Below are 55,384 nucleotides of genomic sequence, written 5' to 3' on the forward strand. Positions count from 1 at the left end.
CTCGGTGAGGTCGCGGACGAAGTCGTCGATCATCGGGTCCGGTATGTCGATGAACAGGCCGGGGCCGCGGTGCTCGTACTGGTGGGGCAGCTCCTCGAAGGAGTAGATGCCGGTGGCGACCACGATGTTCAGGCCGGGCACCTGCTCGGCGACGCGCTGGATGCGCGGGATGTAGCGGCCGAGACCCCACACCGTCGGGTCGACGATCGTCCGCACGCCCTTCGCGGCCACCGCGTTCAGCTTGGCGACCGCGTCCGCCACCCGGGCCTCCTCGTCCCACCAGGCGCCTCTGCCGTAGTTGTCGAGGTGCTCGGTGGCCAGGACGAACACGTGCTCGTGCATGAGCGTCTGCCCGAGCTCGTCGACGTCTACGGGGCCGCGAATGGTGGGGACGGTGGCCATGGGCGCCTCCATACCGGCTGGTCGGTGTGCGCCACCGTAAGCTTCCTCCAGATCTCCGTCAACCAGCCACTCCGGCCGTGGCGAGGCGGCGGAACAGCGGCTCGGGCCGGGGCAGCCGCTCCCCCGCGACCGCCGCGGCCACCCGCGCCGCCGCCGTCGGCAGGAAGGGCTCCAGCTGTACGGCCAGCGTCCGGCACGCGTGCACCAGCGTCCCCAGCGCGGCCTCCTGCCCGGCCCGGGACCGCTGCCACGGCCGGGTCCGCTCGACGTACCTGTTGGCCTCCTCGACGAGCGCCCAGACGGCCGTCGCCGCCCGCCGGAAATCGAACGCCTCCAGCGCCTCGTCCACCGGCACCGCGGCCAGCTCCTCCCCGGCCGGGGGTACGTGGCCGTCCAGGAAGCGGTGGACCATGGTGGCGACCCGGTTGACCAGGTTCCCCAGCCCGTTGGCCAGGTCCTCGTCCGCCCTGGCGACCAGCCGTTCCTCGGTGAAGTCGGCGTCGCCCACGCGCGGCACCTCGCGCAGCAGCCACCACCGCACGGCATCGACCCCGTACGCGTCCACCAGCGCCACCGGATCGGCCGCGCCGCCCGACGACTTGCTGATCTTGCGGCCGTCCACCGTGAGGTAGTCGTGCACGAAGATCTCCGTGGGCAGCGGCAGGCCCGCGGACAGCAGCATCGCCGGCCAGTACACCGCGTGGAACCGGATCACGCCCTTGCCCATCAGGTGCACCCTGCGCGGTTCGGAGACCCACCAGCGGTCGTAGTCGTCGCCTTCGAGCGCGGTGACGTAGTTGGCCAGCGCGTCCCACCACACGTACACCACCTGGTCCGGGTCGCCGGGCACGCGGATCCCCCACCCGCGGGCGCGGGCGGCGGAGCGCGAGACGCTGAGGTCTTCCAGTCCGGCCTCGATGAACGCCAGCACCTCGTTCCGCCGCGCGACCGGCTCGATCCTGAGCCGCCCGCTGCGGATGAGCTCGCTCAGGGCGTCCTGGTAGCGGGAGAGCCGGAAGAACCAGTTCTGCTCGCAGACGCGCTGCAGCGGCGCCTCGTGCCCGTCGGGACAGGGGCCTTCCGGGTAGAACTGCTCGCAGCCCACGCAGTAGAGCCCCTCGTAGTGCCGCTGGTAGAGGTCGTGCCCGGTCGCCTCCCAGATCCGCTCGACCCCGGCCCGGTGCCCGGGGTGGACGCTCGTCCGGATGAACGAGTCGAACGACAGGTCCAGCGGCCCCCGCAACCCCTCGAAGGCGGCCGCGTTCCGGTCCACCAGCTCCCGCACCGGCACGCCCGCCGCCTCGGCGGCCAGCACGTTCTTCAGCGAGTTGTCGTCGGTCCCGGTCTGGAACCGCACCGGCTCGCCGCGCCGCCGGTGGTGCCTGGCCAGCACGTCCGCCTGCACGAGCTCCAGGGCGTGCCCGAGATGAGGGCGGGCGTTGACGTAGGGAATGGTCGTCGTGAGGTACATCAGGTGCCTCCAAGGGGCCCCGAACACGACGAGAGGCCCCGCTCGCAGGGCCTCGACAGGACGTCGCCGACGAAAACCCCCTAAGGGGCCATCATCTTCAGCGAGATCGTCATGCCGTCCATGCTAACGACGCCCGCCCGCCCCGGCCACCCGTTAACGTCCGGCGTGGTGGCGGACCAGCCAGACGGCCAGGCCGACCGCGAAGACCGCCAGGCCCGCCAGCACCGACGCCGCCGGGAGCGTGGCGGCCAGCAGCACGCACAGGCCCAGCCCCAGCCCGGCGACCGGCCGGGGCGGCGCGCCTTCCGCGCGGTCGAGCGTGAGCGCGCACGCGTTGGCGATGCCGTAGTAGACCAGCACGCCGAACGACGAGAACCCGATCGCCCCCCGCAGGTCGGCGACCAGCAGCAGCACGATCACCGCGCCCGCCACGGCCAGCTCGGCCCGGCGCGGCACCTGCCGCACCGGGTCCACCACGGCCAGCGCGCCGGGCAGGTCGCGCTCGCGGGCCATGGCCAGCACCGTGCGCGAGACGCCCAGCAGCAGCGCCATCAGCGCGCCCAGCGCCGCCACCGCGGCCCCGGCCCCCACCACCGGCACCAGCCACGGGGCCCCGGCCTCCCTGACGACGTCCGCCAGCGGCGCCGGGGACCTGGCCAGCAGCGGCCCGAGCGCGCGCATCGCGGCCACCGCGACCAGCGCGTAGACGACGAACGTGATGCCCAGCGCGATGCCGACCGCCCGGGGGATGGTGCGGGCCGGGTCGCGCACCTCCTCGCCGAGGGTGGCGATCCGGGCATAACCGGCGAACGCGAAGAACAGCAGCCCGGCCGCCTGCAGCACACCCCAGACGTCGACGTGCGAGGCGGGCAGGGGCACGTAGGCGACCCAGCCGAACGTGACCGTGTCGTCGCCGAGCAGCCCCGTGACCACCACCGCGGCGAGCACGGCCAGCACGAACACGACGATCACCCGGGCCACCCCGGCCGAACGTTGCACGCCGTACAGGCTGACCGCCGTCAGCGCGGCCACCGCGCCGACGGCCAGCGGCCTGGCCAGCTCGGGGGCGAGGTAGGAGCCGAACGTGAGCGCCATCGCCGCGCACGAGGCCGTCTTGCCGACCGTGAAGCCCCAGCCCGCCAGGTAGCCCCAGAGCGGCCCGAGCCGCCGCCTGCCGTAGACGTAGGTGCCGCCGGACTCCGGGTAGAGCGCGGCCAGGCGGGCCGAGGAGGTGGCGTTGCAGTACGCCACGACGCCGGCCAGCACGAGGGCCACCGGCAGCCAGGCGCCAGCCGCGGCCGCGGCCGGCGCGAAGGCCGCGAACACGCCCGCGCCGATCATCGCGCTCAGCCCCACCACGACCGCGTCGGTGGTGCCGAGCCGGCGCGACAGCTCCTCCGGCACGCGCCCGCCTCCTCTCCCGCCTCAGGAGGCTCCTACTCTGCCGCATCCCACCGACAGCCCGGCCGACGGCGAGGTGAACGCCCGCCGTCAGGTGACCGCGTCGGCACCGGGCTCGGCGCCGGGCTCGGTGTCGGGGGCGGTGTCGGGGGCGGTGTCGGGGGCGGGCACGATCAGCACAGGCCGGCCCGCGTGGTGCAGCACCCGGTCGGACGTGCTGCCGAGCAGCAGCGAACGCACCCCGCCGAACCCCCGCGTCCCCGTCACGATGAGCCTGGCGTCGATCTCCTCGGCCACGTCCACGATCGTCGACCACACCGCCACCGAGTCCGGATCGCACCGGGGGGTCGCCGCCAGGCCGGCCTGGCGGGCCAGGTCGGCGCCCTGCTCGGCGAGCTCCCGCATCGCCCCCTCGATCGCCGCGTCCTCCGTGCCCAGCTGGTCGATCGCCATCATGAGCCCCACGGAGGCCCTGGCCGAGGCCATCGCCGCCCGCTCCCACACCGTCAGCACCACGGCCGACTCCCCCTTCAGGAGCTCGCCCGCGAAGGCGATCGCGGCCTTGGAATCGTCGGAACCGTCATACGCAATCAAAATCGTCATCTCAGCACTCCACATCGTGATCGGGCCCTACCTCTTTCCCGGCCGACCCGTTTCACGCCTGCGTCTGGGGTAGCGGCCCGACATGACCGTTACGCGATTCCACGACCTGCCCCTCGCCCAGCGCGACCGCGAGTGGGACGCCGCCGCGGCGGACAAGCGGGTGCGCAAGTGGGCGAACGCCGAGGACAAGCCGAACGCGAAATACCGCGAGGCCTTCAGCTGGTACGACGCCGACGACGCCGACGAGTTCGGCGCGTACAAGCTGCCGATCGCCGACGTCGTGAACGGGGAGCTGAAGGCGGTGCCCCGGGCCGTGTTCGCGGCGGCCGCGGTCATGGAGGGCGCCAGGGGCGGGGTCGATCTGCCGAAGAAGGACATCGAAGGCGTCAAGGGGCACCTGGCGCGCTACTACGCCAAGCTGGGCGAGGAGCCGCCCTGGGAGCGCTGAGCCAGCGGCTTGAGCATCGACAGCCCGGCCAGCGCCAGCACGCCTATTTCGGTGACGACCACGGCCCGCTGGGTCAGCCCGGCCGGGATGTCGTCGTTGGTCAGCGGGATGCCGAACATCCGCACCACGTACGGGACCACGACCAGCAGCAGGGCTCCGAGCGCCACCCCGCTGAGGATCCGCACCGCCTTGGCGTACCGGATCCTGGCCTTGGCCAGCAGCATCCCCGCCGCGGGCATCACCAGGAACGCGGCGAAGGCGGCATACCGGTGGATGCCACCCGACAACGACAGCGGCACGCCCGGCCGGTCGGTGGGAAAGGCGCCGATCAGGAACATGCTCGCCCCCCACGCCAGCAGCAGCGCGACGACCCAGCGGCTCATCCCGGCACGGCGCATCGCCTCGGCGATGAACGCCGAGCCCACCGCGAACAACGTCAGCGAGGCGGGCAGCAGCCAACCGGACGCCTGGAAGGCGTACTCGCTGATGACGCTGTGCAACGGGTCGAGGTCGGATTCCGCGTGGAGGGTGAGCATGGCGCCGCTTCCGGTGCCGATGGCCGCGAATCCGCTGACAAGCAATGCCTTCATGCCTCAAAGCTCGTGGAACACGGCCTCGCGGAGTATCGGAGATCGCCCCTGAAGTGGCCTGAACGATCCCCTAATACCTTGGTCGGAAGCGACCCTGAGAACACCCGGCCACCTGCGCGGACACGACCCTGAGTAGGGACTTCCCCCTCAGGGTGGGGCCCGGGTGCCTGACCCGGTTTGACCTGGACACGGCGGACACGTACGGGCTCGGTGCCAACGAGGAGGTCGTCGGCCGCACCGGCGCCGTCGCTGGCACCCGTTATCCGGATATGTCGGAGATCGAGGGGTAGCCGCAGGCCGGGCTCAGACGGATGGACCGGGCGCGTCGAAGTAGACGCGGATGGTGGTCGCCCCCGGGCGGGTGTACACGCGTACGAGGTCGCTCAGGAGGTTGACGATCAGCAGCCCGCGCGACCCCGCGTGGCGCGGGTCGACCGGGCGGCGGCCCACCAGCGGGTCGGTGATGTGCCCGGCGTCGCTGACCTCGCACACCAGCCGCCCGCCCTCGGCCCAGACCCGGAGCGTGCCCGAGCCGCCGCCGTGGTCGAGGCTGTTGGCGCCCAGCTCGGCCACCGTCAGCTGGATGTCGTCGAGCCGGTCGCCGAAGAACCCCATCTCCGCGGCCCGCCGCGCGGCCAGGCCCCGGGCCGCCGACAGGTTGGTGTGGTCGAAGCGCAGCGACTCGAAGACGGCGGGCTCGTCCAGCGGGCGGTTGTGCGCGGAGACCACCACCTCGGGCGCGTATTCGGCGCTGGCCCACTCCCCCGAGACGTCCCACATCACGGGGTGGGTGCGCTCCGCCTCCTTGAGGACCTCGGGAGAGAGCCGGTCGGCGTCGTACGGGCACAGGATCGTGACCCGCCGCCCCGCGAACGACAGGTTGATCAGCGCCTCGTGCTGCGCGGCGGCCCCGTATTCGGTCTCGGTGCGCTCCGCCCAGATCGGCTCGCCGATGATCCGTACGTGCCCGTCGGGATGCCGGTCGGCGAAGTCGCGCAGCACGGCGGGGATGATCCGTCCCGGATTGCGCCCGGCCTCCTGCATGTTGAGCAGGCGCACGGACTTGGCGTCGTCGCCGAGCTCGGCCTCGATCAGGGCCAGATTACGGGCCGGGACCGCGATCGCGACGGGCTCGCCCAGAGCCAGCCCCGCGCGGACGAATGCGCAGGTGGCAGCCACATATTCCCGGTCGCCCCGATAGAGGAGCGCCGGGTGTGTGAACGGTTCCGCCAACATCAGAGACCACGCTACCCAAGGAAGATGACTTCTCAGCAATCCGGTGGGTACGTAAGTGTCGTGAAGCGAATCCGGGTCGTTCGCCGCCCCACCCTCGTCCGGGGGCCGCTGCCCCTTGATCTCCGCACCCCTTCCGGCAGACAACTCCCGTTCTGAGTGCTGCGACCTTATGCTCAAGATATGTCGCAATTGCAGATGCGAGTGTCCGACGAGGACCGAGAGCGCACCGCGCAGCAGCTCCAGCACGCCTTCAGCGAAGGCCGGCTCACCCAGCTGGAGCTCGAAGACCGCCTTGAGATCGCCCTCACCGCGCGGACCTACGGCGAGCTGCTGGGCCTGATCGACGATCTCCCCGTGGACCAGCCGCAGGTCGATGACGTGGTCGAGCTGGAGTCCAAGAACGGCCACATCAAGCGCGCCGGCGACTGGGCCGTCCCCCGGAGGCTGCGGGTGGTCTCCAAGTACGGCAGCGTCGAGCTGGACCTCTCCGAGGCCGTCATCACCCACCCGGTGGTGGACATCGAGCTCGACCTCGCGTACGGCTCCGCCAAGATCACCCTCCCGGACGGCGGCGTCGCGAACGTGGACGCCTTCCACAGCGACTGGGGCCAGGTCCACACCGGCGACGTGCCCGGCAGGCCCCGCGCCGGCGCGGTCCACGTGGTGATCAGCGGCAGGACGAAGTACGGCAGCCTGACCGTCCGCCATCCCCGCAAACGCTGGCTCAGCCGCTGAGGCTTTACGCCGGCTTGATACTCGTGGTGTTAGTGGGGTGCAAGCGACGGTCAAGGGCTGCCCCATAATGTTCCCTTCGTTCGATCAAACCACCGAAGGGCTAGAAATGACTCCCCCTCGCCGTCGCCTGGCTGTCGTGGCCGCGACGCTGACTCTTGCTGTCCTCACGAGCACCGGCTGCGGTGCGCTGGGCCAGGCGGTCGACTGCAACACCGCCGCCCAGGAGGCCACCAAGATCATGAACGAGTGGACCACCACGATCACCAAGGACGCCACCGACACGAAGGCCATCGGCACGGCCTCGAAGGACGCGGCGGGCAAGACCAAGGAGCTCGCGGGCAAGTACGACGGCGAAGTCGCCGCCGCGCTGAACGACCTTGCCGCCGGTTTCGAGACCCTGGAGAAGGGCGACCTGTCCGAGGTGACCTCGTTCACGGGCAAGATGCAGGGCTTCTCTACCAAGATCTCCTCTGCCTGCACCTGATGCGGAGCCCGCGGTCGCCGTTCCGCCTGTGGGGGGCAGGTCGGCGCGGCGGCCGCGCCACGTTCGGGGGGATTCGTTCTACCCTTGCTGCCCGTGACGGGTGACACTCTGGCGGCGCGACAGGGGGCGTCCGCCGCCGCCTCCCTCTGGAGGATCCGGCTGTCCGGCCACCGCGTACGCGTGGGCGCCATCGCGCTCGTCGCCGCGGTGGTCTATGCCGTGCTCGGCCTGGTCAAGCTGGCCACGTTCCGGGCCACGTCGTTCGACCTGGTGATCGTGGACCAGGCGGTGCGCAACTACGCGGCGCTGCGGCCGCCGCACATCCCCGTGCTGGGCATGTTCCACGGGCGGGGCATGGACTACGTGCAGCTCGCCGACCACTTCTCGCCCGCCTACGCGATGCTCGCGCCCCTCTACTGGATCCACGACGGGCCCGAGACGCTGATCGTCGCGCAGGCGCTGCTGTTCGCCGCCGCGATCCCGTTCATCTGGCTGTTCACCCGGCGCGTGCTCGGCGTCGCGCCCGCCTACCTGGTCTCCGTCGCGTACGCGCTGTCGTGGCCCGTCGCGCAGGCCGTCGCGTTCGACGCGCACGAGGTCATGTTCGTCCCCGTGCTCACCGCGATCATGATCGAGCGCTACCACGCCGGCCACCGGCTGCCGGCCCTCATCGCGATGCTCGACCTCCTGCTGGTCAAGGAGGACATGGGGCTGATGGTGATCGGGGCGGGGCTGTGCCTGCTCGTCCTGGGCGACCGGCTGCGGGGGCTGCTGTGCGTGGCGCTCGGGGCGGGGGCCGTCCTGCTCGTACGCGGGCTGGCGATCACGGCGTTCGGCGGCGACTCCAAGGACTTCTGGGCCTACAACCATCTCGGCCCCGACGTGCCGAGCGCGATCCTGGCGCTGCTGCGCGACCCGATCGCGGCCGTGCTGCTGCCCTTCAGCGAGGAGGCCAAGGTCGACACGCTGTTCCTGCTGGTGTGGCCGACGCTGCTGCTGTGCCTGCTCTCGCCGCTGTCGCTGGTGGCGCTGCCGCACGTGCTGGAGCGCATGCTGTCCGACCGCTCCCAGTGGTGGCAGGCCGACTTCCAGTACAGCGCCTTCACCGTGGTCATCCTCTTCTGCGCGGGCGTGGACGGGCTGTCCAGGCTGCTGCGCCGGCTCAAACGCTCCGACGACGCCTCGCTCAAGCTCGCCTGGGCGACGGCGGCCTGCGCGGTCGCGATCACCCTGGTGCCCAGATTCGCGCTGGACCAGCTCTACCATCCGCCCTTCTACCAGGAGCCCAAGGCGGCGGCCGCCGCCGAGGCCGTGAGCAAGGTGCCGTCGGGGGTCACCGTCGAGGCGGTCAACTCCGTCGGCCCCGCCCTGACCTCCAGGACCACCGTCCTGCTGTGGACGGCCCGATCGCACGGCGCGCCGTGGGTGGTGGCCGACACCTCCCGCTGGGAGTTCCCCTTCGGCTCGGCGGACGAGCAGCGCGCCACGGTCGACGCGCTGCAGGGCCAGGGGTACGCGAAGGTGTTCGAGCGCGACGGCTACGTGGTGCTCCGGCGCGGCTGAAGCGCCTCCGCGTAGGCCCGGTCGAACCCGGCCAGGACCGAGGACCACGAGCCGGCCGCCGGTGGGGTCGCCCGGTTGTGCGCGGCGATCGACTCGCGCAGCCCCGCGTCCGTGCAGAGCCGGGCCACCGCGCGGGCCAGGTCGCCGAGCGTCCGGCCGAGCAGCCCCTCCGTGCCGTCCGCGACGAAGTCGGCGACCCCGCTCTGCGCCCTGGCCACCACCGGCAGCCCCGCGGCCCGCGCCTCCAGCGCCGCGATGCCGAACGACTCGCGCGGCGCGGGCGCCACGAACACGTCCGCGGACTCCAGCACCTTGGCGATCTGCTCCCGCGTGTAGCGGCCCGGCAGGGAGACCCAGCCGGCCATGCCGTGCCGGGCGAGAAAACGTTCCATCTGGCCGCGAGCCGGCCCGTCGCCGATGATGGTGGCGCGCATGGGGATCCTGGCGGGCACCCGCCGCCTGGCCGCCTGGAGCAGTCTCAGCAGGCGTACGGGCTGCTTGCGCGGCGCCAGCCGGCCCACGGCGACGATGTGCACCTCTTCCCGCCGGTCGGGCGTGCCGGGCGCCGGCGCCCAGCCCGACAGGTCGAGGCCGTTGGAGACCACCCGGACCGGCACCTCGGGCCCGGCCACGGCGCGGATCGGGACCGCGGCGGCGTTGCTGACCGTGGTCGCCACCAGCCGCCACCGCTGCCAGCCGAACGCCAGGCGCAGCAGCCGGTAGAGCGCCCGCGTGACCGGGTCCCACATGCTGTGCACGGTCACCACGCACGGCAGCCCGGCCCGCGCGGCGGCCCGCACGCCCATCCAGGCGAACGGCGAGACCGCCCCCGTGTGCACGTGCACCACGTCGGGGCGCAGGGACGTGAGCCGGCGCGTGAGATGCCCCACTCCGAACGGGTGAACGGGCAGGTCGAACGGCATCCTGGCGACGATCCGGTGGACCCCGGGCAGCGGCTCGCCCTTCGTCGCCGTGGCCACGCAGACGTCGTGTCCCGCCTCCCGCTGCATCCGCACGAGATCGGCCACCTGGACCTCGATCCCTCCGAGTCGCGGCAGGTAACAGTCGCTCACGTGAAAGATCCGCACCCCTCCCAGACTAATCTGGGCATGTGCCTCCACGTACCGCAGTGTTCTTTCACGCTCACCCTGACGACGAGGCCCTGCTGACGGCGGGCACCATGGCGATGCTCGCGGCCGAGGGACACCGCGTGGTGCTCGTGGTGGCCACCGCGGGCGAGCGCGGCCTGGCCGAGATGGCGCCCGGCGAGGCGCTCGGCGAGACCAGGCTCAAGGAGCTCTACGAGTCGGCCGCGCTGCTCGGCTGCGCCCGCGTGGAGTGCCTCGGCTACGGCGACTCGGGGCTGAGCCCCAAGGGCGGCATCGCCGAGGAGCGGCCCGACAACGCCTTCATCGACGCCGACACCGAGGCGGCGGCCAAGGCGCTGGCCGCGATCCTGCAGGAGGAGGAGGCCGACCTGCTGGCGATCTACGACCCGGCGGGCGGCTACGGGCACCCCGACCACGTACAGGTCCACCGGGTGGGCAAGCGGGCGGCCAAGATCGCCGGGACGGAGATCGTCCTGGAGGCCACGGTCAACCGCGATCCGCTGGTCAGGCTGCTGCGGCTGGCGGGCCGGTTCTACAAGTTCCCGCCGGAGTTCGACGTACGGACGTTCGAGAGCGCCTACTCGTCGAGCGAGACGATCACCCACCGGGTCAACGTCAGGAAATACACGCGCCAGAAACGCGCGTCCATGGCCGCGCACGCCTCCCAGGCCAGCGGCGGCGACAGCGACCGCACGCTCGCCGTCATGCTGAAGGTCCCGCGCCCGCTCTACCGCTTCGTCTTCGGCACCGAGTGGTACGTACGCCGCGACCTGCCGCCAGGCACCCGGCTCACTCATCCCTTCGACCGGTGGCCGAAATAATTCCTCCGGAGGACGTTGCCGGTCCGGCGACGCGTCAGACTGGACCCCGATGAAGAACAAGTGGCTCCAGATCGCCCTCTCCGTGCTGTCGCTCGGGGTCGCCGTGCTGCTCGTGGTCTTCCTGCCGCAGATCGTGCACGCGCTCACCGGCAAGCCCGTCTCCTGGCAGCAGATCGGCACCGTCTTCGGCACGCTCGGCGCCGGGGAGATCGCGCTGATGAGCGCGCTGTGGCTGCTGAGCCTGCTGGCGTACACGTTCGTGCTGACCAACTCCCTGCCCGGCCTCAACAACCTGCAGGGCCTGACGATCAACGCGGCCGGCAGCGCGGTCAGCAACCTGCTGCCGTTCGGCGGTGCGGTCGGCGTGGCGGTGACGTTCGCGATGACCAGGGGCTGGGGCTTCACCAGCCGGTCGATCGTGGTGATGACGCTGGTCAGCGGCATCTGGAACACGTTGTTCAGGTTCATCCTGCCGGCCGTCGGGATCATCGCGCTGCTGGCCGCGGGCAAGGCGCCCAACGCGACCGTCGCCAACGCCGGGTGGACGGGGGCCATCTCGATCCTCGTGCTCTGCGTGATCGTGGCCGTCGCCCTTTACTGGGAGCGCGCCGCCGCCGTGCTCGGCCGCGTGCTCGACGGCATCACCCGGCTGCTGCGGCTGAAGTTCCACGCCTCGGACGCGTTCCACAAGCTGCGCGCCGACACCGCCGGCGTCGTCAGGACCCGGTGGCTCGGGCTGTCGCTCGGCATGGTGTTCTTCCTCGCCTTCCAGTGGGCGATCATGGCGGCCTGCATGTACGCCACCGGCGCCTGGCCCGGCCCGGCCGAGTCGATCGCCGTCTTCGCGCTGTCCAGGGTGCTGACCAGCGCCCTGATCACGCCCAGCGGGGCGGGGATCATGGAGAGCGGCGTGGCCGCCCTGCTCATCTCCGCGTTCGGCGTGCCGGCCACTCCGGCGATCGCGACCGCACTGCTTTTCGGCTTCTGGACTTACACTATCGAGATCCCGTTCGGCGGCCTGGCACTGGGCGCATGGGCACTCCTGCGCAGGCGCAACGGCCGGAACGCCGGCGCGGAGCCCCCGTCCGCGATCTCGAAGGCCCAGTAGTGACAATCCCAAACCCATCAAAGACCTTGTGCGTGATTCATAGGCCCGCATAGCGTGGCGGCTGACATGGTGGCGTTCCGAGTTCTGGGGCCAGTCGAGGCGTACGAACACGACGACGAACTCGACCTCGGCGGGTTGCGGCAGCGGGCCGTCCTCGCCCGGCTTCTCGTGGCCAGAGGTCAGGTCGTGCCCGTTGACACGCTTCTTTACGATCTGTGGGATGACGACGGGGCCAAGGGCGCGCAGTCGGGCCTGCAGGTCTACATCTCGCGCCTGCGCCGGGTGCTGGAGCCCGGCCGCCCGCGCGGGGGGCCCAACCGCCTGCTGGTGACGGTCGCGTCCGGCTACGCGTTGCGGGTGGCCTCCGACCAGGTCGACGCGCTCAGGTTCGAGCAGCTCGTCCGCGCGGCGGGCGAGCACCTCGAAGAGGGCGATCCGCAGTCCGCCCGAGGCCGCCTGGAGAAGGCGCTGGGCCTGTGGCGCGGCACCCCCTACTCCGACTTCGCCGACCAGTCGTGGGCGGAGGCCGAGGTCAACCGGCTGGCGGAGCTGCGTCTCGTGACGCGCGAGCGGCACGCCGACACCGGGCTGCGGCTCGGCCTGCACGCCGAGACCGTTCCCGACCTGGAGGCGCTCACCACCGCCAACCCGCTGCGCGAGGAGGGCTGGCGGCTGCTGGCGCTGGGCCTCTACCGCTGCGGCCGGCAGGGCGACGCGCTGGCCGCGCTCCGCCGGGCCAGGAACATCCTGGCCGACGAGCTGGGCATCGACCCGGGTCCCGCGCTGCGCAAGCTGGAGTCCGACATCCTGGCGCAGTCCCCGGAGCTGGACCTGGCCGTCCCCGCGCGCCCCGCGCGGCCCGCCGCGCCGGTCACCGACACCTGGCCGCCCCGGCCGGCCGCGGCCGTCGAGCCGCCGCCGCTGGAGCCCGAGCCGTTCGTCGGCCGCGACGCCGAGCTGGCCAGGCTGACCACGGCGGCCTCGCGCACGGGCCGCTTCCAGGTCGCGATCGTGGCCGGGGTCGCGGGCGCGGGCAAGACCACGCTGCTGCGCCAGCTGGAGAGCAGGCTCGCCACCGACGGCTGGATCACCGCCTCCGGCGCGTGCCCCGACTCCAGCGCCACCCCGCCGGGCTGGGCGTGGGTGGAGATCCTGCGCACGCTCACCGTCGCCACCGGCGCGGGCGAATACGCGCAGCTGCTCGCGCCGCTGCTCGACGACGCCGCCCCCGACCCCGACGAGGACGAGGCGTCCGGCGGCTTCCGGCTGCACCGCGCGGTCGGCGGCTACCTGGCCGGGGTCGCGCGCCGCGCGCCGGTGCTGCTGACCCTGGAGGACCTCCACTGGGCCGACGACCAGACGCTCGCCCTGCTGCGCGCGCTGCCGAGCCTGCTGGCGACCAGCCGGGTGCTACTCGTGGTGACGTGCCGGGAGAGCGAGCTCGACGACCGCCAGTCCGACGTGCTGGCCGCGCTGGCCAGGCTGGGCCCGGTCCGCGTGGGCCTGTCGGGGCTCGACCCGAAGGCCGTGGCGGAGCTGGTCAAGGCGACATGCGTACGCGAGATCGACGAGGACGCGGTCGAGTCGATCGTCGAGCGCACGGGCGGCAACCCGTTCTTCGTCCGCGAGACCGTGCGCCTGCTCGACTCCGAGGGCGCGGCCGACCGGGCCAGCGCCACCGAGGTGCTCTCGCAGGTGCCGTCCGGCGTGCGCGACGTGCTGCGGCGGCGCATCTCGCGGCTGCCGTCGGGCGCCCAGCAGATCCTGCTGCAGGCCGCCGTGATCGGGCGTGACGTTGATCTCGACGTGCTGATCGCCGTGTCGGGCGACGAGGACGCGGTGATCGAGGCCGTGGAGGCGGCGCTGCTGGCCGGGCTGGTGACCGAACCGGGGCCCGGGCTGCTCAGGTTCGACCACGACCTGGTGCGCGACACGATCTACTCCGACGCCTCCCGGCTGCGCCGCACGCGGCTGCACGCGGCCGTGGCGGCGGTCATCGAGCAGCACACGCCGTCCGACGTGGCGGCGCTGGCCCACCACTACTCCCTGGCCGACGCGTCCGGGAAGGCGGTCCACTACGCGGGGCTGGCGGCCGAGCAGGCCGAGCGGCGCTTCGCCCACCGCGAGGCGGCCACCCTGTGGGAGCAGGCCATCGCGGCGTTCGACCGCTCGCGCGACGAGCAGAGCGGCGCGCAGACGCCCGAGCGCAGCAAGGAGCGCCTGCGGCTCATGCTGCGCCAGATCAGGGCGCTGGCGCTGTGCGGCGACATGACGGCGGCCCGGCTGCTGCGCCGCCAGGCCATGGACGCCGCGCTGCCGCTGGGCGACCTGGAGATCACCGCGAAGGTGGCGGCGTCGCTGGCCGTGCCGCACAAGGGCATCGCCCGCGACTTCACCCGCACCGCGTGGGAGATCGTGGACGTCACCGAGAAGGCGCTCATGGAGCTGCCCGAGGGTGAGCAGCGGCTGCGGGCCAGCCTGCTGACCACGCTGGCGCTGGAGCTGGAGGGCTCCTCCTCGCCCGAGCGCGGCCGTCAGGCGTCGCTGGAGGCGCTGGAGCTGGCCCGGCAGAGCGGCGACCCGACGCTGATCGCGGCGGCGCTGAGCGGGCGGCTGCGGCAGTCGTACGACATCCCCGCCGTGGACAGCCGGGAGAGCATCGGCAGGGAGCTGCTGGAGGTCGCGCAGCGCTCGGGGCAGATGGCCACGCAGGCGCTGGCCCACCTGGTGCTGCTGGAGTGCGCGGCGGCCAGGGGCGAGTTCGCGGTCGCCGACGAGCACGCCGCCGCCGCCGACCGCCTGGCCAGGCAGTACGACCTGTCGGGGCCGGCCGCGGTCGTGGTCTGGTACGCGGGCCAGCGGCTGATGATCGCCGGCGACTACGCGGGCGCGGAGCGGGCCTACCGCGACGCGGCCAGGATGACAAAGCGGGCGGGCATGCTGGAGGGCCGCCAGGGCCTCCCGCTGATCACGACGTTCTGCCTGCACCTGGTGGACGGGCGGGCGGCCCAGATGGTCGACCTGCTCGCCCAGGCCCACCGGCAGGGCGCCAAGTGGACGCTCGACGCGTACGCGCTGGCTCTGGCCTCGGCCGGGCACCTCGAGGACGCCAAGGCCGTGGCCGCCACCCGCCCGCCGGTGCGGCCCGACTTCCTCTACGAGCTGGCGATGACCTGGCGGGCGCTGGCCGGGATGCTGCTCGACGACCGGGAGCGGATGGTCGACTGCTACGACAAGCTCAAGCCGTTCGCCGACCGGGTGGCGGGCGCGGGCACCGGCGTGGTGGCGCTGTGGCCGGTGGCGCTGACGCTGGGCGACCTCGCCGTGCGTTTGGGCCAGCCGGACGCCGCCCGCGCCCACTACGAGAAGGCCCTGGAGGTGGCCGAGCGGGTGGGCGTGCCGCGCTGGGTGGAGGCGGCGCGGCGGTCGGTCAGCAGCTCACCCGGAAACGGTCGCTCGTGACGGTCCTGACGCCCTTGGCCGACAGCTCGACGCGGTACCAGCCGGGGTCGCCGGAGATCTCGGGCCGCCACTCGACGGTCTGCTCGGCGCCCACGAAGCCGTCGTAGTCGACCAGGTAGGTGCGCCACGACTTGGTGGCGGGGCTCCAGCGGGCGAGCTTCCAGCCGTAGTGGACGCTGCGGCCGGGCTCGGGGCTGAGGAGCACGCTGCGCGCGACGAGCGGCCCCGAGCAGGTGTCGGCCGGCCCGCCGAGGGTGACCTCGCCGGGCCGGGCGGCCGGGGCCAGCTCTTCGGCCACGGGCGTCTCGCGGGCCGACAGGGTGATGGTTTTCACAGCCGGCGGCGCGCCGTCGGCGGCGCTGTAGGCGGAGAAGCCGATGTACGCGCTGGTGAACGCCAGAGCGGCCACGAAGAGCTTGGCCGCGTTCGCAGTGCCACTCGCCAGGACGGCCGCGCTTCTCGACGCCATGTTCAACACCCCTTTTGCCTCACCCATAGAGTGAGCTCGGGTGGTTGAGTCCTGGTTGTCGGCTGGTTGCGGCGGATTGCAAGCGGAGATGGCAAAAGCTTGCAACTTGAACTAAGGTAAGCCTGACCTAAGGCTTGGGAAGGGTGGGGCAGCATGAACGGCATCGCCGATCCCACGCGGCCTTTCTGGCTCGGCCTGCCTTACTGGCTGGTGGGCGCCATCCTGATCCTCGCCCTGTTCGGCGCGTTCCAGGTCTACTACTGGGTCGGCCGCAGGCTCGGCGAGAAGCTCTACGACTCGCGCGTCGCCGCCCGGGTGGGGCGCGAGCGCATCGAGAAGATCGAGCACGTCGTCGAGAAGTGGGGCGCGCTGGCCGTCTACGGCTGCTTCTGGGTGCCCATGCTCCGGCACACGCTGCCGTGGGTGGCGGGGGCGCTGCGGGTGTCCTACCCCTGGTACGTGGTCGCGAGCGCGCTGGGCTGCCTGACCTGGGCGCCCATCTGGTGGTTCGGCCTCACGGCGCTCGTGTGGGGCTGGCTGGAGCTGGCCGCGCGCTCGCCCGTCACGGCGGGGGTCGTGGCCGTGCTGGCCGTCGCGGCGGCGTTCTGGCTGGTGGTGCGGCGCAGGAGGAAGCGGCGCGCGGCCGCGTCAGACAAGGCCCTGGTCTCCTAGGCCCTGCCCGGTCCGGTCGTCGATGACGGCCTCGGGAGCGTTCCTGCGCACCGTCTCGATGCCGTTCACGCAGGCGGCCTTGCTCGGGTAGCCCTCGCCGACCGCGAGCGTCTGCCCGTTGTTCGCCACGAGGGCGAAGCGGAACCCGCCCTGCCCGTCCTCACTGATCACGAACCTGCCCGCCACGGCCGCTCCTCTCTAACCTGGCATTGATTTACCCCCATCTGATCTGGCTTTATGGCGTAGTTAGGCAAACGGACCCTTGATCTCCTGCCAACATGATTGCCATGCGTATTGGGGGTTTCATTGGCTCCGCCGTACTCGCGCTGGTTGTGGGGATCGCTTCCCCGGCCGCGGCGGCGGACGCGCCGGAGGTCGCGGCCAAGTCGGCGTACGTGGTCGACTCTGCGGGAACGATCCACTTCGGCAAGCGCGAGACTCGCCGGGTGCCCGTGGCCAGCCTGGTCAAGGTCATGACGGCGTACGTCGTGCTGCGCGAGGCCAGGCTGACCGACACGATCACGATCACGGCGACCGACGTCAAGCACGCGACCAGCAACGGCGCGACCACGGCGGCGCTGAAGAAGGGCGAGCGGCTCACGGTCAGGGACCTGCTCTACGGTCTCATGCTGCCGTCGGGGGCCGACGCGGCCAACGCCCTGGCGCGGCGCTACGGCCCGGGCAAGACGGCGTTCGTCGCCAAGATGAACCGCACCGCCCGCGCCCTCGGGCTGGCCGACACCCGCTACACCAACCCCGACGGCCTGCCCACCCCCGGGAACGGCGGCTACTCGACGGCCGTCGACCAGGTCAAGCTGGCGGAGCGGGCGCTGGACGACAGCACCTTCGCGGCCGTGGCGGGCACCAAGGTGCACAAGGTGGCCAAGACCGCGCTGCACCGGGCGCACACCTGGCGCAACTCGAACAAGCTGCTCTCGCGCGCCGACGGCGTGCTCGGCGTGAAGACCGGATACACGCGCGCCGCCGGCTACTGCCTGCTCTTCGCCGGGGAGCGGGGCGGCAAGCGCGTGGTCGGCGTGCTGCTCGGGGACCAGAACGAGCGCCGCTTCGAGACGGCCGAGCAGCTACTGGACTACGCGGGCGAGCAGATCGCCGGCGGCTAGCAGCTCGCGGGTGTACGGGTCGGCGGGGGCGGCCCACACCTGACCGGCCGGACCGGTCTCGATGATCCGGCCGTGGCGCAGCACCGCCACGCGATGCGCCACGTGCCGGATCAGGGCCAGGTCGTGACCGATGAACAGCTGGCCCAGCCCCAGCTCGTCGCGCAGCTCGTTGAGCAGGTTGACGATCCCGGCGCGTACGGACGGGTCCAGCGCCGACACGGGCTCGTCCAGCACGAGCAGCCTGGGCTCGCAGGCGAGGGCGCGGGCGATGCCGACGCGCTGGCACTGCCCGCCGGACAGCTCGTACGGCCTGCGCCGGGCGAGCCCGGGATCCAGGCGGACGAGGTCGAGCAGCTCGCGCACCCGGGCGGGGCCGGTCAGCGGGTCCCAGCGGCCCTGGACGCGCAGCGGCTCCGCGATCGCGTCGTGTGCCCGCAGGCGCGGGCTGAGCGAGCCGTACGGGTCCTGGAAGACCGGCTGCAGCGCGGGCCGCAGCCGGCGCAGGGCGCGCTCGTCGAGCGCGGTGAGCTCGCGGCCCTCGAAGCGCACCGAGCCCGCCTCCGGCCTGCGCAGCATGAGGACGGCGGCGGCGATGCTCGACTTGCCCGACCCCGACCCGCCGACCAGGGCGAGCGTCTCGCCGGCGGCCAGGGTGAACGAGACGCGGTCCACCGCGAGGACGGATGTGGGATAGCGCACGGTGAGATCGCGCACCTCCAGCAGGGGTGTCGTCATGCGGGCTCCTGGTAGAGGTCGGTGGCCGGGCCGGGCAGCTCGCCGAGCCGGTGGCAGGCGGCCAGCCTGCGCTCCCCGGCCTCCTGCGGCCGGGGCTCCAGCTCGTGGCAGACGTCGACGGCGGCCGGGCAGCGGGGGGCGAAGGCGCACCCTGGCGGCAGCGCTCCGGGCGCGGGCGGCGAGCCGGCGATGGCCGGGAGCGGCCGTCCCGTCACCTCGCGCGGCGGGAGGGACGCGACGAGGCCGCCGGTGTAGGGGGCGCGCGGGCCGCGCAGCACCGCGCCGGCCGGGCCCGACTCGACGAGCCGTCCCGCGTACATGACCAGGACCCGGTCCGCGTACGCGGCCGCCGCCCCCAGGTCGTGCGTGACCAGCAGCACGGCCGGCCCCGTCCCCTCGCGGGGCTCCGTCAGCAGGCCGAGGATCCTGGCCTGGACGACGGGGTCCAGCGCGGTGGCCGGCTCGTCGGCGACCACGAGGGCGGGGTCGTTGACGGTGGCCATGGCGATCACCGCCCGCTGGCGCATCCCGCCGGAGAACTCGTGCGGGTAGGCGCGGGCCCGCCGCGCGGCGTCGGGGATGCCGACCCGTTCCAGCGCGGCCACCGCGCGCTCCCAGGCCTGCCTGCGGCCCAGCCGCCGCACGGCGCGGGCGATCTGGTCTCCGACCGGGTACACGGGGCTGAGCACCGACAGCGCGTCCTGCGGCACGAAGGCGATCCGCCGTCCGCGTACCTGCCGGTAGACGTGCTCGGGCGCGCCGGACAGCTCCCGCCCGTCCAGGCGCACGCTGCCGGACATGCGCGCTCCTGGCGGCAGCAGCCCGAGCACGGCCCGGGCGGTCAGCGACTTGCCCGCGCCGGACTCGCCGACGACGGCGAGCGTCTCGCCGTGGGCCACGTCGAACGAGAGCCCCCGTACGACCTCCGTGCCCGCCACGCCGACCCGCAGATCCCGTACGCGTAGCAGCGTCATGCGGCACCCCCCGTCCGGCGGCCTGCCGTGGAGAGCGCGACCGCCAGGGCGGCCAGCAGCAGGAGCATCCCCGCCGGGGCCAGAGCCGCCCAGGGCGCGCGCTCCACGTACGGCAGCGACTCGGCCAGCGTCAGGCCCCACTCCGGAGCGGGCGGCTGGGCGCCCAGGCCGAGGAAGCCGAGGGAGGCCATGGCCAGCGCGATCCCCGGCAGCCGCAGCACGGCGTGCCTGGCGACCGGGCCCGCGACGGCGGGCAGGACGTGGCGGGTCAGGATCCAGGAGGGCGAGGAGCCGATGGCGCGCTGGGCGGTCAGGTGGGCCGCGGCACGTACCTCGGAGACGAGGGCCGCGGCATGGGCCGCGAGGGCGGGCCACGAGACGAGGGCGACCGCGACGGACGCGCCCGGCGTGCCGGGCCCGAGCACCGCCGCGACCAGGATCCCGGCGATCACCGGCGGCACGGCGTTGGCCACCTCGGCCGCGCCGGAGGCCAGTCCGGGCAGGAGGCCGACGGCCAGGGCGATGACGTACGAGCCGGCGCAGACCAGCGCGGAGACGCCGAGCGTGGCCGCGGCGCCGTGGCCCACCCTGGCCAGCACGTCCCGACCCAGCGCGTCGGCGCCCAGCGGGTGCTCCCGGCTCGGCCCCGCCAGCCGCGCGGCCACGTCGACGGCCAGCGGGTCGAGCAGCAACCCCCAGGCGACGGCGACCGCCAGCACGGCCCCGCACACGCCGGCAACGGGCCCGACCCGCCTGCTCCCACCCAGCCGCCACAACCACCCACCAGCACCTCGCCCGGCATCACTTTGATTGGCATCATCTTGACCCGCACCACCTTGACCGCCGCCATCTCGCCCGCCACCAACCCGGCCACCACCGCCTTGCCGGTCGCCGCCTCGCTGGTCGCCGTTGCCTTGGCCGCCGCCGATGACGGGTGCGGGGAGCGAGAGGGCGGCGTCGCGGAGGCCGGGGCCGAGCATCCAGTGCCGGGCGGCGCCCGCCAGGATCCCGGCCAGCACGCCGAGCAGGACCAGGGCGAGTACCGCCGCCTGGAGCAGCGGAAGGTCCTGAGCCTCCGCGGCGCCCAGCGCGGTCCGCCCGATGCCGGGCACCGCGAACACCGTCTCCACGGCCACCGCCCCGCCCGCCAGCCCAACTGCGACCAGCCCGAGCTGGGGCACCAGCGCGGGCAGCGCCCGGCGCAGCGCCGCCCGCGCGATGACGCCGGGGCCACAGCCCGCCGAACGCCACAGCCCCACCCACGGCTCGGCGAAGGCCGCGGGCAGCGTGTCGTCCACCAACCGCCCCAGGACCCCGCCTGCCGGGATGCCCAAGGCCAGCGCGGGCAGCACCAGGTGGCGCGGCTCCTGCCAGCCGTAGGGCGGCAGGAGGCCCAGCCACACCGACAGCGTCACCAGCAACAAGGTCGCGATGAGGAATTCGGGCAAGGCCCCCAGTACCGCCGCCACCGCGCCCGTACCGCCACCCCGCAGGGTGCCCCGCGCGCCGCGCACCAGGGTGGGCGCGCACAGGGCGCACGTCAGCACCAGCGTCACCGCCAGCGCGGCGGCCATCAGCGTCAGCGAGACGCCGAGACCGGACAGCACCGAGGGCAGCACCGCGCTGCCGTCCGTCCACGAGCGGCCGAAGTCGCCGCGCAGGACGCCGCCCAGCCACTGGCCGAGCAGCGGCAGCGGGCCGCCGTCCAGGCCCAGCTCGCGGCGGATGGCCTCCAACGCCTCAGGCGTCGGCTCCTGCTCGGCCGAACGGGCCCGCAGCAGCGACAGAGCGGCGTCACGACCGGACAGCCAGGGCAACAGCCCGACCACGGCGACGATCGCAACCAGCGCGACGCTCCGCGAGAACAGCACCCCACCACGCGAGAGCAACACCCCGCGCACACGCGTCACCGCAGACCGCGAGAACAGCTTGCGGAGGCGTGTCGTGCTGGTCCGCGTGGGCGGCACGTCGGCGCGCGTCGAGGATCCGGTCATTTGAGGCGGGTCTCCACCGTGATCAGGACGCGCTCGCGCGGGTCCTTCGCCGAGTCCAGCACCGTGGTGGCATCGCCCTGGATCACGCGCTCGTGCAGCATCGGGATGGCCGCGTCGGTACGCAGGATCGCCGCCTCGGCCTCGAGGGTGGCCGCGTGCCGGGCCGGACCGGCGTCCGCCGCCGCGGCCTCGCGCACCGCCCGGTCGACGTCCTCGTCACACAGGCGGGCCAGGTTGAAGGAGCCGTCGCAGGTGAAGTCGGCCTGCATGTACGCCACGGGATCCCCCGAGTCGAGCACGGTGGCCCGCGAGAGGATGAACGCGTCGAACTTCCCGGCCAGCGCGTCCTCCTCGATGTGCGCGTACTCCCGTACCACCAGCTCGACCGCGAACCCCGCCCCCTGGAGCTGCTGCTGCAGCACGGAGGCGACCTCGGGCAGTTCGGCCCGGTCGGAGTAGGTGGCCAGGGTGATCGCCACGCCCTTCGCGCTCGCCGGAGCCGTACGCTCCCCCAGGCTCTTGCGGCCCTCGGCGGCCCACGGCAGGGCGGGCCCCAGCAGGCCCGAGGCCACGTCGGCGCGTCCCTCGTACACCCCCCGCACGAGCTGCCCCGCGTCGATGGACGCGCGCACGGCGGCGCGCAGGCCGGGGCTCTTGAACGGCCCCTTGGCGGTGTTCAGGTACAGGGTGTTGGTGCGCGGCATCGGCACCTCGCTGATCGTCTCCTTGGCCAGCAGCGCCGCCTGCGAGACCGGCACCGCCTCGGCGATGTGGGCCTCGCCGCTGCGGATGGCGGCGGCGCGGGCGGCGCCGTCCGGTACGAAGGAGACGTCGATGCCCGGGGCCTTGGCCTTCGTGCCCCAGTAGCCGTCGTGGCGGTCAAGGGTGGCGGTGGTGGTGCCGTTCACCTTGACCAGCTTGAACGGGCCGCTCCCGGTGCCGACCGGATCGACCTTGCCGTCGGGGCCGTACGCGCGCTCGGCCAGGATCGCCAGCTGCGGCGAGGACAGGCGGTGCGGGACCAGCGGGTCGGGCTCGCGGGTGGTCACGACGACCTTGCCGCCCTCGGCCCTGGCGGTCAGCTCGACGCCGTCGAGGATGCGCGGCTTGGGCGTGGCCCGGGTGGCGCGGGTCAGCGCGCCGGCGGCGACCTGGGCGGTCAACCGGCTGCCGTCGTGGAAGGTCACGCCGTCGCGGACGGTGAACTCCCAGGTCCGTTCGGAGGTACGGGTCCACGCGGTGGCGAGGGCGGGTCGCGCGTCGCCTCTCGCGTCCAGGTTGACCAGGGTCTCGGCGGTGGACCAGCGGGAGAGCTTGAAGGCGTCGTCGCTGAAGGGTGACAGGCCGGAACGCGGAGGCTGGAGCATCGCCACCTTGATCCGGCCCGTGTCCTGCCCGCCCGCCGGGGCGGAGCACGCGGACAGGGAGAGGGCTGTCATGAGGGCAAGCCAGAAGCTGCGATGGTGCACGGATTGTCCCAAATTCAGGGGGAATGAGCGGGACGAGACATTAGCACATGATAACCGTTTCCATATTCACACCCGATAGGCGCGCCCCTCGACGCCCCACTCCCCGAACGGCAGCCGCTCACCCCGCTCGATCGCCCGGATCGAAGGGCGGCCGATATGCGCGAACACCAGCCGCCCCACCCGGTGATCGCACGCCTCCCGCGCGACCTGGAGCACGCTCGCATGCCCGCCCACGCCCCCGGCGAAGCGGATCGGCCGGTCCCACCCGGCGGCGTCGGCGAACATCAGGTCCACCCCGGCCGCCCAGTCCGGAAAGACCCAGAACTCCGGCGCCCAGACGACCCGCGCCCCGGCCGTCCTGATCAGGTAACCGTAGGTGGGATGAGAGGTGTGGCTGACCGGCAACGGCACGATCTCCACTCCTGCGGCCCCGAAGGTCGCCACCGCGGCGGTCAGGCCGAGCGCCCGCGCCGTACGGCGGATCTGGGGCATCAGTTCGGCCCGCTCGTCACAGACCAGCCAGCCGTCGAGCCGCTCACCGGCCGCGGCGTCGCCGCCCCCGTCGAGCAGGACGCGGTGCCCCCGCCAGCCGACCAGCAGCCCGGCCGGGCTGTAGCGCGGCGAGTTCATCGCCCCGACCCCAACCAACCGCAACCACACGACCGTCACCCCCCGGTCCCACCCACCACCTCCCCAAACGCGGCCATCACCCATTCCCCCACGCGACGACCAGCGGGCACGACGCCTCGACCTCCGCCACCACGCCACGGAGGCGGGCTACGAGCGGCGCTCTGGCAGCCCCCGAAGGGACGAGCCACCCCCAGAGGGATGTCGCATGACAGGTGCCCGCGAAAAGCGCGGGCTCACCCGAAGGTGATCTTGCCGTTGCCGGGAAGCGTGCCCATCCCCCGCGTGGCGCAGCCCAGGATGGCCGCGGCCGGTGAGAGGCCGCCGCGGACGCGCTCCCCCTTGAGCGCGCCGGCGGCGATGGTGCCGGTGAGCAGGGCGTCGGCCGGGTGCTGGGTGGCGAGCCGGTCGGCCTTGATGCGCAGCCTCGAGACGCCCACAGGCCGGCCGTCCCCGCCGAACCAGGTGATGACAGCACCCCCGCGCACATCGCGCGCGCTGGTGCACGAGACCTCCGCGCCGGCCCTGACGGCGACCCAGCCGGAGCGCAGGGACGTGGCCGAGCCGTCGGGTGAGGTGCAGCCGGTGAGCTGGAGGTTCCCCCGGGCGGCGACGCGCCGCTGCATCACGCGGTACGGCACGCCGGATCCAGCCGATCCGCGGTCCACCTGAGCGAGTGCGCCACCCGTACGCGCACCTTGGCCCGGGCGCGGTGTGGCCGCCGGGGCGCGCCCGGCAGGGCTTCGCCCAGCGACTCCCGGTAGCCCATCGCGGTCTGGTGAGCGAGGACTTGCATGGCATCCATATACCCTCCTTAATCAATTAAGACCTTAATCGATTAAGACCGGCCGGGCAAGCAGTTTCGGTACGGTGGGACGATGGCCAGGGTGACACTGCAGACGATCGCCGACCGGCTGGGCGTGTCCCGGGCCACCGTGTCCTACGCCTTCTCCCGGCCCGACCAGCTCAGCGACGGGCTGCGCCGCAGGATCATGGAGGTGGCCGACGAGCTCGGCTACGCGGGGCCCAACCCGACGGCGCGATCGCTGCGGCTGGGGCGGGCCGGGGCGCTGGGGCTGCTGTTCAGCGAGACGCTGGCGTACGCGTTCGCCGACCCGTACTCGATCGGCTTCTTCCAGGGGCTGGCGACGGCGGCCGAGGACGCGGGGGTGGGGCTGCTCATCCTGCCGCTGCCGCACGGCGACCGGCGGAGCGAGACCGTCAGGGACGCGGTGGTCGACGCGTTCTGCGTGATGTCGCTGCCCGACGGGCATCCGGCGCTGGCGGAGGTGCTGGCCAGGAAGCTGCCCGTCGTGATGGTGGACGAGCCGTACGTACCGGGGCACCCGTTCGTGGGCACCGACGAGCCGGCGGCCGCGGCGACGGCGGCGCGGCACGTGCTCGGGCTCGGGCACCGGCGGATCGGGGTGGCCATGGTCGGGCTGCACGACGACGGGCACACCGGCTGGGCCTCCCCGGAGCGCCAGGAGGGCGCGGTGTTCGAGGCCATGCGGCGGCGGTGCGGCGGCTACCGGCAGGCGTGCGAGGAGGCCGGGATCGACTGGTCAGGGGTGCCGTTCTACGAGGTGGCGCGCAACTCCCGCGAGGCCGGCAAGAAGGCGGGGCACGCGCTGCTGGGGCGGGACCCGCGCCCCACGGCGATCCTCACCAACACGGACGTGCTGGCGTTGGGGGTCCTCGACGCCGCCGCCGACCTGGGGCTGGAGGTGCCCGGGGAGCTGTCGGTGGTGGGGTTCTCCGACAGCGCGGCCGAGGAGGCGGGGCTCACCACGATCCGGCAGGCCAAGCAGGAGATGGGAGCGGCGGCGGGGCGGCTGCTGCTGTCGGGGGGCGCGGCGGAGCCGGAGCGGCTGGTATTCCCGCACGAGCTGATCGTGCGCGCCTCGACCGCTCCCCCGGCGCAGGCTTGACGGACCGGGTCACGCCAGCAGGAGCAGCACGCCCGCCGCGACGCTGACCAGGGCGGTGGCGCCGTGCACGCCCAACCAGAAGCCGGGGTGGCCGCCGCGCCTGGCCACGATGAGCGCGTCGCCGGCGGGGATGATGCTCATGGCCACGAAGACCCACCCCAGCGTGTGCGCGTCCGCCACGGCGATCAGGACGAAGATGGCCAGGGCGGTGCCGAGATCACGAACGGCCTTCACGGAGAAGTACGCGCCCGCGTCCATGCCCGAGGCCGAGCCCGGCACGCCGAACGCCTTGGCCGCGGCCTCGGGGACGAGGAAGAAACGCAGGCTGATCACCACGAGGGCGATGCCGACCAGGGCTGCGATCACATAAGCGGTGGTAACCATCTTGAGCACTCCAAGCAAGAGTCATCGGTAGAAGTGCTAGCAACGCTAGCCTAGCGAAGACTCAATGTCTAGCACTGCTAGAAAACTGGTCGCCTAGTCACGCCACACGGCGGCGACCTCCTCGGCGCTCGGCTGCGACCGGCCCAGCTCGGCGGCCGGCGCGCGGCGGGCCGGATCGAGCAGGTTGCCCATGGAGCTGCCCACGACCTGTCGCCACCCCCGCGGATCCGGCGTCACCAGAGCGGTCCGCACGCCGTCGCCCAGCTCCGCGATCTGCTGCTCCACCCCGGGCATGATCCCCCCGCCCCGCGTGATCGGCGCGATGACCACGACGCGGTCGTAGCCGGCGGCGAGGCTGACGCCGGCGGGCGAGCGCATGCCGCCGTCGATGTAGCGGCGCCCGCCGATCGTGGCAGGCGGCCGTACGCCGGGGCTGGCCGTGCTGGCGCAGACGGCGTCCACCAGATCGACGCCGCTGCCGGCGTCGAAGTCGGCCGGTTCGCCGCTCTCCGCGTCCACCGCCGTGATCACCAGCCGCTTGTCCGGCCACTCCCGTACCTCGTCGCCGAGCCACCGGGCCACCTGCGCCCGCCGCTCCGCCTCCGGTACGGTCCGCGCGGCCAGCGCGATCCGCCCCATCCGCGCGCCGAACTCCTGGGACGTCTTGGACCTGGACAGGTTCCACACCATGCGGAACAGGCCCAGTGGCGACGACTTCGGCCTGCGCTCCCCGGCAGGAGGCTCCAGCTGCCTGGCGTACAGGTGCTCGGGATCGAGCCCGCAGGCGAGCTGCGCGCCCACGAGCGCGCCGGCGGACGTGCCCACCACCAGGTCCGCCTCCCTCAGATCGACCCCGTTCGCGGCGAGCCCGGCCAGGACGCCCGTCTCCCAGGCGATCCCCAGCACCCCGCCACCCCCCAGAACCACTGCTCTGCTCGTCACCCGCACTCCTTCGGTCGAGTCCGGCCCGGCCGCGGGAAATCGGTTACCGACCGGGGGTCACGTAGGTAAGGTTGCCCTCACACCCTCCCGAAGGACAGCTCCATGGCGGAATTCATCGAGGTCCGAGCGACGGTCGAGGGCCATGAGAGAGCGGCCGCCCTGGCGCGCGGCATCTTCAGCGCCGGCCTGGCGGCCTCGATCGACATCGCCGAAGTGACCTCCCCGCGCGGCGACACGACCGTCTGGGAGCTCACGCTCATCACGACGGACGGGCAGGTCCCGACGCTCGAACGGCGCATCAGGGAGACCGCCGACGGCTGCTCCGTCACCAGGCGGCCGATCACCCACGACGACGACGCCTACCCCGACTGGCTCTGAGCGCCTGCTCGCCTGAGGGCGGTCTGCACCCACTCGGCGGCGGCGTCCCCTCCGGGTCGGCGTCCACCACCCCGGCCGTGAAGAACCCGCTCACCGTGCGGGGCAGGGAGATCTCGCGGGCGAACCGGTGCCCGAAATCCCGGTCGGCCGCGAGCTCCGGGTGCACGACCTTGACCGCCACGGCGCGCCCGCTCTTCGACCGCCCAGGAAGACCCGCCCCATCCCGCCGGCGCCCAGCCGCGCCTCGATCCGGTACGGCCCCACCGTCCGCGGATCCTCCGGCCGCAGCGACTCGAACACGGGCACGCGCCTCCCCAGGACCGCGATCAGACGTGTCGAATCACCACATCAGCCCGATCACCGGAGGAGACAGGGCCAACTTCACATAGCGACGGTCAGCCGGAGCAGTGGCGTCACCGAAGGCGCCGCGGGAAGGCTCCCGACCGCCGCCAGGAGGGCGTCCACCTGGTCCGGCGGCAGGGCCCGGCCCGCGTTGGCGCGGAACTTGACCCCCAGCTCGTCCGCCGTCAACGGGTGCTCCGGCCCGCCCCGCGAGGAGTCCACGCGGTGCTCCAGCGTCGAGCCGTCACGCAGCCGTACCCGCAGCACCGCCGCGAACGCCCGCGGGAAGATCTCCGAGGCCCGCTCGTCGGCCACGCACCGCACCCGCCCGGCCAGCTCCAGCCGCTCCGGGGACAGCGCGGCGAAGTCGTCCAGGGAGAGCCCGAGCCCGCCGCCGCCGTGCAGCGCCGCCGCGACCGTGTAGGGCCCGGAGAACTTCGCGTGGTACGGCGACCTGGGGGCGGTCTTCTCCTCCCTGGGCTCGGCGATCGTACGCAGCACCGGGGCGGGCACCCCCAGCTCGATCTCCTCGACGTCGTCCGGGGACAGGCCGCCGGCCCGCAGCGCCAGGGCGCAGTCGATGGCCGGGTGGGTGAAGTGGTTCGTCGGGTAGGGCTTGTAGACCGTGCGCAGGAGCTCCCACCGCTCGCCCAGGCCTGACAGTAGCGCCGCGTCGTCGTACCGGCCGTCGAGCCAGGCCTGGAAGAACCCGAACCGGCCCTCCAGCACGGTCGGCGGCCCGGTCACGCCCTCCAGGGCGAGCACCGCGGCCGAGACCCCCGCGTGCGCGGCCCAGCCGCAGTGGACCCGCTTGATCGTCCCGCCCGTGCGGTTGGCCTCGATCACGCCCGCGCCCATGCTGGCCGCCACGCCGACCGCGTGCGCGATGCCGTCCGCCGTCAGGTCGAACAGCAGCCCCGCCGCGACCGCGGCGCCCAGCGTGCCGCAGATGGACGTCGCGTGCTGGCCCTTCTCGAAGAAGAGCGAATTGCGCGCCTCAGGCAGGTAGGAGGCCATCCCGAGGCGGTTGCACACCTCGACGCCCGCCGCGATCGCCGCGGCCAGCGCGGCCCCGCTCGCCCCGGTCGCCTCGGCGACGGCCAGCGCGGCGGGCACCACGGAAGCGCTCGGGTGCAGCACTGACGGCAGGTGCGTGTCGTCGTAGTCGAGCGCGTGCGCCAGCGTGCCGTTGACCAGCGCCGCCGCCGGGGCGGGGAGCCGGTCGCCGCTGCCGATCGCGCTCGCCTCCTCGACGCCGCCCCACCGGCGTACGGCCCGCAGCACGGCCGGTCCCGCGTCGCCCTCCGGCTCGGCGTAGGCGGCCAGGCAGTTGCCCAGCACGTCGAGCACCCGTCCGGTCACGTCGTCGCGCACCCCGTCGGGAACGCCCTTGTCGCGGCAGGCGACGGCGAACTCGGCCAGCCGCTGGACATGGGTTGTCATGGTCCCTCTCAGGTCAGTCGATCACGGCGAGCGGACGGACGGGGGCGCCGGTGGCGCCGACGACCGGCAGCGGGTTCAGCACCAGCACGAACTCGCGTGTCCCCGAGTCCAGCAACTCGGACAGCCGCATGGTCTCCACGATGTTGATGCCCGACTCCACCAGCATGATCCGGTGCACGGGCAGCGTGGCATGCCCGCGACCGGGCGCGATGTGCTCGAAGGCGATGGACTCGCCGCCCACCACGCGCGGGCGGCGCTCGGCCAGCCAGCGCGCCGCCTCGACGCCCGGCCCGGGGACGCCGCCCCGCTGCCCGACGAACTCCTCCGCCGACGACCAGAGCCGCGACCAGCCGGTGCCGACGAGCACGGCGTCGCCGGCGCGGATCTCCAGGTCGCCGGCGGCGCGCGACAGGTCGTCGGCGGTGATCTCGTAGCCGGCCGGCAGCGTGTCCACGCCGTGCACGGCGGCCACGTCGAGCAGCACGCACCGGCCCACGTACGGCTCGAAGGCGTCGATGCCGAGCGCGCCGAACCCCTCGTGCGACATCACCTCGGCCGCGGGCCGCCCGCCGTACAGGAGACCTTCCTGCGAGACGTGCGCGAGCGCGTCGACGTGCGTGCCGACGTGGCCGCCCGTGACGATGATCTCGTTGGCGGCGGAGCCGCCGTCCGGCCTGACCATGTCGCCGTGCCTGCGCTCCAGCGCCATCCGGAACGGGGGGTGGTTCGGTGACTGCGGCATGCCTTTGCGCATCGGCTGCGCGAGATCAAGGACGCGCGCCCCTTCCAGCGCCTTCCACAAGGACATCTCGGACGGCTCTCCTTTGTTCCGATCAAGAAACGGCGTCTCGACAGTACACAAGACGGACAAAACCGACTCAATCAGCCCGCGGACCGCATCAACCCGTGGCAGGCGATGGCCGCGGCGGCCACCACGTTGAGCGAGTCGACGCCCGCCGCCATCGCCGCCCGGCTCATCGGGATGCACACCGCCCGGTCGGCCTCGTGCAGCCAGTGGGAGGAGAGCCCGTCGCCCTCGGCGCCGAGCAGCAGCGCGACCCGCTCCGCCAGTTCGACGGTGTCCAGGGGCGTGGCCGCCTGGTCAGGGGTCAGGGCCAGGGTCTGGAAGCCCGCTTCCCTCAGCTGCGCCAGCCCGCCGAACCAGTCGTCCATCCGCGCGTACGGGATCGAGAACACCGCCCCCATCGACACCTTCACCGCCCGCCGGTAGAGCGGATCGGCGCACCGGGGCGACAGCACGATCCCGTCCACCCCCAGGGCGGCGGCGCTGCGGAAGATGGCGCCGATGTTGGAGTGGTCGACCAGGTCCTCCAGCACGAGCAGCCGCCGGGCGCCGCCCTTCAGCAGGGTCTCGACGGCCGGGAGCGGCAGGCGCTCCATCGAGGCGAGGGCGCCGCGGTGCACCTGGAAGCCCGCGATGCCCGACATGATCTCGTCGCTCACCACGTAGACGGTCGCGTCGCCCAGGACGTCCTCGAGCGAGGCCAGCCAGCGGCGCGTCGTCAGGACCGAGCGGATCGGGTAGCCGGTGCCGATGGCCCGCCTGATCACCTTCTCCCCCTCGGCCAGGAACAGGCCGCGCGACGCCTCCAGGCTCTTGCGCAGTTCCACGTCCCGAAGCCGGGTGTAGTCGGTCAGGCGGGGGTCGTCGGCGTCGGTTACGTACTCAAGCACCTTCCGATACTGCCATGCGCCGCCTGACCTGCCAGACCGCCGCGTAGCAGGCGAGCACCAGGCACAACCCGATCACCGTGCCGGCACCCGTCTTGGTGATCACGCTGGGCAGGCCCAGGTGCGGGACGGGCTCGTCCACGAGGGGCCAGAGGAACGCTCCGGCCACCGTGCCGATCGAGCACAGCGCCATGACGGCCGCGCGCACGCGCGGGCTGATCCGCAGGCGTTCCGGTACGGGGGCCGCGGCCATCCGGGACAGCCGGCGCCAGGCCCACCACACCACGACGGCCAGGCCGACCACGGACGAGACGTACTGCAGCAGCCGGAAGAGCCTGATCACGCCCAGAACCGAGACCGCCAGCCAGTCGCCCCACTCCACGGGCCCGGTGGAGTGGGTGAAGGAGTCCCACAGGACGTGGCTGGCCGCGCCGATCACGCCCCCGGCCACCATGGGCAGCAGCCGGAGCCGGGACGGCGCCAGGAGCGCGGCGCGGCCGGCCAGCGAGGGCGGGAGCAGCGAGATCAGGGGGTCCCTGAAGATGCCGTGGAAGAGCGGCAGCAGCACCAGCACGGCGGCCAGGTCGATGGTGACGACGCCGAGCCAGGAGTGCCAGTTGCCGTAGTCGGGCAGGAACGGCAGGAAGATCGGCAGATCGGGCACCATCGCCCCCAACGCCATCGCCCACGGGTCGGCGAACCTGCGTACGCGCTGTGACGAAATCAGCGGCACCATCGCGGCCATATGGCTGGGCGTGAACGGCAACCGGCCCTCCCTCGGCGTTCCGGGCAACCTTCGCGACCTGGCGATCACCGCTCATTATGCGGGCAAGCTTGACCATTCTTTGCCCGGACGAAACTACGCTACTGTCTGTAATGGGTACGGTACATATCGCTGTCGACGGCCGGATAGCCGGGAGTGCGAGGGGTCATGGTGCCTGACCAGCGGATTCATGAGCGTCCGGCCGCGTCAGCAGATTGGCTGCGCGCAGCCCGCGCCGCCCGGTCGCTCTCCGTGGCCACCCTGGCCTGGCTGAGCGTGGAAAGCACGCTCGGCCTGGCCGCCGGCTTCGCGGCCCACTCGCTGGCGTTGATCGGCTGGGGGCTGTCGGCGTTCGTGGAGGCGGCGGCCAGCCTGATCGTGGTGTGGCGGTTCACCGGCGCCCGCACGCTCTCGCCGAGCGCGGAGAAGACCGCCAGGAAGGCCGTCGCGGTGAGCTTCTGGCTGCTCGCGCCGTACCTCGTGCTGCACGTGGCGCACGACCTGGACGCGGGGCACCGGGCCACGCCGAGCGTGCTGGGGATCGTGGTGACGGCGTTCAGCCTGGTCAGCATGCCGGCGCTGGGGATCGCCAAGCGGCGGCTCGGGGCACGCCTGGCGTCCCAGGCCACCTCCGGCGAGGGGACGCAGAACCTCATCTGCGCGGCCATGGCCGCGGGGGTGCTGGTCAGCCTGTGGCTCAACACGCTGGGGTGGTGGTGGGTCGATCCGGTCGTGGCGGTGGCGCTGGCGGCGGTCGCCGTACGGGAGGGAAGCCGGGCGTGGCACGGCAATGAGTGCTGCCATTAGCTATATCTCCCATAAACCGTCACGCACGCGGCCAACACCGCCCACACAGGGTAATCACCGCACCAAAAGGGCTGTTTTCCCGCACTCGCCACACCGAGTATCGTTCCCGGAGTATTGCGGAGCATCTCCCGCTAGGGTCTCCGGAAGGTCTCAAGCACACCTAAGAGGACATCGTGGGGCGACACCGCACAGACGAGCTTGATGGCGGATACAGAGCGCACGAACCCCCTGCCCGCAGAAGGTCGAACGGCCGCGGCAGGGTTCTCGTACCGCTGGCGGGCGCCGTCGCGCTGGCCGTGCTCCTCGGTGTCGCCGCGTTCGTGATCTTCAACCGCGACCACGACTGCTCGGGCGGCAAGCTGGCGCTGCGGGTCGTCGCCACGCCCGACATCCAGCCCGCGCTGAACAAGATCGCGGGCAACTACAACAAGGCCATGCACTCGATCGACAGCAAGTGCGTCGAAGTGACGGTGGCCAAGGAGGCCGCGGCCAGGACCGCGAACGCGGTGGCCGCCGGCAAGGCCAAGGCGGACTTCTGGGTGGCCGACTCCAGCCTCCTCATGGAGAGCCTGCGCAACACCCCGGCCGGCCAGGCCCTGCCGCAGATCGAGGGTTCGATCGCGACCTCGCCCGTGGTGCTGGCGACGGCCAAGTCGTTCGCGTCGAAGCTGAGCGGCGCCCTCCAGCCGAGCTGGGCCGCCATGATCTCGGCCGCGAACGTGGCCAACGTGGACGGGCCGGGCAAGAAGGTCCGCGTCCTCGCCCTCGACCCGCAGAAGAACTCCGCCGGGCTGGCCGCGCTGCTGGCCGCCGCCGGTACGGCGAAGGAGGCCGGGCTGGACAAGGCGCTGGTGGGCGCGATGAAGGAGCTGTCGGGCCAGCTCGCCTCCGACCCCACGGCGCTGCTGGCCAGCCTCACTGTGAAGTCCGGCAGCAGGGTGCCCATCGGCGTCACCTCCGAGCAGGCCATCTACGCCCACAACGCCAAGAAGCCGGAAGCGCCGGTGGTCGCGCTCTATCCCAAGGAAGGCACGCTCAACCTCGACTACCCGGTCACGGTCCTGACCAAGGACGCGGCGGTGCTCAAGGCGGCGGCGGACTTCAAGCAGGACCTCGCCACGGAGTCGGCCAAGAAGACCCTGCGTGAGGCGGGCTTCCGCAGCACGGACGGCAAGGCGGGCGACGCGCTGGCGGCCGACAAGGGCTTCAAGCAGGAGACGCCGACCGCGCTGGAGCCGCCGGACGGCAAGACCGTGGCCAGGATGGTGCAGACCTGGTCCCGGCTGAACCTCGGCAGCCGCCTGCTCACGCTGCTCGACGTCTCGGGCACGATGGCGCTGCCGGTCCCCGGTACGGGCATGACCCGCATGCAGGCCATCAACAAGATCGCCACCGAGGGCCTGGGCCTGTTCCCCGCCGACTCCGAGCTGGGCCTGTGGACGTTCTCCACGCATCTGGACGGACAGGGCAAGGACTGGAAGGAGCTCGTCTCCCTCGGGCCGGTCAGCGAGTCGGTCAACGGCACGCTGCGCAAGGACATGCTGGGGCGGGCGTTCGCCTCGATCCAGGCCAAGGCCACGGGCGACACCGGGCTGAACGACACGATCAAGGCCGCGTACACGCAGCTGACGAAGACGTACCAGGAAGACAAGATCAACACGCTGCTGGTGCTGACGGACGGCGCGGGCAACGACGACCCGGACGGCGGCGTCAAGAACAGCGAGATCCTGCAGTTCCTGAAGAAGACCTACAACCCGAAGCGGCCCATCAGCATCCTGCTCATCGCCTTCGGCCCGGAGGCCGAGAAGGGCAAGGAGCAGATGGACGCCCTGGCCAAGGCCGCGGGCGGCGAGGCGTACATCGCCAAGAACGTCCTGCAGGTGCGCGACTTCTTCCTCCAAGGCATGGAACGCCGCCTCTGCATGCCGGGCTGCGACGGCTGAGAGTCGTTCAAGGTGCACCCTTATGCCGGATGGGCATAAGGGGCGAACCCGTCAGAGTGAGGCCGCGTCCTCTCCGCGTGGGGCTTGAGTGCCCGTTCTACCCGCGGGGGAGGAATTCGTGCCTGGATGGCCGTCCGTCGGTCGTGCCGAGGATCATGAGCTGGTCGAGGCTCTGCGGCGCGCGGACACCGACGCTCCCGCCAAGCTGTACGACTGCTACGGCGAGCGGCTGCACGACTACGCCGCCTCCTTCGCCCAGGACCTCGCCGCCGACGCCGTGCACGACGCCCTGGTCACCGCGCAGGGGTGCGTGCACCGGCTGAAGGAGCCGGCCAGGATGCGGGCCTGGCTGTACGCACTGACCAGGTTCCAGGTGCGGGCCAGGATGTCGCACCGGACCCCGGTGGACGGCGTGCCGCTGCCGGAGCTCGACGCGCAGCAGGACCCCGAGCTGACCGACCTCGTCCACGAGACGCTGGGCGAGCTGAGCAAGAACGAGCGGGAGGTCCTGGAGCTGTCGCTGCGCCACGGGCTGACCCCGGCCGAGGTCGGCGCGGTGCTGGGGCTGACCTCGCGGCAGGTGGCGAGCCGGCTCGCCAGGGCGCGCGACCATCTGGAGAACGCCGCCGCGGCCGTGCTGCTGGCCAGGACGGGCCGGGCGCACTGCCCCGACCTGTCGGCGATGCTGGACGGGTGCGAGGGCCCGCTCACCCCGCTGCTGCGGCGGAGGTTGTCGGGCCACATCGGCGGGTGCGAGGTGTGCACCGAGGGCCGGCACCGGCAGGTCTCGGCGGCCAAGCTCCTGGACCTGGTCCCGATCGCGTTCCCGCCCATCTCGCTGCGCCGCCGGGTGATCGACACGTGCGTCAACCCCGAGCGCGACCAGACCCGCACCCTGATCACCGATCGCGGTGACAGCTTCGACCGGACCGGCTTCCCCGTGGCCGTCGAGAGCCGCTCGCGGCGGCGCAGGCCGCGCCGCCTGGCGCCGGTGCTGCTGGCGGGCGCGTGCGTGCTGGCCGCGACGGGGGCCATGGTCGTGATCAACGGCCGCGACGTCTCGACCGGCACTCCCCTGCGGTCGGCGCCCTCCCCCTCCGCCCCCGCCGTCTCGCTCGACCCGGACGAGGAGAGCCCCACGCCCGATCCCTCGCCGGAAGAGGACGAGCTCACGCCGGACCCCACTCCCACCCCGACCCCGAGCCGCACTCCGAGCACCCGCGCCACGCCGGTCGAGCGGCCGAGCGCCCGGCACGCCGCCGGGCCGACGCCCACCCGCCGCAGGGCCGTGCCCGGCGCCCGCCTGCGCACCACCTGCCCGAAGGCGATCGACGGCGCGGCCAAGATCGGCCTCGGCGCTCGCAACGCCGCGGTCTCGTGGGTGGCGACCGCCTCGCAGGGGCTGGACGTGTTCCCCGCGAGCGGGTCGATCAAGGCGGGCGGGTCGGTGGCGATCTGGGTCACGATCGTCGACCCGAACGCCGCCGGCCGCGGCCGCGTCGCGTTCACGTCGAACGGCGGGAGCGCCAGCTGCTCGCTGTCCTGGGACGGCGACGGGCCCGAGACGGCCGACCCGACCGACGAGCCGACCAACTCCAGCGAACCCACTCCGTCACCCTCCGTGACCGTGTCAGCCGAGAATACGGAGACGCTGGAGGGGTAAAACGGACGCCAAGCGAGAGTAGATCAACTTTTCTTGCCAACAAACCCGGATAAATCGGACCCTGGCTCGAAGAACCTCGGTCACATAGGGCATTCTGGTGTGCTTGGGGGTCACGTCCGGGCCGGAGTCACTTGACCGTGTGTTGAACGTCACACGAGAAATTCTTGCCTGCCGGTAAACCGGGATGCGCCCTCAAGCGTCGGCATTGACGTGTCCTGGCGCGGATTGGTCCCATGAACTGCGATCAATCGTGCTTTAACCAGCAGAAGCAGGAGAGAAAAGGGAGATGCTCAAGCACCGGAGGGCGCTGACCTGGGTGGTGGCGCTCGCGTGCATAGCGGGGGCGGTCGTCGCACTGTTCGACATAGAGACACCGCTGCGCCCGTTCTTGATCTCTCTGTTCCTTCTGGTCGTCCCAGGGGCGGCAGTGGTGGGACTGTTGCGTGATCGTGACCCCCTTGCCGCACTATCAGTAGGAGCCGCGGCAAGTCTCGTGCTGAACGTGCTCCTCGCTCAGGCCATGCTGCTCTTCGGCGCGTGGTCGCCCCGAGCGGGCGTCGCGACGGTCGCCGTGCTCGGAGGGTTCATGTACGTGCTTCGCGTGTTGTACCGGGGGAAGAGCATGCAGACCCAACAGGGGGCCAGGTGAACATCCAGGTAGTTCGGCCCAGAGAGCTCGGGGACTCCGAGCGGGCACGATGGCGGGAGCTGCAGAAGGCCGACCCGAGTCTGGACAACCCGTTCCTGTCAGTCGAGTTCGCCGTGGCGATGGACCGCTTGCGCGATTACGTGAGGGTGGCGGTCATCTCCGACGGCAGCGGCATCGTGGGGTTCTTCCCGTACGAGCGGCACAGCTTCGGCATCGGCAAGCCGCTCGGCGGCTTCCTCACCACGTGCCATGGCCTGATCGCGGGCCCGGATCTGAAGCTCGACGCCAAGGCCCTGCTGCGGGCCTGCAAGCTCAGCGTGTTCGACTTCGACCATCTTGTGGCGGGTCAGCCCACTTTCGCCCCGTACGAGCAGGATGTCCGACCTGCGCCGGTCATGGACTTCACCGCCGGGTACGACGCCTGGATCGAGCAGGTGAAGACCAACTCCCCGAAGAACCTCAAGACCGTCCGCTACAAGGAGCGCAAGCTCGGCCGGGAGCAGGGTGAGCTGCGCTTCGAGTGGGCCTCGGCCGACCCCGAGGTGCTCCGCACGCTGCTGGCCTGGAAGTCCGACCAGTATCGGAGAACTGGCCGGGTGGACAGGTTCGCCCAGCCGTGGATCGTCGAATTGACGGACATGATGCATGCCGAAAAGTCATCGGACTTCGCGGGCGTCCTGACCATGCTTTATGCCGGAGACGTCCCGGTTGCCGGACATTTCGGCCTACGCACGGCCACCACGCTTGTAGGGTGGTTCCCCGCCTACGACACCGAGTTCGGCCGCTACTCGCCGGGCATCGTCCATCATCTGCAGATGGCCGAGGCCGCCGCGAACGACGGCCTGCACATGGTGGACATGGGCAAGGGCGGCAAGGAGTACAAAGACTGGCTGAAGAGCGGGGTCCTGTACGTTGCCGAAGGCCGCATCTCGCGACCGTCCGCCGCCGCGGCCGTTCACTGGATGGGCCGAACTCCTTTCAACAAAGCCCGAACAATTGTCATGGACCGACCGTCTCTTTATAGGGCGGCCGACCGTGTCCTCAAGGGCTTCGGTCGGGTGCGCACCTCCATGCAGCAGCAGGAGTCACCCAACGGAGTAGTCAAAGAACCAACGGGAGCGCGCTGAGCACTCCCAAGTCCCGGCCAGACACCCTCACAGCACAGGACCCTTCAATGCACCGTTCACCGGCTTCGCCATTCCCGCAGCACCCGGGGATGGCCGCGACCGGACCGCAGCAGGGCGGGGTCCCGGAAGGATTTCCCTCGCCATGAGTCCCGAGATAGCCAAGCACAACGGCAAGCTGCAAACCTCGCCCTTGCGGTCGATGCCGCCCCCTTCGAGCTTCACACCCGTCACCCCCCACCTGGCCATTTCACCGACGGTCAGCGTGGTCGTGCCGGCGATGAACGAGGCCGAGAACCTGCCGCACGTCTTCGCCACCATCCCCCAGTGGGTGGACGAGATCGTGCTCGTCGACGGCAACTCCGTCGACGACACGGTCGCCGTGGCCAAGCGGCTGCGGCCGAACGTGAAGATCGTCACGCAGACCGGCAAGGGCAAGGGTGACGCCCTGTCCGCCGGCTTCGCCGCGTGCACGAGCGACATCATCGTCATGATCGACGCCGACGGCTCGACCGACGGCCGCGAGATCATCAACTTCGTGGGCGCGCTGGTGACGGGCGCCGACTTCGTCAAGGGGTCGCGCTACGCCTCCGGCGGCGGCAGCGACGACCTGACGCTGAACCGGCGGCTGGGCAACAAGATCCTCACCGGCATAGTCAACGTCATGTACAACACCAAGTACACCGACCTGTGCTACGGCTACAACGCCTTCTGGGCCCGTCACCTCGACGCGCTCAACCTCGACTGCGACGGCTTCGAGGTGGAGACGCTGATGAACGTGCGCGCGGCCAAGGCCGGGTTGAAGGTGCACGAGGTGCCCAGCCACGAGCGCAACCGCATTCACGGCGAGAGCAACCTGCACGCCGTACGAGATGGCTTCCGCGTGCTCAAGACCATCCTGAGGGAGTGGCGTCGCCAGCCCGCTCCCGCTCAGCCTGAGCCGACCGCCACTCCCGCCGCTGACCGAGGCGTCGCTTAAGAAGGAACGCTGTGAACACGTCTGTTGTCATCTGCGTCTACACCGACGAGCGGTGGGAGGACATCAGGCAGGCAATCGAGTCGGTCGAGAACCAGACCCGCCCGGCACACGAGCTGATCCTGGTGGTCGACCACAACCCCGACCTGCACCTCAAGCTCAAGCGCGCGTATCCGCAGGCCATTGTGGTGGAGAACACGCATGAGAAAGGACTGTCGGGGGGCAAGAACACCGGGGTGGCCACGGCCAGCGGTGAGATTGTCGCGTTCCTCGACGACGACGCGGTCGCCGACGCCGGCTGGCTGGAGGCTTTGGAGGAGGGCTTCCAGGAATCCGGTGTGGTGGGCGTCGGGGGTCGCACGGATCCGCTGTGGGCGTCCGGGCGGCGCCCGCGGTGGTTCCCGTACGAGTTCGACTGGACGGTCGGCTGCACGTACCGCGGCATGCCCGAGGTACGCGCGCCGATCCGCAACGTCATGGGCGGCAACGCCGCGTTCCTGCGCGACGTCGTGTCCGAGGTCGGCGGGTTCCACAGCGGCATCGGGCGCAGCGTGCAGGGACGCAAGTCGCGTCCACTCGGGTGCGAGGAGACGGAGTTCTGCATCCGGCTGAGCCAGCGCAAGCCCGGCTCGGTCATGCTGTTCGAGCCGCGCGCCGTGATCGGGCACAAGGTGTCCAAGCAGCGCGAGCGGTTCGCCTACTTCAGATCCAGGTGCTACGCGGAAGGGCTGTCGAAGGCCCTGGTGACGAAGGAGGTCGGCACCCAGGACGGGCTGGCCAGCGAGCGGGCCCACGCGCTCAAGACGCTGCCGCTCGGCGCGCTGCGCGGGGTCGGCGAGGCCGTCCGCGGCGACGTGGGCGGGCTCGGCCGGGCCGCCGCGATCGTGATCGGGCTGGCCTGGACGACCTGGGGTTACGTGGTGGGCTCCGTACGGCTGAAGGCGGCACGATCATGATCCGCATTCCGATCCTGATGTACCACTCGGTCACCGACACGCCCAACGACGAGACCAAGCCGCACTCCGTGCGGCCCTCGGACCTGGCCGAGCAGCTGGCGTACCTGTCGGAGAGCGGCTTCACGCCGCTCACCCTGGGCGACCTCGTGGCCTCGCTCAACCAGACCACCGGCCGCTCGATGCCGGACAAGCCGATCGTGGTGACGTTCGACGACGGCTACGCCGACTTCCACAGCCACGCCCTGCCCCTGCTCGAGCGTTACAGCTTCCCGGCCACGGTCTTCCTGACCAGCGGCTGGGTGTCCGACGCGGGCAAGGACGCGGCGGGCCGGCCCCTGGACGACATGCTGTCCTGGGGCCAGGCCCGCGAGATCGCCCAGACCGGCATCGAGATCGGCGGCCACAGCCACAGCCACCCGCAGCTCGACCAGCTCCGCATCGATGACCTGCGGCAGGAGCTGCGCAAGAACAAGGGGCTGCTGGAGGAGAAGATCGGCGCGCCGGTCGCCACCATGGCCTACCCCTACGGCTACTCCAGCGCCCGCGTCCGCCGCGAAGTTCGCAAGGCCGGCTATTTCGCCGCCTGCGCCGTGAGCAACACGATCGCCGCCGACCGGCACGACATGCTCGCCATCCCCCGGCTGACGGTCGGCAAGCACACGACCATCAGCATGTTCAAGCGCGCCGTCGAAGGCAACGCCGTACCCCTCATCTACCTGCGCGAACGCATCCTCACCAAGGGGTACGCGGTCGTGCGCAGGACGAGGTACGGGCTGCAGCGGGTGCGCGGAAATGTCTAGCGTCTGGGGGAAGATCCTCCACGACCTCCGTAACCCGCTGTTCCGCCAGGGCTACGCGCTCATGGCGAACACCGTGGTCACCGGCGTGCTCGGCATGGGCTACTGGCTGCTGGCCGCCCGCCTCTACTCCCCGGAGGAGTTCGGCCGCGGCCAGGCGGTGATCACGGCGATGCGGCTGTTCGCGTCGCTGACGGCGCTGGGGTTCGTGGGCGCGCTGGCCCGCTTCCTGCCGGTCGCCGGGCGCCGCACCCCCGAGCTGGCCCTGCGCGGGTACGGCCTGGCCGCCGCCACGGGCGGGGTCGCGGCCCTCGGCTTCCTGCTGACGCTGCCGATGTGGGGCAAGACGTACTCGGTGCTGAGCGGCTTCTGGCCCGGGCTGTTCTTCCTGGCGTCCGTGCTGGTGTGGGCCGTCTTCACGCTCCAGGACGTGGTGCTGACCGGGCTGCGGCGGGCCACGTTCGTGCCCCTGAACAACCTGGTCTTCGGCATCGTCAAGATGGGGCTGCTGGTCGCCCTGGCCGGCGCGCTGCCGTCGGGCGGGATCTTCGTCTCGTGGGTCATCCCCACCGCGCTCGCGCTGATCCCCGTCAACTGGCTGATCTTCGCCGTCGTGGTGCCCAGGCACGTGGAGAAGAGCAACGCCGAGCAGGAGCCTCCCCGGCTGCGCGAAATTGGAAGGTTCCTGGCTGGGGACTTCCCCGGGACGCTGTCCATCCTCGGCATCGTCTACCTGGTGCCCGTGGTGGTCGCCACGCAGGTGGGCGAGGCCACGTTCGGCCGCTTCTCGATGGCGCACACGCTCGCGAGCATGATCGAGCTGCTGGCCATGAACATGGCGGTCTCGCTGACCGTCGAGGGCTCTTTCGACCGTGCCAAACTGGCCGAGAACTGCCGGCGGGCGCTGCGGCGGGCCTTCATGATCGTCACCCCGATCATCGCGGTGGCGATCCTGGCGGCGCCGCTGATCCTGACCGTCTTCGGCTCGGCCTTCGCGGAGGAGGGCACGACGCTGCTGCGGCTGATGTCGCTGGCCGTGCTGCCGCGGGTGCTGATCGAGGTCTACCTGAGCGCGCTGCGGGCGCAGAGCCGGGCCCGCACGCTGGCGACCGTGCAGATCGGGCTGGCCGTGCTCGTGCTGGTGTCCACCGTCGCGCTGTTCCCGTACGCCGGGGTGAACGCGGTGGGGTACGGGTTGCTCTTCAGCGAGATTCTCGTGGCAGTTTTGATCTTTGGGAATCTACGTAAAATTCTCAAGTTCGGCGAAACCCGTACGCCGGTTGTCACCCAGGGGTCGTCCGGGGCCGCATGATGGTCAACGTGAAGCAACGGGACGGCGATGGCATTGCAAGCTCCTCGGAGGTCCGCGAGGACGTGCGCGGAGAGAAGGAGAAGTCAGACGTGCCCTTCGATCCGGAGGCGACCGGGGTCATCCCGAAGCTGACGTTCGACACCGCTCCCCCGGAGGGCCCGCCTTCGGAGGACGCGCCTTCGGAGAGCGCGCGTTCGGAGGACTCGTCTTCGAAGGCTTCTCCTTCGGAGGGCTCGCGTTCGGAGAGCTCGTCTTCGAAGGGCTCGCGTTCGGAAGGCTCGCCTTCCGAGGGCTCGCCTTCCGAGGGCTCGCCTTCCGAGGGCTCGTCTTCGGAGGGCTCGTCTTCGGAGGACGCCGAGCCGGATTCGGACACGACGACGATGATCCGGCTGCCGGCCACCCTGCACATCGGGCGCCCGCCCACGGTGGAGGAGGCCGCCAACCCGGACGCGACGGGCACGGTGACCACCCCGGCGCAGACGACTTCCGCCCCGCCCGCCGACCCCGCCGACACCTCCGCCACCAAGCCCGGCCTCCGGTCGCAGCCGACGAGCGGACCGCAGGCCGTCGATGGCACGCGGGCCGACGGCGACGGGCAGCGTGGCGCATCGGCGAAGGCGGCGAGCACCAAGCCCGACACCGCCACCAAACCCGGCACCACCATGCCCAGCGCCACCGCGCCCGGCAAGGAGCCCAACGGCAAGCCCGGCACGGCCACGCCCGGCACCGCGAAGGGCGCCGCGCCCGGCAAGACGCCTGCCAAGGGCGCGTCGCCGACCGAGGCGCCCGCCAAGGGATCCGACGGCAAGCCCGGCGCCACCACCTCCAACGCCGCCGCCTCCGGCCCTGCCGCCCCCAGCGCCGCCGCGCCCGGCACCTCCAAGGACGCCGCGCCCGGGAAGACGCCTGCCAAGCGGCCCGTCACCGAGACTGCGGCTGCCGGGACCGTGCCTGTGCCCATAGTCCGTCCCGCCTCGGCGCCCTCCACCGGAGAGGCAGCAGCCGGAACGACGCCTGCCGGAGCGACGCCCGCTGGGGGCTCGGCCACCGGGTCGGCCACGAGCGGGACAGCCGCCAGTGCGTCGGCCGCTGGTGCGTCGGCCGGTGCTGTGCCTGTGGAGGCGCCGCAGCAAGCCTCGCCCATGCCCGCCGCCACCCCACCCACGGCACTCCCGGCACCCCCGCAGACCGCGACCCCCCAGGTCGCCACGGAGCAGGCCCAACCCCAGCAGGCGACCCCCCAGCCCACCCCCGGCAAGCCGCGCACGCTCGGCGGTCGTATCGGTGCGCTGGTCGCCAGTGCGCCCAAGTGGCTGCCCGTGCTGCTGGTCCTCGAGGGCCTGGTCATGTACATCCTGGCCCTCAAGGTCGCCCCAGGTCCCCTGCGCGGCGTGGACCCCGACGACATCGACGGCCTGGGCCTGATCTCCGCCCTCCCGGCGACGGCGTTCATCGCGATCCTCATCATGATCGTGTCGTTCTTCGTCACGGTCGCCCAGAGCACCGACCGCAAGTTCCTCCTGCTGTTCCAGATCGCCGCCATCACCTTCGCCCTGCACGGCGCGGGAGCCCTGGTGGCCACGGCGCCGCGCTTCCCCACGGCCTACATCCATGCCGGTTTCGTGGAGTTCATCAGCCGGACCGGCGAGTCGGCCATCAGCATCGACGCCCGCATGGGCTGGCCGGGCTTCTTCGCGCTGTTCGCCTTCGTGACGAAGGCCGCCGGGATCACCGACCTGACGCCGATCCTGCAGTGGACGCCGCTCGTCTCGAACCTGCTCTACCTGCTCCCGTTCGTACTGATCCTGCGCCAGGTCGTGGCGACCACGCGGGCGCGGTGGTTCGCGGCGCTGCTGTTCGTGCTGGTGCAGTGGATCGGGCAGGACTACTTCTCGCCGCAGGGCTTCACGTTCGCCTTGTATCTGGCGTTCATCGCGATCCTGCTCAGATGGTTCGGACGGGTCGAGCAGCGGACGAAGCCGATCCCGCCCAAGGGCCTGCGCAAGCTGCTCGGCAAGCTGGATGCGATGACCCCGGGCGAGCTGGCCAACACCGGCACGTACCGGGCCGACAAGCTGCTCATGCTGATGATGCTGCTGGCGCTGTTCGTCGCGTCGGTGGCCTCGCACCAGATCACCCCGTTCATGATGCTCGGGGTCGTGACGGCGTTCCTCATCTTCAAGCGGACGTCGCTGACCTGGGGGCTGCCGTTCTTCCTCGGCCTGCTCGTGCTGGCCTGGATCAGCTACATGACGGTGGGCTTCTGGTCCAGCCAGATCGGCGCCATCTTCGGCGGCTTCGGCCGGATCCTGCAGAACATCGGCAACAGCACCGGCGACCGCATCGAGGGCAGCGACCCCGCGCACGCACTGGTGCTGCAGGCGCGGCTCGGCATCCTCGTGGTGATTCTCAGCCTGGCGGCCACGGGGCTGTTCCGGCGGTTCCGGCGCGGGGTGTTCGACCGGTCGGCGCTGATCCTGCTCTGCGTGCCGGTGCTGGCGCTGGGGCTGCAGAGCTACGGCGGCGAGATCGGGCTGCGGATCTACATGTTCGCGCTGCCCGGAGCCTGTCTGCTGGCCGCGTACGCGTTCTTCCCCAACCTGCCGGCCGACAGCGCGGACGTGCGCGAGGAGACCGTGCCGCTGCGCAAGCGGAACGTGCGCTTCAACCCGCAGCTCACCAAGAAGCTCTCGGTTGTGCTCGCGGCGTGCTTCGCGGTGCTGTTCGCGTTCGCGTTCCTGCTGGCCAGGTACGGCAACGAGAAGTTCGAGCGGGTCACCACGGGTGAGGTGGCCGCGCTGCACTACGTCTACCAGCACGACAAGCCGAGCGCCAAGGTGCTCTACCTGGTGCCCAAGACGGGGCCGGAGGTCACGCCGACCCTGCCGTGGGGCGAGAAGGACGTCGAGCTGGTCAACTTCGGCGTACAGGCCCGCGTGCACAAGGACCCGACGCAGATCGCGGACGCGGTGGCGGCGCTCAAGGAGCAGCCGCGTAACTCGTACCTGATCGTGAGCCGCGGGCAGGTGAGCTACCTGCAGCTCAACGAGGGCTTCCCGGAGGACTGGGGGACGAAGTTCCGCGCGGCGCTGGACGCCTCGCCGGACCTGAAGCGGGTGTTCTCCAACGAGGACGCGGCCCTGTACACCTGGAAGAAGTTCGTCCGGGGTACCGAGATCCCCGAACCTCAGCCCTACAAGGGACGCGGCGACCCCACCACCCCGTGGACGCCCGTGGGCATCGGCGCGCTGGCCGTCACCTGGGTCTCACTCTTCGCGTACGAGGTCATCCGGCTGAACGGCCCCAACCGGGCGCGCAAGGCCAGAAAGCGCCTGATCTTCCTCGCCGTGCCCGCCTTCGTGATCGCGCTGGCAGTGATCATCGAGCGCTTCATCTATATCGCACAAAATAACTGAATTCACAGGAAACGCTCAGCTTGTGCGGGATGATGTTCTCCATATGAGGACACAGGAGACACTCCCCGTCATGCCGAACGCACGACTCGCGGCTGCGAGGATCGCTTCCGTCGACGCCTTACGGGGCTTCGCACTCCTGGGCATCCTCGTTGTCAACATCGCCTTCCTGGCCTCCGGCTACCGGATGGCCGGGATGGCCGAGCCCGCCTTCCAGTCCCCCCTGGACTGGACCGTGCGGTTCACCGTGACGCTGCTGGTGGAGAACAAGTTCTACCTGCTGTTCTCCTTCCTGTTCGGCTACAGCTTCACCCTCCAGGTCGACTCGGCGGAGCGGCAGGGGCGCCCGTTCGGGCCGATGTTCCTGCGCCGCCTGGCCGGGCTGCTGCTGATCGGGCTGGCGCACGCGGTGCTGCTGTTCCCCGGGGACATCCTGACGACGTACGCGGCCGTGGGCCTGGCCCTGCTGATCTTCCGCAAGCTCCGGCCCAAGGCCGCGGTGGTGCTGGCGGTCATGTTGACCGCGATGCTCGCGCTCGGCTTCGTGCTGCTGGCCCTGCTCGCCACGTTCGGCCTGGACATGGGCGGCACGGTGGCGGACTCGGCCGCGGAGGCCACCAAGGCGGACACGGCGCTGGCGGCCTCCGCCCTGCAGATCATCTCCGAGCACCTCAGGAAGCTGTCGCTGATCATCGTCTTCCGCGTGCTGTTCCAGGGCCCGGCGGTGCTGGCGGCGTGCCTGATCGGCCTGGCGGTCGGCAAGCTGGGCGCCATGCGCGACCTGTCCGCCCACACGGGCACGCTGCGCAAGCTGCAGTGGACCGGGTTCACGGTCGGGCTCGCGGGCGCGTTCGTCTACACGACGTCGGCCTGGCACGGCACGATGCACAAGTTCTGGGGCGAGGCCGTGGACCTGGTGACGGCCCCGCTGCTGGCGGCCGCGTACGCGGCGACGTTCCTGCGGCTGCTGCCGTACATGCCGCGCATCGCCCGGGCGCTCGCGGCGCCGGGCCGGATGGCGCTGTCCAACTATCTGGCGCAGTCGCTGATCTGCTCGCTGATCTTCACCGGGTACGGGCTGGCGCTCGTGGACCGGGTCAGCCCGCCGCTGGAGGTGCTGATCGCGCTCGGTGTCTTCGTCTGCCAGGTCTTCTACAGCCACTGGTGGCTCAAGAGGCACCGGTACGGGCCCGTGGAGTGGCTCCTGCGCTTCCTCACGTACTGGCGCAAACCAGGCCCCAGCCGCCCGCAACAGGCGAGCCACGCTTTAGGGGAATGACGCGGTATGCGCCACTGGCCCGTGTTCAACCTCCGCCTCACCACGCCCCGCCTCGAGCTGCGCATGCCCTCTCTGGAGGATCTCGACGAGCTGGCCGACCGGGCCGTGGAAGGCGTGCACGATCCGGACGTGATGCCGTTCGGCGTGCCGTGGACGGACGCCCCCGCCGACGAGCTGCCGGCGAACGTCGTCCGGTTCCAGCTCGGCGTCATCGCGCGGTGGCAGCCCGAGCGGTGGTGCTGCAACTTCGTCGTCGTCCACGAGGGACGGGTGATCGGCACCCAGGACCTGTCCGCGCACGGCTTCCGCGTCACCCGCGAGGTCCACACGGGCTCGTGGCTGGGCCGCGCGCATCAGGGCAAGGGCCTCGGCACGGAGATGCGCGCCGCCGTCCTCCACCTGGCCTTCACGGGGCTCGGGGCCCTGACGGCGGTCTCCAGCGCGTACCTGGACAATCCGGCCTCGCTGGGCGTCTCCCGCAAGCTCGGCTACCGGCCGGACGGGCTGATCGTGGACGAGGTACGCGGCAAGCGGGCGGTCCAGCAGCGCCTCCGCCTCGACCGGGCCGACTTCACCGACCCCGTCCCCGTACGGATCGACGGGCTGGAGCCCTGCCTGCCGCTCTTCGGGCTCACCTGATGCGAGGCCGGTCGAAGGCGGTGTTGTCGATGATGACGTCCATCCGCTTCAGCGGGTCGGCCTCCTCGAGGTAGATGCGCTCGGCGACCAGGTACCGGTTCCGGTGGATCGACTCGGCCTCCGACCCGGCCCAGTCCTGGTCGCGCTCGGCCCCTCTGCGTACCGACAGCTCGGCGTCCACGTCCATCCAGATCCGGAAATCCCAGTACTTGTCGATCTCCGGCCGGAACGCGAACACCCCGTCCACGACCACCACCGAGTCCGCCGCCAGCGGCGTCGTCGTCCCGGAATGATCGATCTGCGTCAGCGGATCGATGCCGCACAGCGCACACGCCACCGCCTCGGCGGACCGGCCGGGCTCCAGCAGCAGCCTCTTGACCGCCTCGTAGTCGTAGGCGTTGCGGTAGTAGCCCTCGCCCGACTCGCGGTCGTAGAGGTGCCGGTCCTTCCACGGCTTCTTGAAGTCGTCCAGGGTGGCGCGCAGCGCGGGCCGCCCCGCCTTGACGATCTCCTCGGCCAGTTCGTGCCCGAAGCTCGTCTTGCCCGAGGCGGTGAACCCGTCGATCCCCACCAGCACCCGCCCGTCGCCGCGGGCCAGCACCTGCTCGGCGACCTGCCTCACGAGCGCGGAGCGTTCCGGCGAGGCCGGGGCCGGGCAGGGCTGCTGCCACGTCGAAACGGAATACTGCACCCGCACACCAGAAGTACCAGACAATCCCACCAGCACACCCTATCCATGGACGGTCACCGGAGGCGCGGAGCCGGCGGACAGCCGTTCTCGATGATCAGGGTTCTGCTCAGAGCTTGCACCGGGCCCCGTCGGCCGGGGACTTGAGGTCGATGAGGTAGGCGGCCACGGCGTCGTTGACGCAGGCGTTGCCGGCCAGGAGGGCGCCGTGCTGCTCGCCCTCGACGGTGAGCAGGCTGCCGCCGAGGGCCTTGGCCAGGTTGATGCCGCCCTCGTGCGGCGTCGCGGGGTCGGCGGTGACGGAGACCGTCAGCGTGTCGGGCAGGCCCTTGATGCCGGTGGCGTAGGGGTAGCCGAGCGTCGGCCTGACGGGCCACTGCTCGCAGCCGTCCCGCGCCTCCTTGAACGGACGGCCGGGGTCGGTGAACGGCGCCGCCTTGAACCACGCCCGGTTCAGCGCGGTCTCCTGCTTCGGCGTGTGGCGCTCCTCGTCCAGGCAGTTGATCGTCATCGTGGCTTCGAGCGAGTTGGGGTAGCCGCCGTCGGTGGTCCGCCCGTGGTACGTGTCGCGCAGCTTCAGCAGGGTGTCGCCCTTGCCGGCCTTCAGCTCGGCGATGCCCGTGATCGCGGCCGGCCAGAGCGCCTTGCTGTACAGCGCGGCCGTCACCCCCTCGACCGCCTGCTCGTACGTCAGCCCGCGCCCGTCGGACGTACGGGCCGGCTTGTCGATCAGCGGTCGCACGAGTTTCTGGAAGACCTGGGTGGCGCGCTTGGGGTCGGTGCCGAGCGGGCAATCCTGCTTCTGCTGGGTGGCGCAGGAGGCGGCCATGTGCTCGAACGAGGCCTGCATCCCGGTGGCCTGCTGGACGCGTCGCTCGTAGGTGCCGGCGTAGGGGTCAAACGCCCCGTCGAGCACCAGCGCGCGGACCTTCTTGGGGAACATCTCCGCGTACACGGCGCCGAGCCGGGTGCCGTAGCTGCTGCCCGTGTAGGTGAGCTTCTCATCTCCCAGGGCCTGGCGCAGCACGTCCATGTCCCGCGCCACGTCGCGGGTGCCGACGTGCGCGAGCACCTGCATGCCACCGGAGCGCTCGGCGCACTGCTCGACGAGCCGGCGGGTCTCCTGCTTGGTCCAGTCGTCGATGCCGGCGGGGATCGAGGAGAGCTTCGCGCCGCGGTCGCGCTCGGCATCGGTGTAACAGTCGAGCACCGGCGTTGAGGCGCCGACGCCGCGCGGGTCGAACCCGACCAGGTCGAAGCGCTCGGTGATCGGCGACTTCGCCCACACGGCGGCGGTCACGGCCGCGTGCTCCGTGCCGGGGAAGCCGGGGCCGCCGGGGTTCAGCACGAGCGACCCGATCGGATCCTTGCCGCGCGCGGGCACGCGCAGCACCGCGATCTCCGCCTGCCTGCCCTTCGGATTCTGGTAGTCGAGCGGCACCTTGAGGCGCGCGCACTCGGCCTTGACGGCCGGCACGCCTGGCGGCACGTGCGGATCGCAGGGCTTGAACTCCAGCTTCTGCCCGTAGAAGCGGTCCAGGCCGGTGCCGCGGGAGGCGGGCTGCTGACCGGCCTGGAGAGCGCCGGCCGCGCCGGTCCGCCCGCCGGCCTGCCCGCCTGCCTGCCCGCCTGCCTGCCCGCCTGCCTGGCCAGCGGCCTGCCCGCCTGTCTGGCCGGCGGTCTGGCCGGCGCAGGCGCCGAGCAGCAGCGTCAGCGCTGCGGCGCCCAGGACTGCGGCCGGTCTCTTGCGACATGGCATGTGTCTTCTCCCATTGTCGGAGGTGATGGTCAACTGGGGAGAAGGGCCGGAGGGCCGAGCAGGCTCGCGACGAACCCGCAGGGCCAGGCATCATGTAGCTCCCCTGGTCGTGCTGGTTGCGATAACGAGCTAACAGCGTGCCCTTGGGGCACGGTCAAGGAGTGCCACGCACGGCCCCGACTTCTGGCGTTCCGCTCCCCGCTTGGGTGCGCGTTGACTGTGCCCCTGGGGCATGGTGTGGACTTGTCGTACGGGCCACGTGGCGTGGGGCCCCCGCACAGCCGCAGACGACGAGGGAGGCGGAGAATGGCCTGGAGCACCCGGCAACTTGCCGATCTCACGGGCTCGACGGTGAAGGCCATTCGGCATTACCACGAGATCGGGTTGCTGGATGTGCCCGAGCGCGCGGCCAACGGGTACAAGCAGTACCAGGTCTCGCACCTGATCCGGCTGTTGCAGATCAAGCGGTTGCGTGATCTTGGAGTGCCGCTGTCCCAGGTCGCGGCGCTAGGACGGGCCGACGAGGAGCCGGACGAGGCGATCCGGGCTCTGGATGCCGAGCTGGCGGCGACGGTCGAACGGCTCAATCGGGTGCGTGCGGAGCTGGCTGTCATTTTGCGTCACCGCGCACCGATGCATGTGCCGCCCGAACTCGCTCCCCTCTCTCAAGACCTCTCCGACACGAACCAGTCCCTGTTCATGATCTTTTCGACGCTTTTCAGCGAGGAAGGAATGGAGGAATTCCGCCAGATAGTCGCCGTGCGCGACGACATCGGCGACGAGTTCGATGCCCTCTCCCCGGACGCCGACGATGCCACGGTCGACCGGCTTGCCGAGCGAATTCTGCCGCTGGTCCGCAGGATGCGGGAAGAGCACCCGTGGTCGAAGGACCCGGTGGCTGATTCGCCACGAGGAGCGGAGCTGGCCGAAAGCACGATGGCCCACGCGGTGGTGGAGCTCTACAACCCCGCACAGCTACGAGTCCTGCAGCGCCTGAACGTCCTCCTCGAACAGGCAACGGACGCGAACGACGACACACCCCGACACGGCGCTGTCCACGACGCCGGACGGCGCGGCCAGTAGTGCGGCAGGAGAAAACGCAGCCACCGAGAAAGGTCCTGCCAGGGCCCCGCTGATGGTTGAAGAACCCAACTCGCCAGGTCGATCTCGATGTTGCCGAGCGCTTTCCGAATGATGATCTGGAGCCAGAGATGTTCAAGGCATGGCGGAGAAGCCGAGCCGTGCGACGGATCCAGCCCGGAAACGGACGCTCACTCAGACGTTTTCGCTGGTGGCAGCCACTTTCCCGGGCTTTGTTCTATCTTCCGCTGAAGAACGATGATGGCCGGCAGGTGGTCTACGCCATCGACGTCAACCATGTGCAGCGGTTCCTGTCCGACGACGGCAAAGGTAAAGCCCACCTGTACCTCGACGGCAAGCATCACGCCGAGTCCAAGCTCCCTGCCGCGTTTCCCGTCCAGGGCGGCACGATCGAAGTAGCGTCGTCAGCCTTCGGCCTCAAGCGCTGCCACTACGTCACCGACGAGGGAACCGAGCACCAGCTCATCCCGGACCGGAGCTCCAGCGAAGGGCGCCGCGCGCACCTCGACCGCGCGCACCCCGTACTGAGCCGCTGGATCGGCTTCCTCTCGCTGATCCTGCTCGTCATCCCACTGCTTCTCCTCATCCCGCAGCTCATCGAAGTGGCCTTCAAGATTCCCCCCGTAACTGAGCGCTTCGGGACTTTCACCTCACCCATCCGTCTGCCGGCCTGGCTCAACTTCACGCTCGCGCTCGGTGCCGCTGCGGCCGGCTGGGAGCGCGCACTGCGCCTGCGCTACAACTGGTTGCTGGACTCCATGGCCAAGGGATGACGGCGGCTCTGCTCGTCCTCGTCCGGCCAGGACACACCAAGCAGCCGAAGCCCAGCCTCCACCGCCATCGCCCGCCTGGCCGCGCCCGTCCCCACCAGGTTGTCCCTCAGGTGCGCGCACGCCTCCCCCATGAGGTCCCGTACGGCGGCCATCGCCGTGCCGACCGCCCCCGAGCCCCATGGCTCCAGCCCTTCGGTCCGGGCCCGCAGCGCAGCGGCGGCCCCCGTCATGATCCCCGCGGCCTCCTCCACCCGGCGTGCCCCGTCCAGGGGCCGTTCACGGAACTGAGATAGGCCGCCTACACCGATCCTTCCCCGACCTTGGAAGTCACGGGTGCGGTCCCGGACGCGCCCGGCAAGCCCCGCGCACCCACCCAGGCGAGCGCGGTGGACAGAGTCCAGAGCACCGCGCACTGGGCGCAGACCATCGTCCACGAGGCGCCCTCGGGAAGGTTTTCGAGCAGGGGCAGCCGCACCATCAGCAGGAGCAGCCCGGTGGCCGTCATGGCCAGCGCCCATGACGGGGAGCTCCGGCGGGCGAGAACGACCACGGCGCCCGCCGCCCATACGAGGATCGTCGTGCCGAAGCCCAGCCACAGGTAGGGCCAGTCCAGGTCGTACGGTCGCAGGGCGACGACCAGCCAGGTGCCGCCCAGCACCGCCAGGCCGGCGGCCGGCGGTGACAGGGTGGCCGCCCACGACCGGCGTCGCGGCGTGATATCGCTGTGGAAGCCCATCAGGAGCGCGATCACCGGCGCCGCTGTGAACACCAGGGTCGCGGGTTCCGACAGCGGCCGGTCGGTCAGGGGCCCGGCCAGGATCATCGGGATCAGCGTGTAGATCAGTGGGGCTGACACACCGATCACGGCCGTGACCTTCGCCGTCCTGACGTGGCCGCGCATGATCGCCACGAACGCGATGGCCGAGCATAAGTCCGCTGCGGAGACGGCGGTCGACACCAGCCGTTCGACGGAGCCTGGCGTGCCCGTCCACGCGACGTCCGTACCGAACGCCAGCGCGTGTCCCCATTGCAGGAACTGGATGACACTGGCCACGGCCTGATAGCCCAGTCCGAGCAGTGCCACGAGCCGGACGGCCTCACCCCAGGCGACCAGGCGGGGAGACGCGCCCGGGCCGCCGAGACGCACCCGTAAGGACAGAGAGAGCACGCTGGCGATCTCGCCCCACCGGGGCCGCGGGTTCGCCTCGTCGGGCGCCTCGCCCGACAGCTCCATGAAGGCGTCCACCATCTCCTCCTCGCGCTCGGCGCGGTAGGAGGCCGGCAGCAGGCGTAAGACGGAGCGGTAGCGCTGTTCGAGCAGGTTCATGCGGCGCCTCCGGCCGTCCTGGCCCGCAGGCGGGTGGTGGCGGCCTCGGCGGTGGCGGCCATCCTGGCGGCCTCTTCCCTGAGCGCCTTGGCGCCATCGTCGGTCAGCCGGTAGTAGCGGCGAAGCCGTCCGTTCTGGGCCTCTTCCCGGTCGAGTTCGACCAGGCCGGCCGCCGAGAGCCGGTCGAGCACGCCGTACAGGGTGCCGATCTTGAGTTGCACGTGCCCGTCGGACAGCCGATCGACCTCCTGGACGATTCCGTAGCCGTGCCGGGGCTCATCCGCCAGCGCGGTCATCGCAAGGAACATGGACTCCGTGATGTTCACCCATGCACGATATCCTGACTTACAAGATATCGTGAAGAATGCTGCGATGGCAGCGGTCACCGAATGGGGACGTGGCACCAGACCACGCGTTCCGCTCGCTCGGTGAGGTACGTTCCCCACGTCCCCTCGCAGATCGCGGCGACGGTGGCGATACCCAAACCTCCGGGCCGCCTCATATGAGGTATCCAGTCATCGGCTACCTCCGAGGAGACCCCCGCCTTCAGGCAGTGGAGGGATCGGACTCCTGCGAAGCAGGGCAGGAGCAGGCGATTCGCCGTCAGGCAGACCGCTGTCTACGACAATCGAGCAGTACTTGGCTGGTCTTCCTGCAAAAATGTGAGGCGTGGCGCAGCTGATGAAGCGGGCCTACAAGTACCGCTTCCACCCGACCCCCGAGCAGGCCGATGAGCTTGCCCGGACGTTCGGCTGTGTGCGTCTGGTCTACAACAAGGCATTGGAGGAGCGGACCCGCGCCTACGCTCTGGAAGGCAGGCGGGTCTCTTATGTGGAGTCCTCCGCCGCGTTGACGGCGTGGAAGAAGACACCCGAGCTGGCGTTCCTGGGTGAGGTGTCGTCGGTGCCGTTGCAGCAGGCGCTGCGCCACCTGCAGGCGGCGTTCGCGAACTTCTTCGCGCGCAGGGCGAAGTACCCGACCTTCAAGAGCAAGAAGAAGGCACGCGCGAGCGCGGAGTACACCCGCTCGGCGTTCCGCTGGCGCGATGGCCGGCTGTTCCTGGCGAAGATGGACGCGCCGCTGGACATCGTGTGGTCGCGTCCGCTGCCCGAGGGGGCCGAGCCGTCCACGGTCACCGTCTCCCGGGATGCGGCCGGGCGGTGGTTCGTCTCCATCCTCCTCGAGGAGAAGATTGCGCCGCTGCCGCCGGTCGAGTCGTCGGTGGGGGTGGACGCGGGTATCACGGCGCTGGCCACGCTGTCGACCGGTGAGAAGATCGTGAACCCGTGTCATGAGCGTGCCGACCGGCGCAAGCTGGCCCGGGCTCAGCGGTCACTCGCCCGTAAGGGGAAGGGGTCGAGCAACCGGGCCAGGGCCCGGCTGCGCGTGGCGAAGGTGTACGCCCGGATCGCCGACCGGCGCCGGGACCATCTGCACAAGGTGACCACACGGCTTGTTCGCGAGAACCAAGTGATCGCCGTGGAGGACCTGACGGTCCGCAACCTGGTCAAGAACCGCTCGCTGGCCCGCGCCGTCTCGGATGCGGCCTGACGGGAGTTGCGGATGATGCTGGAGTACAAGGCCGCCTGGTACGGGCGCACGCTGGTGGTAGTGGACCGCTGGTTCCCCTCCTCCAAGCTGTGCTCGGCCTGCGGGACCCTGCAGGAAGCGATGCCGTTGAACGTCCGGGAATGGACCTGTGGCTGCGGCGCGGTCCACGACCGGGACGTCAACGCCGCGAAGAATGTGCTCGCCGCCGGGCTGGCGGAGAGCTGAAACGCCTGTGGAGCTGGTGTCAGACCTCAACGAGAGTCCTCTCGGGCGGGCGACCGGCGGTGAAGCAGGAAGGCCGACCGGCGACGGTTGGAATCCCCCTCGTTTACGAGGGGGAGGAGGTCAATCCAGTCAGCCGGGAGACGTGGGATTGCCGGGATCGGTGACGACGAGGCGGACGCGAGACGGGGCTTCGGCCAGAAGGAGGCGCGCCCAGTCGCGACCAGCACCCTCGAGCGAGTGCCTGACAGCGTTGGTGACCAGCTCCGAGGCGACGAGCTCGGTGTCGTACAGCGCGGAATGCGCCGATCCGAGCCAGGCTCTCACGGCCAGCCTGGCGCGGTGGGGCGCGTACTGATCCTGCCGCACCGGCCCCGCCCTGATCTTCACCGCACCAGAGTGGGCCGCCTTCAAGGACGGCATGGCCAAGGGCGAATTCGACTTCTAGCCGGGAAAGATCCGAAAGGGGGGCTCGATCCGTTTCGAGCCCCTCTTCCTGCTGCGTGGCACGACCCTCGCTGGTACGGCGGCCGCCAATTCCTGGTGACGGCGTCCCGAGGCGCCTCGGGACAGTCAGCGGCGAATGACCTGCGCATAGCCACACCGACCTACGCGCTCATCGCTGGCCGTCCACATGATGATCCTGAGCCGGAGTACTCTGTTGCCGATCTAGCACTGCTGGGGCGGGGGTGGCGATGAGCGCCGAAGACCGGATCGAACGGGCCAAGACGCTCTACGAGCGGGCAGTGTTCAGCGGCGACGCCAGCCTGCTGGCCGGCGCCGAACGGGACCTGGACGCGGTGGAGGCCGACGCCGCGCTGGCCCGCGGGCGGATCCTGCATACGCGGTTCCTCAACGAGCGCGCCGGCGCCGGCCCGTCACCCGTCGAGGACCCGGCTGAACTGCCGTTGTTCGAGCGCGCGATCGAGCTGTACCGGGCGCTGGGCGACGCGCGCGGCGAAGCGGAGGCGTTGTTCTGGATCGGTTGCTTACATCAGGTCATCCGGCGTGACAACGAGACTGCGGTTCCGGT

54 protein-coding genes and 2 pseudogenes (2 of these 56 running past the window's edge) are annotated in these 55,384 nt (G+C 71.3%); 28 read left to right on the forward strand and 28 right to left on the reverse strand.

What is annotated here, in order from left to right:
• From HD596_RS02695 to HD596_RS02710, 4 genes are all read right to left on the reverse strand, one after another.
• Nucleotides 1-402 carry the 5' end (the start) of a phosphotriesterase family protein gene (locus tag HD596_RS02695; protein WP_185067720.1) on the reverse strand. Its footprint begins 576 nt before the window's first position, so 402 of the gene's 978 nt are visible here — the first part of the coding sequence; its start codon is at nucleotides 400-402; its stop codon lies off the left edge, out of view.
• Nucleotides 403-460: 58 nt separating this feature from the next.
• A complete protein-coding gene (locus tag HD596_RS02700) occupies nucleotides 461-1,873 on the reverse strand; it encodes a methionine--tRNA ligase (RefSeq protein ID WP_185067721.1) in 1,413 nt (470 codons plus the stop codon).
• A 153-nt stretch (nucleotides 1,874-2,026) separates the two neighbouring features.
• On the reverse strand, nucleotides 2,027-3,277 hold the full coding sequence (locus HD596_RS02705) for an APC family permease (protein WP_313042427.1): 1,251 nt from the start codon (nucleotides 3,275-3,277) through the stop codon (nucleotides 2,027-2,029).
• 87 nt (nucleotides 3,278-3,364) lie between these two features.
• On the reverse strand, nucleotides 3,365-3,877 hold the full coding sequence (locus HD596_RS02710) for a universal stress protein (RefSeq protein ID WP_185067722.1): 513 nt from the start codon (nucleotides 3,875-3,877) through the stop codon (nucleotides 3,365-3,367).
• 82 nt (nucleotides 3,878-3,959) lie between these two features.
• On the opposite strand from HD596_RS02710, the gene HD596_RS02715 reads away from it, so the two are divergent.
• Nucleotides 3,960-4,325 (forward strand): hypothetical protein, encoded by a 366-nt coding sequence (locus HD596_RS02715; RefSeq protein ID WP_185067723.1) that lies wholly within the window; start codon nucleotides 3,960-3,962, stop codon nucleotides 4,323-4,325.
• Here the strand turns inward: HD596_RS02715 and HD596_RS02720 are convergent.
• Together HD596_RS02720 and HD596_RS02725 are read right to left on the reverse strand one after the other, a co-directional pair.
• Complete coding sequence (locus HD596_RS02720; RefSeq protein WP_185067724.1) at nucleotides 4,286-4,915, reverse strand: DUF998 domain-containing protein; 630 nt, start codon at nucleotides 4,913-4,915, stop codon at nucleotides 4,286-4,288. The genes HD596_RS02715 and HD596_RS02720 overlap by 40 nt on opposite strands.
• Before the next feature lie 303 nt (nucleotides 4,916-5,218).
• Nucleotides 5,219-6,151 carry an anti-sigma factor RsbA family regulatory protein gene (locus HD596_RS02725; protein ID WP_185067725.1) on the reverse strand — a complete coding sequence of 311 codons (933 nt, stop codon included), beginning with the start codon at nucleotides 6,149-6,151 and terminating at the stop codon, nucleotides 5,219-5,221.
• 180 nt (nucleotides 6,152-6,331) lie between these two features.
• Between HD596_RS02725 and HD596_RS02730 the strand changes: the two genes are divergently transcribed.
• The 3 genes from HD596_RS02730 to HD596_RS02740 all read left to right on the forward strand — a co-directional run bounded on the left by HD596_RS02730 (nucleotide 6,332) and on the right by HD596_RS02740 (nucleotide 8,933).
• On the forward strand, nucleotides 6,332-6,886 hold the full coding sequence (locus HD596_RS02730) for a DUF1707 SHOCT-like domain-containing protein (protein WP_246554079.1): 555 nt from the start codon (nucleotides 6,332-6,334) through the stop codon (nucleotides 6,884-6,886).
• A gap of 136 nt (nucleotides 6,887-7,022) precedes the next feature.
• Nucleotides 7,023-7,370 (forward strand): DUF8711 family protein, encoded by a 348-nt coding sequence (locus HD596_RS02735; protein WP_185067726.1) that lies wholly within the window; start codon nucleotides 7,023-7,025, stop codon nucleotides 7,368-7,370.
• A 93-nt stretch (nucleotides 7,371-7,463) separates the two neighbouring features.
• On the forward strand, nucleotides 7,464-8,933 hold the full coding sequence (locus HD596_RS02740; RefSeq protein ID WP_313042432.1) for a DUF2079 domain-containing protein: 1,470 nt from the start codon (nucleotides 7,464-7,466) through the stop codon (nucleotides 8,931-8,933).
• Here HD596_RS02740 and HD596_RS02745 read toward each other — a convergent pair.
• Nucleotides 8,909-10,006: a glycosyltransferase gene (locus HD596_RS02745; protein WP_313042436.1), complete on the reverse strand. Its 1,098-nt coding sequence runs from the start codon at nucleotides 10,004-10,006 to the stop codon at nucleotides 8,909-8,911. The genes HD596_RS02740 and HD596_RS02745 overlap by 25 nt on opposite strands.
• A gap of 56 nt (nucleotides 10,007-10,062) precedes the next feature.
• Here HD596_RS02745 and HD596_RS02750 point away from each other — a divergent pair, with 56 nt between their 5' ends.
• The 3 genes from HD596_RS02750 to HD596_RS02760 all read left to right on the forward strand — a co-directional run bounded on the left by HD596_RS02750 (nucleotide 10,063) and on the right by HD596_RS02760 (nucleotide 15,433).
• The gene (locus HD596_RS02750; RefSeq protein ID WP_185067728.1) at nucleotides 10,063-10,863 is read left to right on the forward strand and encodes a PIG-L deacetylase family protein; all 801 of its coding nucleotides are present in this window, start codon (nucleotides 10,063-10,065) and stop codon (nucleotides 10,861-10,863) included.
• A 49-nt stretch (nucleotides 10,864-10,912) separates the two neighbouring features.
• A complete protein-coding gene (locus HD596_RS02755; protein WP_185067729.1) occupies nucleotides 10,913-11,971 on the forward strand; it encodes a lysylphosphatidylglycerol synthase domain-containing protein in 1,059 nt (352 codons plus the stop codon).
• Between the two features lie 66 nt (nucleotides 11,972-12,037).
• The gene (locus HD596_RS02760) at nucleotides 12,038-15,433 is read left to right on the forward strand and encodes an ATP-binding protein (RefSeq protein WP_185067730.1); all 3,396 of its coding nucleotides are present in this window, start codon (nucleotides 12,038-12,040) and stop codon (nucleotides 15,431-15,433) included.
• Here HD596_RS02760 and HD596_RS02765 read toward each other — a convergent pair.
• Nucleotides 15,402-15,902, reverse strand: coding sequence for a hypothetical protein (locus tag HD596_RS02765; protein ID WP_185067731.1), 501 nt, complete (start codon nucleotides 15,900-15,902; stop codon nucleotides 15,402-15,404). The two genes, HD596_RS02760 and HD596_RS02765, sit on opposite strands and share 32 nt — an antisense overlap.
• 153 nt (nucleotides 15,903-16,055) lie before the next feature.
• Between HD596_RS02765 and HD596_RS02770 the strand changes: the two genes are divergently transcribed.
• Nucleotides 16,056-16,574 (forward strand): DedA family protein, encoded by a 519-nt coding sequence (locus tag HD596_RS02770; protein ID WP_185067732.1) that lies wholly within the window; start codon nucleotides 16,056-16,058, stop codon nucleotides 16,572-16,574.
• Here HD596_RS02770 and HD596_RS61255 read toward each other — a convergent pair.
• Nucleotides 16,551-16,760, reverse strand: coding sequence for a YegP family protein (locus tag HD596_RS61255; RefSeq protein WP_185067733.1), 210 nt, complete (start codon nucleotides 16,758-16,760; stop codon nucleotides 16,551-16,553). The genes HD596_RS02770 and HD596_RS61255 overlap by 24 nt on opposite strands.
• 101 nt (nucleotides 16,761-16,861) lie before the next feature.
• Between HD596_RS61255 and HD596_RS02780 the strand changes: the two genes are divergently transcribed.
• Nucleotides 16,862-17,698, forward strand: a complete 837-nt coding sequence (locus HD596_RS02780; RefSeq protein ID WP_246554080.1) for a D-alanyl-D-alanine carboxypeptidase family protein — start codon at nucleotides 16,862-16,864, stop codon at nucleotides 17,696-17,698.
• On the opposite strand, the gene HD596_RS02785 is transcribed toward HD596_RS02780, so the two are convergent.
• The 7 genes from HD596_RS02785 to HD596_RS02820 form a co-directional block, all read right to left on the reverse strand.
• Entirely contained in the window at nucleotides 17,660-18,433 is a 774-nt protein-coding gene (locus tag HD596_RS02785; RefSeq protein WP_185067735.1) for an ATP-binding cassette domain-containing protein, read from the reverse strand. The two genes, HD596_RS02780 and HD596_RS02785, sit on opposite strands and share 39 nt — an antisense overlap.
• Nucleotides 18,430-19,407, reverse strand: a complete 978-nt coding sequence (locus HD596_RS02790) for an ABC transporter ATP-binding protein (RefSeq protein ID WP_185067736.1) — start codon at nucleotides 19,405-19,407, stop codon at nucleotides 18,430-18,432. Before HD596_RS02790 ends, HD596_RS02785 begins: the two co-directional genes overlap by 4 nt.
• A complete protein-coding gene (locus HD596_RS61260; protein ID WP_246554082.1) occupies nucleotides 19,404-21,401 on the reverse strand; it encodes an ABC transporter permease subunit in 1,998 nt (665 codons plus the stop codon). The genes HD596_RS02790 and HD596_RS61260 overlap by 4 nt, the downstream gene beginning before the upstream one ends.
• Complete coding sequence (locus HD596_RS02805; protein WP_185067737.1) at nucleotides 21,398-22,840, reverse strand: ABC transporter substrate-binding protein; 1,443 nt, start codon at nucleotides 22,838-22,840, stop codon at nucleotides 21,398-21,400. The genes HD596_RS61260 and HD596_RS02805 overlap by 4 nt, the downstream gene beginning before the upstream one ends.
• A 96-nt stretch (nucleotides 22,841-22,936) precedes the next feature.
• The gene (locus HD596_RS02810; protein WP_185067738.1) at nucleotides 22,937-23,500 is read right to left on the reverse strand and encodes an MBL fold metallo-hydrolase; all 564 of its coding nucleotides are present in this window, start codon (nucleotides 23,498-23,500) and stop codon (nucleotides 22,937-22,939) included.
• A gap of 233 nt (nucleotides 23,501-23,733) precedes the next feature.
• Nucleotides 23,734-24,138: a hypothetical protein gene (locus HD596_RS02815; protein WP_185067739.1), complete on the reverse strand. Its 405-nt coding sequence runs from the start codon at nucleotides 24,136-24,138 to the stop codon at nucleotides 23,734-23,736.
• Complete coding sequence (locus HD596_RS02820; protein WP_185067740.1) at nucleotides 24,123-24,302, reverse strand: hypothetical protein; 180 nt, start codon at nucleotides 24,300-24,302, stop codon at nucleotides 24,123-24,125. The genes HD596_RS02815 and HD596_RS02820 overlap by 16 nt, the downstream gene beginning before the upstream one ends.
• A 73-nt stretch (nucleotides 24,303-24,375) precedes the next feature.
• Between HD596_RS02820 and HD596_RS02825 the strand changes: the two genes are divergently transcribed.
• Entirely contained in the window at nucleotides 24,376-25,428 is a 1,053-nt protein-coding gene (locus tag HD596_RS02825) for a LacI family DNA-binding transcriptional regulator (RefSeq protein WP_185067741.1), read from the forward strand.
• 9 nt (nucleotides 25,429-25,437) lie between these two features.
• Here HD596_RS02825 and HD596_RS02830 read toward each other — a convergent pair whose 3' ends face one another.
• Both HD596_RS02830 and HD596_RS02835 read right to left on the reverse strand, forming a co-directional pair.
• On the reverse strand, nucleotides 25,438-25,794 hold the full coding sequence (locus HD596_RS02830; RefSeq protein WP_185067742.1) for a DUF4267 domain-containing protein: 357 nt from the start codon (nucleotides 25,792-25,794) through the stop codon (nucleotides 25,438-25,440).
• A gap of 111 nt (nucleotides 25,795-25,905) precedes the next feature.
• Nucleotides 25,906-26,754, reverse strand: coding sequence for a patatin-like phospholipase family protein (locus HD596_RS02835; RefSeq protein ID WP_185067743.1), 849 nt, complete (start codon nucleotides 26,752-26,754; stop codon nucleotides 25,906-25,908).
• Between the two features lie 102 nt (nucleotides 26,755-26,856).
• Between HD596_RS02835 and cutA the strand changes: the two genes are divergently transcribed.
• A complete protein-coding gene (gene cutA / locus HD596_RS02840) occupies nucleotides 26,857-27,132 on the forward strand; it encodes a divalent-cation tolerance protein CutA (RefSeq protein ID WP_185067744.1) in 276 nt (91 codons plus the stop codon).
• A 381-nt stretch (nucleotides 27,133-27,513) separates the two neighbouring features.
• Here the strand turns inward: cutA and HD596_RS02845 are convergent, their stop codons facing one another.
• The 4 genes from HD596_RS02845 to HD596_RS02860 all read right to left on the reverse strand — a co-directional run bounded on the left by HD596_RS02845 (nucleotide 27,514) and on the right by HD596_RS02860 (nucleotide 31,375).
• Nucleotides 27,514-28,917: an MmgE/PrpD family protein gene (locus HD596_RS02845; protein WP_185067745.1), complete on the reverse strand. Its 1,404-nt coding sequence runs from the start codon at nucleotides 28,915-28,917 to the stop codon at nucleotides 27,514-27,516.
• A gap of 13 nt (nucleotides 28,918-28,930) precedes the next feature.
• Nucleotides 28,931-29,725 carry a cyclase family protein gene (locus tag HD596_RS02850; protein ID WP_185067746.1) on the reverse strand — a complete coding sequence of 265 codons (795 nt, stop codon included), beginning with the start codon at nucleotides 29,723-29,725 and terminating at the stop codon, nucleotides 28,931-28,933.
• Nucleotides 29,726-29,799: 74 nt separating this feature from the next.
• Nucleotides 29,800-30,612: a TrmH family RNA methyltransferase gene (locus HD596_RS02855; RefSeq protein WP_185067747.1), complete on the reverse strand. Its 813-nt coding sequence runs from the start codon at nucleotides 30,610-30,612 to the stop codon at nucleotides 29,800-29,802.
• Nucleotides 30,605-31,375, reverse strand: coding sequence for a DUF4184 family protein (locus HD596_RS02860; protein WP_185067748.1), 771 nt, complete (start codon nucleotides 31,373-31,375; stop codon nucleotides 30,605-30,607). Before HD596_RS02860 ends, HD596_RS02855 begins: the two co-directional genes overlap by 8 nt.
• Nucleotides 31,376-31,540: 165 nt before the next feature.
• Between HD596_RS02860 and HD596_RS02865 the strand changes: the two genes are divergently transcribed.
• The 13 genes and pseudogenes from HD596_RS02865 (at nucleotide 31,541) to HD596_RS02925 (ending at nucleotide 46,930) form a co-directional block, all read left to right on the forward strand.
• Entirely contained in the window at nucleotides 31,541-32,179 is a 639-nt protein-coding gene (locus HD596_RS02865) for a cation diffusion facilitator family transporter (RefSeq protein WP_185067749.1), read from the forward strand.
• Nucleotides 32,180-32,352: 173 nt separating this feature from the next.
• On the forward strand, nucleotides 32,353-34,122 hold the full coding sequence (locus HD596_RS02870) for a substrate-binding domain-containing protein (RefSeq protein WP_313042455.1): 1,770 nt from the start codon (nucleotides 32,353-32,355) through the stop codon (nucleotides 34,120-34,122).
• A 118-nt stretch (nucleotides 34,123-34,240) separates the two neighbouring features.
• Entirely contained in the window at nucleotides 34,241-35,785 is a 1,545-nt protein-coding gene (locus tag HD596_RS02875; protein ID WP_185067750.1) for an RNA polymerase sigma factor, read from the forward strand.
• Nucleotides 35,786-36,071: 286 nt separating this feature from the next.
• Nucleotides 36,072-36,434 (forward strand): hypothetical protein, encoded by a 363-nt coding sequence (locus HD596_RS02880; RefSeq protein WP_185067751.1) that lies wholly within the window; start codon nucleotides 36,072-36,074, stop codon nucleotides 36,432-36,434.
• Nucleotides 36,435-36,553: 119 nt separating this feature from the next.
• A complete protein-coding gene (locus tag HD596_RS02885; protein WP_246555614.1) occupies nucleotides 36,554-37,561 on the forward strand; it encodes a GNAT family N-acetyltransferase in 1,008 nt (335 codons plus the stop codon).
• 142 nt (nucleotides 37,562-37,703) lie between these two features.
• Nucleotides 37,704-38,537: a glycosyltransferase family 2 protein gene (locus tag HD596_RS02890; protein WP_185067753.1), complete on the forward strand. Its 834-nt coding sequence runs from the start codon at nucleotides 37,704-37,706 to the stop codon at nucleotides 38,535-38,537.
• Between the two features lie 11 nt (nucleotides 38,538-38,548).
• Nucleotides 38,549-39,490, forward strand: a complete 942-nt coding sequence (locus tag HD596_RS02895; RefSeq protein ID WP_185067754.1) for a glycosyltransferase family 2 protein — start codon at nucleotides 38,549-38,551, stop codon at nucleotides 39,488-39,490.
• The gene (locus HD596_RS02900; protein WP_185067755.1) at nucleotides 39,487-40,290 is read left to right on the forward strand and encodes a polysaccharide deacetylase family protein; all 804 of its coding nucleotides are present in this window, start codon (nucleotides 39,487-39,489) and stop codon (nucleotides 40,288-40,290) included. Before HD596_RS02895 ends, HD596_RS02900 begins: the two co-directional genes overlap by 4 nt.
• Nucleotides 40,283-41,599 (forward strand): lipopolysaccharide biosynthesis protein, encoded by a 1,317-nt coding sequence (locus HD596_RS02905; protein WP_185067756.1) that lies wholly within the window; start codon nucleotides 40,283-40,285, stop codon nucleotides 41,597-41,599. The genes HD596_RS02900 and HD596_RS02905 overlap by 8 nt, the downstream gene beginning before the upstream one ends.
• 207 nt (nucleotides 41,600-41,806) lie before the next feature.
• Nucleotides 41,807-41,983, forward strand: a pseudogene (locus tag HD596_RS65535) (pentapeptide repeat-containing protein); the annotation flags it as partial.
• On the forward strand, nucleotides 41,980-45,015 hold the full coding sequence (locus HD596_RS63495) for a hypothetical protein (RefSeq protein WP_185067757.1): 3,036 nt from the start codon (nucleotides 41,980-41,982) through the stop codon (nucleotides 45,013-45,015). The pseudogene HD596_RS65535 and the gene HD596_RS63495, both read left to right, overlap by 4 nt.
• A gap of 70 nt (nucleotides 45,016-45,085) precedes the next feature.
• A complete protein-coding gene (locus HD596_RS02920; RefSeq protein ID WP_185067758.1) occupies nucleotides 45,086-46,291 on the forward strand; it encodes a DUF418 domain-containing protein in 1,206 nt (401 codons plus the stop codon).
• Between the two features lie 6 nt (nucleotides 46,292-46,297).
• On the forward strand, nucleotides 46,298-46,930 hold the full coding sequence (locus tag HD596_RS02925) for a GNAT family N-acetyltransferase (RefSeq protein WP_185067759.1): 633 nt from the start codon (nucleotides 46,298-46,300) through the stop codon (nucleotides 46,928-46,930).
• On the opposite strand, the gene HD596_RS02930 is transcribed toward HD596_RS02925, so the two are convergent.
• Both HD596_RS02930 and HD596_RS02935 read right to left on the reverse strand, forming a co-directional pair.
• Nucleotides 46,923-47,621, reverse strand: a complete 699-nt coding sequence (locus HD596_RS02930; protein ID WP_313042461.1) for a nucleoside/nucleotide kinase family protein — start codon at nucleotides 47,619-47,621, stop codon at nucleotides 46,923-46,925. The two genes, HD596_RS02925 and HD596_RS02930, sit on opposite strands and share 8 nt — an antisense overlap.
• A 106-nt stretch (nucleotides 47,622-47,727) precedes the next feature.
• Entirely contained in the window at nucleotides 47,728-49,377 is a 1,650-nt protein-coding gene (locus HD596_RS02935) for an alpha/beta hydrolase (protein WP_185067760.1), read from the reverse strand.
• A 306-nt stretch (nucleotides 49,378-49,683) separates the two neighbouring features.
• Here HD596_RS02935 and HD596_RS02940 point away from each other — a divergent pair, with 306 nt between their 5' ends.
• Both HD596_RS02940 and HD596_RS02945 read left to right on the forward strand, forming a co-directional pair.
• Entirely contained in the window at nucleotides 49,684-50,460 is a 777-nt protein-coding gene (locus HD596_RS02940; RefSeq protein WP_185067761.1) for a helix-turn-helix domain-containing protein, read from the forward strand.
• A 128-nt stretch (nucleotides 50,461-50,588) separates the two neighbouring features.
• Entirely contained in the window at nucleotides 50,589-51,251 is a 663-nt protein-coding gene (locus tag HD596_RS02945; RefSeq protein WP_185078252.1) for a hypothetical protein, read from the forward strand.
• Here HD596_RS02945 and HD596_RS02950 read toward each other — a convergent pair.
• The 3 genes from HD596_RS02950 to HD596_RS02960 form a co-directional block, all read right to left on the reverse strand.
• Nucleotides 51,215-51,481 (reverse strand): hypothetical protein, encoded by a 267-nt coding sequence (locus HD596_RS02950; RefSeq protein ID WP_185067762.1) that lies wholly within the window; start codon nucleotides 51,479-51,481, stop codon nucleotides 51,215-51,217. The two genes, HD596_RS02945 and HD596_RS02950, sit on opposite strands and share 37 nt — an antisense overlap.
• Before the next feature lie 68 nt (nucleotides 51,482-51,549).
• Nucleotides 51,550-52,578, reverse strand: coding sequence for a hypothetical protein (locus HD596_RS02955; protein WP_185067763.1), 1,029 nt, complete (start codon nucleotides 52,576-52,578; stop codon nucleotides 51,550-51,552).
• Nucleotides 52,575-52,904, reverse strand: coding sequence for a PadR family transcriptional regulator (locus HD596_RS02960; RefSeq protein WP_313042466.1), 330 nt, complete (start codon nucleotides 52,902-52,904; stop codon nucleotides 52,575-52,577). The genes HD596_RS02955 and HD596_RS02960 overlap by 4 nt, the downstream gene beginning before the upstream one ends.
• 355 nt (nucleotides 52,905-53,259) lie before the next feature.
• Between HD596_RS02960 and HD596_RS02965 the strand changes: the two are divergent.
• Nucleotides 53,260-54,518, forward strand: a pseudogene (locus HD596_RS02965) (RNA-guided endonuclease InsQ/TnpB family protein).
• Here the strand turns inward: HD596_RS02965 and HD596_RS02970 are convergent.
• Complete coding sequence (locus HD596_RS02970) at nucleotides 54,484-54,741, reverse strand: ATP-binding protein (RefSeq protein WP_313042468.1); 258 nt, start codon at nucleotides 54,739-54,741, stop codon at nucleotides 54,484-54,486. The pseudogene HD596_RS02965 and the gene HD596_RS02970 sit on opposite strands and share 35 nt — an antisense overlap.
• Nucleotides 54,742-55,046: 305 nt before the next feature.
• On the opposite strand from HD596_RS02970, the gene HD596_RS02975 reads away from it, so the two are divergent.
• Nucleotides 55,047-55,384, forward strand: the 5' portion of a protein-coding gene (locus tag HD596_RS02975) for a tetratricopeptide repeat protein (protein ID WP_185067765.1). It continues 325 nt past the right edge of the window; 338 of the gene's 663 nt are visible here — the first part of the coding sequence; it begins with the start codon at nucleotides 55,047-55,049; its stop codon lies beyond the right edge, outside the window.

The organism is Nonomuraea jabiensis, from assembly GCF_014204795.1.
Lineage (GTDB): Bacteria > Actinomycetota > Actinomycetes > Streptosporangiales > Streptosporangiaceae > Nonomuraea > Nonomuraea jabiensis.

What these genes read in the sequence shown, in the direction of transcription:
- HD596_RS02700 (WP_185067721.1), bottom strand. Translation starts at nt 1,873, where the DNA reads ATGTACCTCACGACGACCATTCCCTACGTCAACGCCCGCCCTCATCTC.
- HD596_RS02710 (WP_185067722.1), bottom strand. Translation starts at nt 3,877, where the DNA reads ATGACGATTTTGATTGCGTATGACGGTTCCGACGATTCCAAGGCCGCG.
- HD596_RS02715 (WP_185067723.1), top strand. Translation starts at nt 3,960, where the DNA reads ATGACCGTTACGCGATTCCACGACCTGCCCCTCGCCCAGCGCGACCGC.
- HD596_RS02720 (WP_185067724.1), bottom strand. Translation starts at nt 4,915, where the DNA reads ATGAAGGCATTGCTTGTCAGCGGATTCGCGGCCATCGGCACCGGAAGC.
- HD596_RS02725 (WP_185067725.1), bottom strand. Translation starts at nt 6,151, where the DNA reads ATGTTGGCGGAACCGTTCACACACCCGGCGCTCCTCTATCGGGGCGAC.
- HD596_RS02730 (WP_246554079.1), top strand. Translation starts at nt 6,332, where the DNA reads ATGTCGCAATTGCAGATGCGAGTGTCCGACGAGGACCGAGAGCGCACC.
- HD596_RS02755 (WP_185067729.1), top strand. Translation starts at nt 10,913, where the DNA reads ATGAAGAACAAGTGGCTCCAGATCGCCCTCTCCGTGCTGTCGCTCGGG.
- HD596_RS02760 (WP_185067730.1), top strand. Translation starts at nt 12,038, where the DNA reads ATGGTGGCGTTCCGAGTTCTGGGGCCAGTCGAGGCGTACGAACACGAC.
- HD596_RS02765 (WP_185067731.1), bottom strand. Translation starts at nt 15,902, where the DNA reads ATGGCGTCGAGAAGCGCGGCCGTCCTGGCGAGTGGCACTGCGAACGCG.
- HD596_RS02770 (WP_185067732.1), top strand. Translation starts at nt 16,056, where the DNA reads ATGAACGGCATCGCCGATCCCACGCGGCCTTTCTGGCTCGGCCTGCCT.
- HD596_RS02780 (WP_246554080.1), top strand. Translation starts at nt 16,862, where the DNA reads ATGCGTATTGGGGGTTTCATTGGCTCCGCCGTACTCGCGCTGGTTGTG.
- HD596_RS02785 (WP_185067735.1), bottom strand. Translation starts at nt 18,433, where the DNA reads ATGACGACACCCCTGCTGGAGGTGCGCGATCTCACCGTGCGCTATCCC.
- HD596_RS02790 (WP_185067736.1), bottom strand. Translation starts at nt 19,407, where the DNA reads ATGACGCTGCTACGCGTACGGGATCTGCGGGTCGGCGTGGCGGGCACG.
- HD596_RS61260 (WP_246554082.1), bottom strand. Translation starts at nt 21,401, where the DNA reads ATGACCGGATCCTCGACGCGCGCCGACGTGCCGCCCACGCGGACCAGC.
- HD596_RS02805 (WP_185067737.1), bottom strand. Translation starts at nt 22,840, where the DNA reads ATGACAGCCCTCTCCCTGTCCGCGTGCTCCGCCCCGGCGGGCGGGCAG.
- HD596_RS02810 (WP_185067738.1), bottom strand. Translation starts at nt 23,500, where the DNA reads ATGAACTCGCCGCGCTACAGCCCGGCCGGGCTGCTGGTCGGCTGGCGG.
- HD596_RS02820 (WP_185067740.1), bottom strand. Translation starts at nt 24,302, where the DNA reads ATGGATGCCATGCAAGTCCTCGCTCACCAGACCGCGATGGGCTACCGG.
- HD596_RS02825 (WP_185067741.1), top strand. Translation starts at nt 24,376, where the DNA reads ATGGCCAGGGTGACACTGCAGACGATCGCCGACCGGCTGGGCGTGTCC.
- cutA (WP_185067744.1), top strand. Translation starts at nt 26,857, where the DNA reads ATGGCGGAATTCATCGAGGTCCGAGCGACGGTCGAGGGCCATGAGAGA.
- HD596_RS02845 (WP_185067745.1), bottom strand. Translation starts at nt 28,917, where the DNA reads ATGACAACCCATGTCCAGCGGCTGGCCGAGTTCGCCGTCGCCTGCCGC.
- HD596_RS02850 (WP_185067746.1), bottom strand. Translation starts at nt 29,725, where the DNA reads ATGTCCTTGTGGAAGGCGCTGGAAGGGGCGCGCGTCCTTGATCTCGCG.
- HD596_RS02865 (WP_185067749.1), top strand. Translation starts at nt 31,541, where the DNA reads ATGGTGCCTGACCAGCGGATTCATGAGCGTCCGGCCGCGTCAGCAGAT.
- HD596_RS02880 (WP_185067751.1), top strand. Translation starts at nt 36,072, where the DNA reads ATGCTCAAGCACCGGAGGGCGCTGACCTGGGTGGTGGCGCTCGCGTGC.
- HD596_RS02885 (WP_246555614.1), top strand. Translation starts at nt 36,554, where the DNA reads ATGGACCGCTTGCGCGATTACGTGAGGGTGGCGGTCATCTCCGACGGC.
- HD596_RS02890 (WP_185067753.1), top strand. Translation starts at nt 37,704, where the DNA reads ATGAGTCCCGAGATAGCCAAGCACAACGGCAAGCTGCAAACCTCGCCC.
- HD596_RS02900 (WP_185067755.1), top strand. Translation starts at nt 39,487, where the DNA reads ATGATCCGCATTCCGATCCTGATGTACCACTCGGTCACCGACACGCCC.
- HD596_RS02905 (WP_185067756.1), top strand. Translation starts at nt 40,283, where the DNA reads ATGTCTAGCGTCTGGGGGAAGATCCTCCACGACCTCCGTAACCCGCTG.
- HD596_RS63495 (WP_185067757.1), top strand. Translation starts at nt 41,980, where the DNA reads ATGATCCGGCTGCCGGCCACCCTGCACATCGGGCGCCCGCCCACGGTG.
- HD596_RS02920 (WP_185067758.1), top strand. Translation starts at nt 45,086, where the DNA reads ATGCCGAACGCACGACTCGCGGCTGCGAGGATCGCTTCCGTCGACGCC.
- HD596_RS02925 (WP_185067759.1), top strand. Translation starts at nt 46,298, where the DNA reads ATGCGCCACTGGCCCGTGTTCAACCTCCGCCTCACCACGCCCCGCCTC.
- HD596_RS02935 (WP_185067760.1), bottom strand. Translation starts at nt 49,377, where the DNA reads ATGCCATGTCGCAAGAGACCGGCCGCAGTCCTGGGCGCCGCAGCGCTG.
- HD596_RS02940 (WP_185067761.1), top strand. Translation starts at nt 49,684, where the DNA reads ATGGCCTGGAGCACCCGGCAACTTGCCGATCTCACGGGCTCGACGGTG.
- HD596_RS02945 (WP_185078252.1), top strand. Translation starts at nt 50,589, where the DNA reads ATGTTCAAGGCATGGCGGAGAAGCCGAGCCGTGCGACGGATCCAGCCC.
- HD596_RS02950 (WP_185067762.1), bottom strand. Translation starts at nt 51,481, where the DNA reads ATGACGGGGGCCGCCGCTGCGCTGCGGGCCCGGACCGAAGGGCTGGAG.
- HD596_RS02955 (WP_185067763.1), bottom strand. Translation starts at nt 52,578, where the DNA reads ATGAACCTGCTCGAACAGCGCTACCGCTCCGTCTTACGCCTGCTGCCG.